The organism is Amorphus sp. MBR-141, assembly GCF_053628695.1.
On the sequence record NZ_JBRJGW010000005.1, the window covers coordinates 1 to 53,859 of the forward strand.

Below are 53,859 nucleotides of genomic sequence, written 5' to 3' on the forward strand. Positions count from 1 at the left end.
TCCATCGCCTCGGCTGAAGCCTTCCTGCACGCCGCCTCCGTCATGCTCCTCGCAAGACGTCTGGCCCGCGCTCCATGAGTTTCGAGTCCGACTCTAAGAAATCAATCTAGCGGTTTCGATGAGGTCCCAGCGAAAGATAGCTACGAAACCATCGTCGTGCAATTTTCCGAGCGCTTCGATGAGGACGTGGTCTCAATAGCAAGACAGCGGCTCGGCAGTGAAGACGAGGCATTTTCACCGACTGCAGATTCAGCTGAACTTGATCTCCGGACGCGGCAACTCCTCTCCCGACCTCACCTTTCATTGCCGAGCGGTTCACTTCAGCCAGAAAGAGTAGAGGTTGGATCGGTCGCGTTCAAGCGTGACCCTTATGTGAAAGCGTATATTCTTCGACAGGCAAAAGGCAGATGCGAGGCATGCTCGGCACCAGCTCCATTTAAGACGGCTGCGGAAATGGACTTCCTCGAAGTGCATCACATGAAGCCCCTTGCGAATGGAGGGAGCGATCGCGTCCAGAACGCCGTGGCTCTTTGCCCAAACTGCCACAGGGCGCTTCACCACGCTGCCGACGCCGAAGAGCGGTCGTTATTGCTTTACAAACGTATTGGCCGCCTGATTCCCGAGTGATGGGGCGCAATGTTAACCTGGTCCGCTCGCGCGAGCATCACCGCGAGGCCGAAGTGGTCGGACAGTTGCCGCCCATCGGCGACGTCGCTGAGGCCGGTGACCGCGCGCGGCCCGGCGTCGTGGGCGACTTGGTCAAAGGCCGGCCGATATGCCGCCATTTTGGTGGTTGCTGGGTTCGAGGGCCTCTCGAACCCAGCCGTTGGGCAGTGCATCCCGGATCGATTGCCGAGCGTCAGCCCTCCAGCATGGCGCGATAGTCCATGGCCTTCAGGTCCGTGATCAGGTCCGGCCCGGTCGGTTCCCACCCCAGCTTCGCGCGCGTGAGCGCGCTGCTGGCGATCATGTCGAGACTGGCGAACATGGCGAACCAGCCGAAATGGTCCGCCGCCTGATCGGGAGCCAGGGAGATGACGGGCAGGTTCAGGCCGGCGCCCAGCACCTCCGCGATCCGGCGGGCGGTTATGCCTTCCTCGGCGACGGCATGATAGCGGGTGCCCGGTGGGCCCTTGTCGAACGCGAGGGCATAAAGTTTCGCGACATCGAGGACGTGCGCGGCAGGCCAGCGATTCAATCCTTCGCCCACATAGGCAAAGGCCCCTTTCTGGAGCGAGATCTGGATGTAGGGCGTGATGAGGCCCTGCCGGACCGTGTCGTGCACCTGCGGCAGGCGCATCACCGAGACGTTCACGCCCGCGTCCAGAAGCTGCTGTGCGGCCAGCTCCGACCCGACACGGGGATTGGGGTGGTGCGGATTGAATACATCCTCCGACGCGGGCCGACCGTCGCCGGCGTCGCCCATGTTGGTTCCCGTGGTGATCATCAGCGGCCGATCGGAGCCTTCGAGGACCGATCCCAGCGCTGCGATCACGCGCCGGTCCTTCTCGCAGTTGGCCGCGAAATTGGAGAAGTCATGGTCGAACGCCGTATGGATCACGGCGTCCGCATCAGTGGCCCCGGCGATGATGGCGGCGGGATCCTCGAGGGTGGCGAGATGGGGGCTGGCGCCCGCCGCGACGAGCACCTTCGCTCCCTCGTCCGATCTCGTCATGCCGACCACCTCGTGTCCGGCGGCGATCAGTTCGGGCACGATCCGCGATCCGATGAAGCCGGTCGCACCAGTCAGGAAAACACGCATCTGAAGCTCTCCGAGTTGTACGGAGAGGCAAGATGGCGTAGTTCTCTTCCTGTTAAAGTAGTGACTTTATCATGGTATAATAATCAACAGGGTCGACATGTCCCGCCAGGACGACAATCCGCTCGGCACGTTTCTGCGGGATCGACGCATGCGCCTCGACCCCGCCAGCTTCGGCTTCCCGACCGGTCGACGGCGGACACCGGGCCTGCGCCGCGAAGAGGTGGCGAGCCGCGCCCACATCAGCCCGACCTGGTACACGTGGCTGGAGCAGGGCCGCGGCGGCGCGCCGTCCGCGGACGTTCTGGAGCGCATCGCGGCCGGGCTCATGCTCACGGAGCCGGAACGCGAGCATCTGCATATCCTGGCGTTCGGCCATCCGCCCGAAGCGCGCTACAGGGCGCCGGAGAGCATCATCACGCCGCGGCTGCAACGGGTGCTCGACGCCATTCCCGCGAGCCCCGCCCTCATCCGGACCGCGACCTGGGACGTCATCGCCTGGAACCGGGCCGCGGCCGTGCTGCTGACGGACTATGGCCAGCTTCTTCCTCATCAGCGCAACGTCCTGCGGCTGATGTTCTCGGACTCCCGTGTGAGGGCTGCCCAGGAGGATTGGCTCCGCGTCGCGCGCTTCGTGGTCGGAGCGTTCCGGGCCGATGCGGCACGCGCCGGCGCCGGCGCCGAGATCGGCAAGCTGGTCGACGAGCTCTCCGTCATGAGCCCGGAGTTCGAGGCGCTGTGGCGCGACAACGAGGTCGTCGGCCATGGCGAGGGGGTCAAGCGCCTCCATCACCCCGAGCTCGGACCGATCGAACTCGAATTCTCCACCTTTGCCGTCGAAGGGCGGTCCGACCTGAACATGATGGTCTACACACCGGCGACGGCAGAGGTCGCCCGGCGCGTACAGGCGTTCCTCGCAACGCGATGACCGGCTGTTCGGTCTGGATGGTCGGCACGCGCCGTTTCTTTGATCGGAAGCCGATATTCAGGGTACAGCCTCCTGCGCTCGCGCAAGCACCACCGCGAGGCCGAAGTGGTCGGACAGTTGCCGGCCATCGGCGACGTTGCTCAGGCCAGTGACCGCGCGCGCGGTCAGGCTGGCGTCGATGTCGGGCGCGCAGGCCTCGATCCGCTGAGCGAGCACGCGCCCGGACCGGCCCTGCCGGGATTTCCACGCGAGGTTCCAGGTGAGGAGGGCAACTGTCATGGGCGGGGTCGTACCTCCTCGAACCGATGGACCCCATGGTATCCGGGACTGCCGGGTCAGAGCCAATCCGCTTGCGGCGCACGCAGCTGCCCTGGTCGCTGCCGGCTCCTCATAGACTGGCCGAGCAGGCGCTGCGAACTCCCGGCAGATTCCCGCGCACGCATTGCCGGGTGATCGGTCTCAGGGTTGCCGGGGACGCAGTCGAGCGCCCGTGGCCCACCGCATCGGGCATGCCGACGTTGGCCGGCAGGGCAGGGCGCGGAGCGGCGGCGGAATTCGCGCGGAACAGCGTGGTCCGGCGGGACCTTTGTGGGGTGCGGCGCGTTTCCGCACGCATCCGCCTCGCCGGTTTGCCGCGACGGTCTCCGGCGGGACGCCTGCGAGGCCTTGTTCTCCTGCCCTGGACCATCCATATGCCATCCAACGGGATGGAGGGCGTGATGGAAGAGACGGCGAAGGCGGGGCGCGACAAGGGCGGGGAGACGGAGAAGATCACCGTCAACCTCGGCCATGTGGACCTGGGGCGGATCGATCTGCTGGTGCAGGAGGGATTCTACTCGAACCGCGCGGATTTCATCCGCACGGCCATCCGCAGCCAGCTCGCCACCCACGGCGACGTGGTGACGCGCTCCATCGAACGGCACAGCCTGCAGCTCGGCCTCAGCGACTATCGCGCCGCCGACCTCGAAACGGCCCGGGATTCGGGCCGGAAACTGCACATCAAGGTGGTCGGGCTCGCCCGCATCGCCCCGGACGTCTCGCCCGAGCTTGCCCGCGCCGCGATCGGATCGATCACCGTGCTGGGGGCGCTGCAGGCGAGCCCCGAGGTGAAGAAGGCGCTGGCCGACCGCATCAGCTGACGCGCGATGCGGAAAAGGGGGAACCGGTTTTCCGCCCGCATCGCGCGTCACGACCCTGAGATCGCTCAGGTTTTCCAATTCGGCGGGGCGCGACCCGCCGGCGGGGCCCTCCAGCGCGGCGGCCCGCACCCAACAAGGACACGGTTCATGAAACCCGATTTTGCCACGGCCATGCGCTGGGCCACCCAGGCGACCCAGTCCGGCAACCCGAGCGCCGCCACGCGCATCCTGCAGGAGGCGCTGACCGGCCGGGCGCCCGCCGGCGGCGGGGCGGCAGGCGCCCCCGGGCCGGCCGACGGCTTCGCCGGCCGCACCCTCGATCTCGAGGCCAACGAGCCGCGCACGGCGACGGCGTCCGGTGAGGCCGCCCGCACCGCGGCAGCGGCTGAGGCGCCCGGCCAGCCAGGGCCGGCCGGCGCTGCGCCGCGGTCTTCCCCGAAGGCCGCGACCCGGAAGGCCGCGACGGAGACCGACCATCGGGCCGCGCGCCCGGCCGGGCCCTCCGGCCGGCCGCGGATGCCGATGGGCGAGGTGATCCGCCTCCTCAGCCGCACCGGCAAGGCCGGCCCGGACACGCTGCCGAACGTGCCCGGACGGCGCGGCGGGGCGACCCGGGCGGAGATGCCGGTGCCCGCCGGGGCCGAATTCGTCTCCCGCGCCTTCGCCTGTCCGGCCGGGGCGCGCGACTACAGGCTCTACCGGCCGGCGTCGGCGGGCAGCCGGCCACGGGCGTTGCTCGTCATGCTGCACGGCTGCCAGCAGGACCCGGACGATTTCGCCGTCGGCACCGGCATGAACGCGGTGGCCGAGGCGGAAGGCGTTCTGGTCGCCTATCCGGGACAGCCGGGCTCGGCCAACGCGTCCAGCTGCTGGAACTGGTTCCAGCCCGCCCACCAGGCGCGCAACGCCGGCGAGCCGGCGATCATCGCCGGCATCGCCCGGGAGCTGATGGAGGAGTTCGGCCTCGGCCGCGAGCAGGTGTTCGTGGCGGGGCTGTCGGCGGGGGCGGCGATGGCCGTCGTCCTGGGCCAGACCTATCCGGATCTCTTCTCCGCCGTCGGCGCCCACTCGGGCCTGCCGTACCGGGCGGCCAGCGACGTGGTGGGGGCGTTCGCCGCCATGCGCGGCCAGGCCGCCGACCGCGGCCGCTCGCCCACCGAGACCGGCAATTTCCGGGCGCCGACGCGCACCATCGTCTTCCACGGCAGCGCCGATGCGACAGTGCATCCGAGCAACGGCGCGATGATCGCCGCCGCTGTCGGCGAGGCCGGCGCCGCGCACACCTCCCGCAGTCGCGCCGACGGCGGCCGCGCCTATACCCGCAGCGTCGCCGCCGGTGCCGGCGGCGTCCCGGTGCTGGAACACTGGGTCGTCGACGGGGCCGGCCACGCCTGGGCGGGCGGGTCGGCGGCGGGCTCGTTCACCGACCCCGCCGGCCCGGACGCCTCGCGCGAGATGCTGCGCTTTTTCCTGGCCGAGAGCGCGCAGGCCTGAAAACGCGCAGCTCCGGTGGTCCGTCCGGAGCTGCGCGTTTCTGCGCGTTCGTGCGCGGTTTTGCGCGCGCGCAGCGGGTGGTGCCGGTGCGCGTCGGGGAGAGGGGGAACGCTTGGGTCACGGTGTGGTTGTCCCCGGGTCCCCAACCGGACGCCGCGCGCCATCGTGACGATGGCGGGCCGCCGTCCACGACCCGGAATCGGAATCCCCGCCATGTTCGGACTGCCCCTCTACGCCGATGCGGTCGTTCGCGGGCTCGTGCTCGGATCCGTCGCTCTCGTGTTCATCATCGTGATGGTCCGCTGCGTCGGGCTGCGGTCGTTCTCCAAGATGACCGCCTTCGACTTCGTCATCACCATCGCCACCGGCTCGCTGCTCGCCAACGCCGCGACGGCGACCACGTGGGACGGGTTCCTGCAGACCCTCGTCGCCATCGCCGCGCTGATGGGCGTCCAGGTGGCCCTGGCGCTCGTCCGGCGCTCGTCGGAGGAGGCCAGCCAGGCGATGGAGAACGCCCCGCTGCTTTTGATGCGCGACGGGGTGTTCATCGAGGAGGCGCTCGCCACCAGCCGGGTGAGGCGCTCGGACGTCTACGCCAAGCTCAGGGAGGCGAACGCGCTCGAACTGGACCGGGTGCGGGCCGTGGTGCTGGAGACCACCGGCGACATCAGCGTGCTGCACGGGGACGGGCTGGACGGCGTACTGCTGGAGGACGTGCGCTGAGGCGGCGCTTCGGGCCCGCCGCCGCGAGGCCGTGTTCCGGTCGCGGCGGCTGAAACGGTCGCGGTAGAGCCTCAGAGAGTGGCGATGATCGCCTCGCGCTCGGCCCGCATCGGCGCCAGCCGCTGGCGGGCGAGGGCGAGGACCTCGGCCGGTGCCTCCTGGGGCGTTCCGGCTGAGAACGGCGGCGCCGGCGCGTATTCCATCGCCAGCTGCACCGTCTGCGCCTCCAGCTCTCCGAACAGTTCTGCCAGCACGGTCAGGCCGAAGTCGATGCCCGAGGTGACACCGCCGGCGGTGATCAGGTTGCCGTCGCGGACCACCCGCCCGTCGACCGGGATGGCGCCGAAGCGGGACAGCATGTCGTGGGCGTTCCAGTGGGTGGTGGCGCGCCTGCCCTTCAGAAGACCGGCGGCGCCCAGCACCAGCGATCCCGTGCAGACGGAGGTGACCAGCCGCGCGCCCGCCGCCTGCCGACGGACGAAGTCCAGCACCTCGGCGTCGGTCAGCAGCGCGTTGATGCCGCCGCCGCCGGGCACGCAGATCACGTCGAGGGCGGGGCAGTCGGCGAAGGTGACGGTCGGGGCGAGGGTCAGGCCGGTCGCCGAGGTGATCGGCTCGAGATCCTTCCAGACCAGGTGCACCTGCGTCCCCGGTGCCGAGGCGAACACCTCGTAGGGGGCGGTGAGGTCGAGCTGCTGGACCTTCGGGAAGACGAGAAGACCGATCTGGAGCGGGGACGAGGCGGTGGCGGACATGGAAGCGTCTCCTGATTGACACCCTCACGCTAGCAGGCCCATGCTTGGCCGGAGAGACAATCACCCCTCCGTTCAGGCCAAAATGATCCGCCGCATCGACGTCCTCGCCTTCGCCAACTGCCAGCTGCTCGATGTGGCCGGGCCCCTGCAGGTGTTCGCCACCGCCAACGACCTGGCGCGGATCGGGGGCCGGGCACCGCCTTACGAGCCGGTGGTCGTCGGCGTCGAGGCGCCGGTCGTGACCTCGTCGGGGTTGAGCCTTGGCGCGGCGCCGCTGCCGGAGGCCGGCACGCCCGTCGACACGGTGATCGTGGCGGGGGGATGGGGCGTCGACCGGGCCTGCGAGGACGCGCGGCTGCTCGCCTGGATCGGCGATCGCGCCGCCGCGGCGCGGCGGGTGGCGTCGGTGTGCAGCGGCGCTTACCTCCTGGCGACGGCGGGGCTTCTGGACGGGCGCCGCGCCGCGACCCACTGGCAGCGGTGCGAGGATTTCGCGCGGCGGTTCCCGAAGGTGCGGGTCGAGCCCGATCCGATCTTCCTGCGCGATGGCGACGTGTGGACCTCGGCCGGGGTGACGGCGGGCATCGACCTGGCGCTGGCGCTGGTGGAGGCGGATCTCGGGCGGGAGCCGGCGCTGGCGATCGCCCGCCAGCTGGTGGTCTTCCTGAAGCGGCCGGGCGGCCAGTCGCAGTTCAGCGCGGCGATGGCCCTGCAGGGCAGCGACCGGCGCTTCGACGACCTCCACGCCTGGATCCTGGACAACCTCGACCGCCGCCTGACGCTCTCCGATCTCGCCGACCGCGCCGGCATGAGCGTCCGCAGCTTCACCCGCCACTATCACAAGGCGACCGGGCGGACGCCGGCGCGGGCCATCGAGGAGCTGCGGCTGGAAAGCGCCCGCCAGCACCTGGAGCAGGGCGGCAACGTCGCCCGGGTCGCGGCGCGCTGCGGCTTCGGCGCCGAGGAGACCATGCGGCGGGCCTTCCAGCGCCGCCACAGCGTCAGCCCGCAGGCCTATCGCGAGCGCTTCCAGTCGACCGACCTGGCAGGCTGAGCCCGACGGCCGGCCGGACCGTTCCCGGCTTTCCCGGAACCCGGGCTGCCTGCCCTTCATCCGCGGCGACGCGGGAGTGCAGCGGGGATGCGGGCGCCGCCCAGAGCAATTTCCTCCCGACCTTGTGTGACCACCTGACCAGAAAATGTGCTGGCGTTGCCGAAGTATCGGACCTGCGCCGGGATCCATCCGGCGCCACGCGCGTTGTCGAGGCAGGGGTGAGACTTCCCTCCTTGCCGAACGACCCGGTCCGATGCAGCAGCACCGTGCCGGCCGCTGCCGTTGCGCTGGGTCATGACCGGCTGAGGCGCCAGCCTTCTGGCGAACGCGTCCGCGCCCGGTCTTCTGCGAAACGGCCGGCCCGCGCGTCGTCCGTGGCGGACGCCGGCCACGATCGGGCGATCGCATCAACACCGTCGGGGAGATCAACGTCATGTCCATGTCGAGCGAAAAGGCCGGGGCCAACGGCGCCTGGCTTCTGTGCCTCGCCGCGCTGGTCGCGGTGGTGGTGTCCGCCATCAACGCGTTCAACGCGGGGAACGGCATCGCCTTCACGGCGGGCTCCTATCTGGTCCTGGTGACGAGCGTTCTCCTGCTGGTGGGGTCGGTCGCGCTGATCTGGAGCACCAGCCTGCCGCGCATCGCGGCGGTGGTCTTCGCGATCCTCGTGCTGCTCGACATCCTGGGAACCGGGTTCGCCGCCTGGCTGCTGGAGGCGGACGTTCTCCTCGGGGCGATCGTCGTGGCCGCCATCGGCTGGGTCGTCTACGTCGTGTTCGATCCCGCCCGCGAGCGCCCCGCGTACCCCTCCGTCCGACAGGGAGCCTGAGCCATGACCGCCAATTTCGCCACGCTTGCGGCCTCCACCGCGCTGGCCCTGTCGCTTGCGGGGGCTCCGGCGCTCGCCCAGGAGCAGACCCCCGCACCCGAGCAGCCGGCTGCCGGGCAACCCGCCGCCGGCACGCCCGGCTCCGAAGCGCCCGATAGCGGCACGACGACCGTTCCGGCGGGGCAGGGCGCCACCGTGGAGCAGGGGCCAGCGGCGGCCTCCACGCCGAAGAAGTCCGGCCCCGACGCCTGGATGGAGACGCCGGACACGTGGGCGACCTTCAACGGCGACCTGAAGGCGCAGAAGTACTCTCCCGCCAGCCAGATCACCCCGGACAACGTCGGCGACCTCGCCAAGGTCTGGGAATACCACACCGGCGACGTGTCGGACGGCTCCGGCGAGGTGCCGACGAGCGTCTGGTCGGCGACGCCGCTGTTCGTCAACGACACGCTCTATTTGGGCACGCCCTTCTACCGGATCGTGGCGCTGGAGCCCGACACCGGCCGGGAGAAGTGGACCTACGATTCCCACGCCGTGCTCGAGGCGCTGACCCAGCCGGCGATGAAGAACCGGGGCGTGGCCTACTGGCAGGAAGAGGAGCCGCAGGACGGCGAGGCCTGCCAGAAGATCGTCTACATCGGCACCATGGATGCCAAGCTGCACGGCGTCGACGCCGACACCGGCGAGCCCTGCGCCGGCTTCGGTGACGAGGGCGTGGTGGACGTGAACCAATGGAACACGGTCAACGACAAGTGGCCGCTGTCGCTGCTGCAGCCGCCGACGGTCTATCACGACACGCTGTTCCTGGGCTGGGCCGGCAAGGACTGGACCGACAGCGCCGGCCCTCCCGGCACCGTGTTCGCCCTCGACGCGCGCACGGGGGCGCTGAAGTGGATGTTCCACGCGCTGCCCAACGACGTCATTTCCCGGACCGGAACGGCCAACGTCTGGGCGTCGATGTCGATCGATCCGGAGCGCGGCCTGCTGTATCTTCCGGTCTCGTCGCCGAGCCCGAACTACTATGGCGGCAACCGGCTGGACGACATTCCGCTGGCAACCTCGGTGACGGCAGTCGACACCGAGACCGGCAAAGTGGTGTGGAGCCGCCAGCTCATCCATCACGACATCTGGGACTACGACACGGTGGCCCCGCCGACGCTGGTCGACATCGAGAAGGACGGGGCGACGGTTCCGGCGCTGGTGCAGACCTCCAAGCAGGGCTTCATCTACGTTCTCAACCGCGAGACCGGCGAGCCGATCTATCCGATCGAGGAGCGGGCGGTGCCGGCGTCCGACATCGAGGGCGAGCAGGCCGCGCCCACCCAGCCGTTCGTCGACACGCCGCCGCCTTTGGTGGAAGAGGACTGGCCCGGCGTGTTCTGGCTTGCCGACGCGGTCAGCTTCGGCGAGTGCTCGGCGCGCGCCAAGAAGTACCGCTGGGAAGGCCGCTTCACCCCGCCCAGCCTGGAAGGCACCATCGCCTATCCGCCGACGACCGGCGGCGCCCAGTGGGGCGGCGGTGCCGTCGATCCGCGCACCGGCATCTACATCGTCAACGCCAACAGCGTCGTGCAGATCTACACGCTGATCCCGCGCGAAGACTTCGAGGAGAAGAAGCAGGAGGGGGAGGTGTCCGGCTTCTACAAGCAGGGCGAGGTGCCCTACGGCTTCAAGCTGGAAACCTTCGTCAACTGGGCCGGCATGCCGTGCTGGAACCCGCCCTACGGCACCATCCAGGCCTATGACCTGAAAACGGGCGAGCGGCTGTGGCGCCGGCCGTTCGGCAAGGTGCAGCGCTACGGCTTCTACATGCCGGACGACTGGGGGTCGGTGACCATCGGCGGCCCGGTGATCACCGAGACGGGCGTGGTGTTCATCGGCGCTTCGATGGACTCGCGCGTCCGCGCCCTCGACCTGAAGACCGGCGACGAGCTGTGGAGCGCGCTGGTGGACGCTCCGGCGGTCTCGCTGCCGGCGGTCTACACCTACAAGGGCCGCCAGTACGTGACCTTTGCGGTCGGCGGCAACACCATCCTGTCGCCGAACGTCAGCGACCAGGTGGTGACCTACGCCCTGCCCGAGTAGGCGGGTTGCGCGTCTCTTCCACCTTATCGGAAAGGCTTGAGGAGCCCCGCGTCCGGCAACCGGACGCGGGGCTTCGCCGTTTCAGGCCGCGTCGAGGAAGCCGGTGACCGAGGCGATGCGGCCGTCGTCGTCGAGGCGGACGATGTCGGTGCCCTGGACGACCGGGCTCGCGTCGGGGGCGATCAGCGTCCACGAGAAGCGGACGACGTCACCGTGGCCGTCCGGGGTGCCGTGCAGGCGGAAGCTGTGGCCGGGGAACCGGTCGCGGGCGCCGGCGATCATCGTGGCGATGCCGTCGTGGCCGCAGCCCTTCATCATCGGGTCGGTGTAGTCGGCATCCTCCGCCCACGCCGTTCGCAGCAGGTCGTGGCGGCGGGTCTGATCCGCCGCGTTCCAGGTGGCGAGATAGGCGTCGGCAATGGCGTTCGGGTCGTGCATGGGGTCTCTCCATCGATGCGCCGGCAAGTCCGGCAGGCCGCACCCTGACGCGCCGGCCGAGCGGCTTCCATTACCTGCGAGGTCATGGCCACCCGGATCCGCCTCGGCCATGATCGGCGTCATGACGATGGAAACCGACGCCCCCACCGCCACCCCGACAACGGCCGGCGACATGCTGCGCGCCTGGCGCCGCCGCCGGCGCATGAGCCAGCTCGACCTGGCGCTGGGCGCCGAGATCTCGACCCGGCACCTGTCCTTCGTGGAGACGGGGCGCGCGGCGCCGAGCCGGCAGGTGCTGATGCGGCTGGCGGAGGAGCTGGCGCTGCCGCTGCGGGCCCGCAACGCGCTGCTGGTGGCGGCCGGGTTCGCGCCGATCCATCCGGAACGGCCGCTGGACGCGCCGGACATGGCGCCGGCACGGGAGGCGATCGCGCGCATCCTCGAGGCGCACGAGCCATACCCGGCGCTGGCGATCGACCGGCGCTGGACGCTGATCGCGGCGAACCGCGCGGTGGCGCCGTTTCTGGAGGGCGTCGACCCGGCGCTCCTGCAGCCGCCGGCCAACGTGCTGCGGCTGAGCCTGCATCCGGACGGGCTCGCGCCGCGCATCGAGAATCTCGGCGAGTGGCGCGCGCACCTTCTTCACCGGCTGGGCCAGCAGGTCGACCAGACGGCCGATCCGGTGCTGACGGAGCTGCTCGCCGAGCTGTCGGCCTATCCGTCGCGGGCCACCTCGGGCCCGGTCAGCCCGTCCTCCGCCATCGCCGTGCCGCTCAGCGTGCGCGGACCGGACGGAACCCGGCTGTCGTTCCTGTCGACGACGACAGTGTTCGGCACGTCGACCGACGTGACGCTGGAGGAAATCGCGCTGGAGTGCCTGTTTCCGGCCGACGAGGCGACGCGGCGGATCCTGCAGGAAAGCGCGGAGGCGCGGCGATGAGCGTGACCTATGCGATCCGGTTCGCCGTGCGGCCGGCGGAGCGCGCGCGGTTCGAGGCCCTGCTCGCCGGCGTGCTCGACGCCATGCGCCACGAGGCGACGTTCGTCGATGCGGCGCTGCACGCCCATCCCGAAGACCCGTGCGATGTGCTTCTCGTCGAGACCTGGGAGGACCACGACGACGTGGTCAATGTGCAGCTCGGCCGGGACTACCGGCAGGCCTGGCATGCGGCGCTGCCGGAGCTGCTGGAGCGTCCGCGCGACGTGTCGATCTGGACGCGAACGCGTGTGGACGGCCGGGCCGGGGACTAGCGGCGGCCGGGATGCCGGCCGCCGGGTCGCTTGGATCAGACCGCGCTGACGGCTTCCGGAGCCGACGGCAGGACGATGACCTTGGTGCCGACGGGAACGCGGCCGTACAGGTCGATGATGTCCTGGTTGAACAGGCGCACGCAGCCGGACGAGACCTTCTTGCCGATGGTGTGCGGCTCGGTGGTGCCGTGGATCCGGTAGAGCGTGTCGCGGCCGTCCTGGTAGAGGTAGAGCGCGCGCGGGCCGAGCGGGTTGGCCGGGCCGCCGTCCATGCCGTCGGCAACGGGGCCGTAGCGCTCCGGCTCGCGGGCGATCATGTCCTTGGTCGGCGTCCAGCGCGGCCATTCCGCCTTGCGCCCGATGCTCGCCTCGCCCTGGAAGTTGAACGCCTCGGTCTTGCCGACGCCGACGCCGTAGCGCATCGCCTTGCCGCCCTCACGGACCAGATAGAGAAAGCGCGCGCCGGGATCGACGACGATGGTGCCGGGCCGCTCGTAGGTCGGATAGTCGACCTCCTGGCGCAACAGGCGCGGATCGACCTTCGACACGTCGACGCCCGGGATCGGCCAGGGCTCGGTGGTGATCGGCCCGTACATGGCGACGTAGTAGGGATCGGGCACGTAGGCGTTGGAGGCCGCCTGCATGGTCGGCTGGCGCTGGGTGACGCAGCCACCGACCGCAAGGGCGAGACCGACGAGAACAGATCGTCTGCTAAGCGACATCATTCATCCAATATTCGAGTAGAGGGCACGAAATCGATCATGCCGCGGGGAAAGGAATTGCGCTATGGTTATGACTGCATGGAACACATAACCGGATGGCATAGATGGATCTCAAGACCCTTCGCGCGTTCGTTCGCACGGTGGAGCGTGGTTCCCTGACGGCTGCTGCCAGCGATCTCGCCATATCGCAACCAGCGGTAACAAAACATGTACGTAAGCTCGAGACGTACGTGAACGCGCGCCTTCTCGAACGCACCTCGCGCTCGGTCCGGCCGACAGCGTCGGGACTGGCGCTGTACGAGGCCGGCCGGGACGCGCTGGCGCAACTCGATGCGGCGCTCGAAGGCGTGCGCAGAGAAATGGGCGAAATCGAGGGCACATTGCGCCTCTTTGCGCCATCGTGTGTCGGGGCACGGCAATTTCACAGGAGTGTGTTGGCATTTCAACACGATCACCCGAAGGTGAGCGTCGATCTCGTGCTCGACAACCGTGAGGTCGACCTGGTCTTCGAGAACTTCGATCTGGCCCTGCGCTATGGCCGCCCGGCGGGCCAGGACACCATCGTGCGGCGGATCGGGGTGGTGCGGCGCATTCTGGTCGCGGCGCCCGACTATCTCGCCCGGGAAGGCGCCATCGAGACCCTGGCGGACCTGGCGACCCGTCCACTGGTCGCGACGACGTCGATCCTGAAATCCGGTGACGTGCTCCAGATCTCCGGCGACGGGAAGAGCGTCGATCTTCCGGTCTGCCCGAGCCTCAGGACCAACAACGCCGACGTGCTGGTGAACAGCCTGGTGGCCGGGCGTGGTCCCGGGCCGGTGCAGTCCATCCTGGTCGAGGCTGAACTGAAGAGCGGCGCGCTGGTGCGGATCCTGCCGGACTACGAGGTGGAGCCGGCCGACCTGTTCCTCGCCTACCCGTCGTCACGCTACATGCGGCCGGTGGTGCGCGCCTTCATCGACCATCTGGTGCCGAACCTGCAGGCCGTCGAGGGAATCGCCTGAGGCTGCGGGCGCGGCAGCCGCGCCCGACGTGGCCGCCGGAGCAAAGGGGGTCAGATGCGGATCTTCTCCGCGGCGGTGGCCGGATCGCCGGTGTTCGGCGTGCCGGCGGGCTCGATGAGGAGCAGCTCGACCTCCTCCTCGGCCACGGGGCGGTGCTCGACGCCCTTCGGCACCACGTAGAGGTCGCCGGGCCCGAGCTCGACCGACCCGTCGCGGAACTCGATCACCAGATGGCCCTTCAGCACGTGGAAGAAGTCGTCGGTGTCGGGATGGGAATGCCAGACGAAGGCGCCCTTGAGCTTCACCACCATCACGTCGTGGCCGTTGAAGGAGGCGACGATGCGCGGCTTCCAGTGCTCGGAGAAGCTGGCGAGCTTGTCGGCAAGGCGGACGGCGAGCGGCGTCATGGCTCTAGCGGTCGATCCGGAGCTTGCCCGACCGCGCCGCCTCGACCAGTTCGTCGTGCTCGCGCTTCCGGCGCGCCTGGGCGATGACGATGATCGCGTGCAGCGACGGGATCAGCAGCAGGAAGGCGAACGTGAACAGGGTCAGCAGCGACAGCACGATGACCAGCACGATGAGGATCAGGTTGAACAGCGCCGAGAACACCTTGCCCTCGAGAAGGAGCGCAAGCGGCGGCAGGAAGAAGGCGAGTACGTAGATCATGGTCGTCGGCCTCCGCGGGCAAAGTCGCTTTGCTCCGGATCCGGCGGGACTGCCCGCCCGGAACGTCGCTCGATGGAAGTCAGTCGGTCCGTTCGGCGGCTGCCCGGACGATCGGTCGATCGCGCGCGCCGCGGGCTGCGACGACAGGGGCGTCGAGGCTCCACCAAGATAGGATGCGTCTAGACCCGCTGCCACCCCTGAGGACCCAGGTGTTCCTGGGGCTGGAAGCGGACCTTGTAGTCCATCTTCGGCGATCCATCGACCCAGTAGCCGAGATAGACGTAGGGCAGGCCGCGCTCGCGGGCGCGGCGGATGTGGTCGAGGATCATGTAGGTGCCGAGGCTGCGGCGGTTCTCGGCCGGATCGTAGAAGGAATACACCATCGACAGCCCGTCGGAGAGCACGTCGGTGAGCGCCACCGCCATGAGCGGGCCAGTGCCGCTGCCGGTCACCGCGGTGTCGGGACCCGCCTTGCGGTACTCCACCAGCGTGGTCTCGACATGGGTGTCCTCCACCATCATGGCGTAGTCGAGCACCGACATCTCGGCCATGCCGCCGCTGGCGTGCCGGGAATCCAGGTAGTCGCGGAAGAGCGCGTACTGCTCCGACGACGGTGCCGACGGGATCTCCTCGCCGACCAGGTCGCGCGAGGCCGCCAGGATCCGCCGGAACGACCGCGTCCAGTCGAAGCCGTCGACGCAGACGCGCACGGAGACGCACGACTTGCAGCCCTCGCAGGCCGGCCGGTAGGCAATGTTCTGCGACCGGCGGAAGCCGCCCTGGGTCAGGATGTCGTTCAGCGCCGACGCGCGGTCCCCGACCAGGTGGGTGAACACCTTGCGTTCGAGGCGCCCCTCCAGATAGGGGCAGGGCGCGGCCGCCGTCAGGTAGAACTGCGGATTGTCGCTGTATTGCCGCGTCATTGCGTTCAGTCCGGTCCCTAGCTTTCCGCGTGGCGGCGGACGGTCGGCGGGCGTGCCGCCCCACGCTCGTCGACCAGGCTTGCCTGGCCCCTGCCGCTCGGCGGAGGGCCGACCCGCATCGTGTATCCGACTCGGCCGGTTCCTCACAAACCGTAGTACCAGGGCGCCGCCAGCGAAAATGTCACCCACAAGATAAGCACCAGTGGCGTTCCCGCGACAACAAAATCCCGAAACCGATAATGGCCCGGCCCCATGACCAGGAGATTGGTCTGGTAGGCCACAGGTGTGGCGAAAGAACAGTTGGACGCGAGGATCACCGTCACCACGAACGGTTCGGCCGGCAGGCCGAGGCGTTGAGCCACGCCGATGGCGATCGGCGTGAACAGCACCGCCGCGGCATTGTTGGTGACGAAGTTGGTGGCGACCGCGATCACCAGGAACAGCGCCGAGAGGACCAGCGCCGGCGAACTGCCGTCCATCGCCGACAGCACGCGGGCGGCCACCGCCGTCGCCCCGCCGGTGGCCTCCAGCGCGGTCGCCGAGGCGATCGCGGACGCCACCAGCATGACGATGCGTCCGTCGATGACGCGCCCGGCCTGGCGGATGTTGAGGCAGCCGAAGACCAGCATGGCGAGCGCGCCGAAGAGCGCCGCGGCGACGATGGGCACCAGCTCGAAGGCGCTGGCCGCGACCATCACGGCGAAGATCAGGAAGGCGCGCGGCGCCTTCGCCCGCTGATGCACCTCGCTCGCCGTCCAGTCGACGAGCAGCACGTCATGGTTGGCGCGCAGCCGCTTGATGCGGTCGCGGGCGCCGGCGAACAGGAGGACGTCGCCGGCCTCCATGCGGATGTCGGTCATCGGCGTGCGCGGCATCCGGCTGCGGCGCTGGATGCCCAGCACCACGCAGCCGGTGTCGCTGCGGAAGCCCGCCTGGGCGGTGGTGCGCCCGATCAGCCGCGAGCCGGGCGCGACGATCGCCTCGGCGAGCGTCACCACACCCTCGACGCGGGGACCGTCGGCGTCCCCGGGCGGGCTGGCGGCGTCCGACATGATGGAGCGGTGCTGGGAGAGGGTGCGCTCCAGCGCCGCCCGGGTCGCCGCCACGATGACGAGGTCGCCGGGCTGCAGCGTCACGTCCTCGAACGGCGGCAGGATGGCGCGCTCGCCGCGCTGGACGAGGCGCACCGTCATGTCGGCGAGCTTGGGGAACAGTCCGGCCGTCGCCGCCGCGCCGACGAGGGGATGGCCGTCGCGGACCTGGATCTCGGCGATGAACTGCTTGCCGGCGCCGCTGCGCACCTCGTCGGCCATCGACCGCCGGGGCGTCAGGATCCGCGGCATGACGGCCAGCACGTAGACCGCGCCGACCGCCGCGAGGATCAGCGCGATCGGCGTGAAGGAGAAGAAGGACAGGTCGGCGACGCCGGCCCGGCGGGCGACGTCGACGGCGAGCAGGTTCGTCGACGAGCCGATCACGGTGGTCATGCCGCCGAGGATGGTGATGAACGACAGCGGCATCAGGAGGCGGGAGCCGGAGCGGTTCACCGCCGCGCCGAGGGCGACCATGACGGGGAGAAACATGACCACGACCGGCGTGTTGTTCATGAACGCGCTGAGCGTTCCGATCGCCAGGAACACGCCGGCCAGTGCCAGCGCCCCGTAGCGGCGCACGACCGCGACCATCATGGCGGAAGGCTGCTCGAGCGCATCGGTGTGGTAGAGGCCCTGTCCGACCACCAGCAGCGCGAGGATGGTGATCAGGCCGGGGTTGGAGAAGCCGGCGAGGAGGTCTCCTGCCGACAGGTCGGGCCCGCCCGTCGGCAGGCCGGCGACCGGGAACATCGCCAGATAGGCGACGATGACCCCGAGGCTGACCGCCTCGATGGAGAAGCGCTCCGTCGCGTAGAGCACGACGGAGACGGCGATGACGCCGAATGTCAGCCACATCGCGAGGTCGGGCATGGACATCATCGGGCGCGATCCGGGCACGCGGGGCCGTCAGCCGGCCCCGCTCTCGCGCAGGCTTGCAGCTCTCCCGGGACGGTGTCGAGCCCAGGCGGAGACGTGCGGCCGGCGGGATGGGCGAAAGGAGCGCGCAGATTGCACGTTCGCGCCGGCCGCCGGAAGAAATCCGGTTCTCAATCGCGGGGCGGGAGGAGCAAACGTGTTTCGGGGAATCGCGGCGGGCACCGCCCGCGGGCCGGCGCCGGAAGCGGTCTCCGCCGACGCCGATCGTCCGCCCGGCCGGGCCTCAGGCCTGCGGCGCCGCGAGGTCCAGCTCGAGCTGACGCAGCGCGGCGGAATCCACCATCACCGTGCCGAGCACCATGTCGTGCAGCAGCCGCTTGCGGTCGGAGAAGAAGGCGACCAGCAGCACCAGCGGCGTGAGGAAGCTCACCGACGCGTAGAACAGGACGGCATGCACCGCGGCGAGCAGCGGATAGACCTTGCCGCCGTGGAACAGCCGGAGCTCGATGCCCATCGCCCGCATGCCGGGCGTCGCCGAGTTGGAGCCGCCGAGGCTGAAGGCGATGTAGATGAGGGCGACGGCGGGCCAGAGGATGGCGAACAGGATCCAGGCGAGGCCGAAGGTGATGATGCCGAGCAGCAGGACCGCCAGCGAGGCGGCGAACATCAGCACGGTGATCAGCACGCAGTCCATCATGAAGGCGACCGAGCGCCGCATCCTGAGCCCCGAATAGAGCTGCGGGTAGGCGAGGGGGTCGAACAGCGGGTGGTCCTCGGTGTAGTCGGCCGCGGCGGTCATAGGCAGTCTCCCAAAAGGTCGCTCCGTCGCAGATGGTGTGCCCGCGCGCCGATGTCAAAAGGCGGCAGAGGGCGCTCAGAAATGGGATTCTGCGGCGTCCAGGCGGTCGACGGTCAGCCCGAGCGCCTCGATGCCGGTGACGATCTCGGCCGCATGGGCGGCGTCGCGCGTCTCGATGGTGAAGTCGACCGAGGTGCCCTTGGCCGGGATGTTGAGGAACAGGCGGTGGTGCGACACCTCGAGGATGTTGCCGCCAAGCCGGCCGATCGCCGCGGCGATCTCGCCGAGCACGCCCGGCCGGTCGTGGATCACCACGCGGATCGCGACGATGCGCTCGCCGCGGGCCAGCTCGCGCACCATGATCGAGGCGAGGATGCGCGCATCGATGTTGCCGCCGCACAGGACGAGGCCGACCTTGCGGCCGGCAAACCGCTCCGGCGCCATCATGACGGCGGCAAGACCGGCAGCGCCGGCGCCCTCGGCCATGGTCTTCTGGAAGGTCAGGTAGGCGTTGACGGCGCGCTCGATGGAGGGCTCGTCAACGAGGATGATGTCGTCGACCAGCGCCCGGATGATCGACAGGGTCAGGTCGCCGACGTTCTTGACGGCGATGCCCTCGGCCAGCGTGTTGCCGCCGCAGGCCACGGTCTCGCCGCGCAGCGCGCCCCACATGGACGGGTAGAGCGCGGTCTCGGTGCCGACGATGGCGATGTCGGGCTTCAGCGCCTTTGCCGCGATGGCGATGCCGGAGATCAGCCCGCCGCCGCCGATCGGCACGACGATGGTGTCGAGGTCCGGCACGTCCTCCAGCATCTCCAGCGCGATGGTGCCCTGGCCGCGGATGACGTCGGGATCGTTGTAGGGGTGGATGAGGGTGAGGTTCTGCTCGGCCTGGAGCCGCTCGCACTCGAGCTGGGATTCCGCCAGCGTCTCGCCCTTGAGCACGACCCGCGCGCCGCGCGACTGGGTCGACTGGACCTTCACGAACGGCGTCTGCTCCGGCATGACGATGGTGGCGGCGATGCCCAGGCGGCTGGCGTGATGGGCGACCGACTGGGCGTGGTTGCCGGCCGACATGGCGATGACGCCGTTGCGCCGTTCCGCCTCGCTCAGCTGCAGCAGGCGCACCAGCGCGCCGCGGTCCTTGAACGAGTTGGTGACCTGCATGTTCTCGTACTTGACGAGAATCTCGGTGCCGACCAGCTGGGAGAGCTTCGGCGCCGGCAGGAAGGGCGTTCGGACGACGTCCGCGCCGATCAGCCGGGCCGCGTCGCGAATGGCCTCCAGGTCCGGGGCGGCCCGGCTCGGTGTCACGCTGGCGCTCGCGGTCATGTCGGCATCCCCATCCCCCCGTTCCGTCCGCCGTTCGCCGTCTTCCGTCAGCCGCGCGTCCGCATCATGGGCGGGCCTGCCTCAGGCGTTCCGCGATCCGCACGGCGAAATAGGTCAGCACGCCGTCGGCGCCGGCCCGCTTGAAGGCCTGCAGACTTTCCATCATCACCCGGTCGCCGTCGAGCCAGCCGTTGCGCGCCGCGCCTTCGAGCATCGCATACTCGCCGGACACCTGATAGGCGAAGGTCGGCACCTGGAAGGTGTCCTTCACCCGGCAGATGATGTCGAGATAGGGCATGCCCGGCTTGACCATGATCATGTCGGCCGCCTCGGCCAGATCGAGCTCGACCTCGCGCAGCGCCTCGGCCGCGTTGCCGGGGTCCATCTGGTAGGTCCGTTTGTCGCCCTTCAGCGCCGTGTTGGAGCCGATGGCGTCGCGGAACGGCCCGTAGAACGCCGAGGCGTACTTGGCGGCGTAGGACATGATCTGCACGTGGGCGAAGCCGGCCTCGTCGAGGGTCGAGCGGATCGCGCCCACCCGGCCGTCCATCATGTCCGAGGGGGCGATGACGTCGGCGCCGGCCTGCGCCTGGACGAGGGCCTGGGCGCACAGCTGCGCCACCGAGGCGTCGTTGACGATCTCGTCGCCGGACATCAGCCCGTCATGGCCGTGGCTGGTGTAGGGGTCGAGCGCGACGTCGGTGACGATGCCGATCTCCGGCACGGCGTCCTTGATGGCGCGCACGGTGCGGCAGATCAGGTTGTCGCCGTTCAGCGCCTCGCTGCCCTCCGGGTCGCGCAGCGCGCTGTCGGTGTAGGGGAACAGCGCGATCGCCGGGATGCCGAGCTTCGCCGCCTTCTCCACGTCGCGCACCGCGTGGTCGATCGACAGCCGGTCGACGCCCGGCATGGTGGCCACCTCGTCGCGGCGGTCGTGGCCGTCGATCACGAACAGCGGCCAGATCAGGTCGTCGACGGTCACCGTCGTCTCGCGCACGAGCCGGCGGGTCCAGTCGTTCTGGCGCAGGCGGCGCAGGCGCCGTCCCTGCAGGATGTCGCGCATGTCTGCCGACGTTCCCGGGGTGGGGCGTTCGATCTTCATCACGGGCCTCCGGCGCTGGGGTCTTCGGGGAGGCGGCGCCCTCCGGGAGCGCCGTCGTCCGGTGCGCCTTATTAGGCCCGTTCGAGCCGCGGGTCCAAGGGCTTGGCCGCGACGCAATGTTGCGCTTTGCCAGCGAAGGTCGATTCACGGTAGGGAGATGCAGGGGCGCGGCGCGCGCGAGCAACGAATTCGGGGCAGGATGAGCGACGAAGTCGTCTTCGAGAGGCACGGCAACACCGGGCTTGTGATCCTCAACCGTCCCACGGCCCTGAACGCGCTGACCCACGACATGGTGCGCGCGCTCTACGCGACCCTCAGGGAGTGGGCGAGCGATCCGCAGGTCCGCCAGGTGATCGTGACGGCGGCGGGCGACCGGGCGTTCTGCGCCGGGGGCGACATCCGCTACATCTGGGCGACGGGCCGCGAGCGATACGCGGAGGCGGTGTCGTTCTTCCGCGACGAGTATCGCCTGAACGTGCTGATCAAGCGCTTTCCCAAGCCCTACGTCGCGCTCATCGACGGCATCTGCATGGGCGGCGGCGTCGGTATTTCGGTGCACGGGTCGCACCGGGTCGCCACCGAGCGCACCGTGTTTGCCATGCCGGAGACGGGGATCGGCTTCTTTCCCGACGTGGGCGGCTCCTACATCCTGTCGCGGATGCCGGGCCACAGCGGGCTGTACGCCGGCCTGACGGCGGCCCGGCTCGGCCAGGCGGACTGCCTGTGGGCCGGCCTGGCGACCCATGCGGTCGAAGCGGGCGCGATCGGCGGCATCCTGGAGCGCCTGCTCGCCGGGGGCGATCTGGAAGGAACGCTCGCCGAGGCCAGCGTCGCGCTGGACCTCTCGCCGCTGCAGGAACTCCAGAGCGACATCGACCACTTCTTTGCGAAGCCCAGCCTGGACGAGATACTCGCCGCCCTGGTCCACGCCGATGCCGGCATGAAATGGGCTCGCGAGACGCTGGAGACGCTGCGCGCCCGCGCCCCCAGCTCGCTGGCGATCACCTTCGACGAGATCAGCCGCGCCCGCGACCTGTCGTTCGAGGAGTGCATGGCGATGGAGTACCGCATCGTGTCGCGCATCCTCCAGCACGCGGACTTCTACGAGGGCGTGCGGTCGGTGCTGGTGGACAAGGACGGGACGCCGCGCTGGCAGCCGGGCCGGGTCGAGGACCTTGATCCCGCCGTGATTTCCGCGCATTTCGAGCCGCTCCCCGAGGGGGAGCTCGCCTTTGACTGAGCGCGGTGCGCCCCGGGCGGCACCCGACGGCCGGGAGGGCCGACAGAAGAGTGCGTAACGACGGATGATCGATATCGAGGGCCTCAGGGTCGAGACGGCGAAGTTCAGCTGGCGCACCGCCATGACCTGGTACATGCGCGCGCTCGGCGTCGCGTGGATGGCCACCGGGACGGTGGACTGGGCCCGCATCGTCGGCGTGCTGCAGGTCCGCGGCGTCTGGTTCTGGGACCTCCAGGTCGAGCTGCAGATCGCGGTCGTCTACTTCGCCGTCCTCAGCCTCGTGGCCGGGGTGGGGATGTGGCTGACGGTGTCGTGGGGCACGGTGCTCTGGATCCTCGCCGCCACCAGCCAGATCCTCTGCCACACGGTGCTGACGGACCTGTTCGGATCCGGCATGCTGGTGGTCGGCGCCAACGTGCTGACGGTCATGGTCTATATCGGGCTGGCGGTAATGGTGGAGCGCGAAGACCCGCGCTGACGCCCGGGCTTTGCGAGGAAGTTGCTCCAGTCCGTTGATATGGATGGTCTTTCAGGGCGCGATCGGGGCGGGGCGGTGACCGCCGGCCCCGGCGAACGAGACAATCTGCGAGGAGACGCACAGGCATGGCTCGGATCGGCTTCATCGGACTGGGAAACATGGGCGGCCCGATGGCGGCCAATCTCCTGAAGGCTGGCCACACCGTCTCCGGCATCGACCTCAACGAAGCCGCGCTCAGCCGGTTCGCCGACGCCGGCGGCCGCAGGGCCGCGTCGATCGTCGAGGTGGCGGGCGAGGCGGACGCGATCATCACCATGCTGCCGGCCGGCCAGCACGTGCGCTCGATCTATCTCGGCGACGAGGGGATCGTCGCCCAGGCGCGTCCCGACACGATCCTCATCGACTGCTCGACCATCGACGTGGAGACGTCCCGGCTGGTTGCCGACCGGGCGGAGCAGGCCGGGATCGCCATGGTCGATGCGCCGGTGTCGGGCGGCGTCGGCGGGGCGGAGGCGGGGACGCTGACCTTCATGGTGGGCGGCACGCCGGAGGCGTACGAGGCGGCGAAGCCGTTCCTCGAGCTGATGGGCAAGACCGTGGTGCACGCCGGCGGCGCCGGCAACGGGCAGGCCGCCAAGATCTGCAACAACATGGTGCTGGGGATCTCGATGATCGCCGTGTCGGAGGCGTTCAACCTGGCCGACAAGCTCGGCCTCGACCGCCAGGCGCTGTTCGACATCTCCTCCAAGGCGTCGGGCCAGTGCTGGTCGCTGACGACCTACTGCCCGGTGCCCGGGCCGGTCCCCACCTCGCCGGCCAACCGCGACTACCAGGCGGGCTTCACCGGGGCGATGATGCTGAAGGACCTGAACCTCGCCCAGGAGGCGGCGCGCACCACCGGGACGGCGACGCCGCTGGGCGCCGGCGCCCAGCAGCTCTACACGCTGTTCGCCGCCGACGGACAGGCCGGCCGGGACTTCTCGGCGATCATCGAATACCTGCGCGGCGGCAGCGCCGAGGCCGAGTAGGCCGCCGCCGGAACTCGGGCGCGGATCCGGCGACGGCTGGGACGAAGTTTCGACCTCAAGCCCTTGATCCGAGACGATTTTTTCCGGCGAGATTCGGCCCCTATTTTTCCGGGCCCTGGTGCAGGATGAAGCCGCCGGCACGCCGCACGTCCTCCTCGGTGACGGGACCGTAGAACTCCTCCACCGCGTAGTGCTTGCCCCGGTCGGTCTCGGCGAGGCCGAAGCCGTAGATCGTCACGTCGGTCTTGAAGATGTGCTTGCGGTGCTCGGGGCTGCCCATCCACTGCTCGTGGAGCTGGCGCACCGCGGCCTTGTCGGCCGGCGTCGCGCACTTGTAGCAGCGGGCGATGTTCTCGGCGAAATGACCGTAGAGCGAGCCGCCGGCGCGTTTGTAGCGGTCCGGCGGCTCGCCGCCGGTCGGCGAGACGTGGGAGTAGTAGTTGCGCCGCCGCATGTCGTCGGCGTGGGCCTGGGCGGCGGCGCTGAGCTTGGCGTCGAGGACCAGCGGGTGCAGGCCGGCCTTCGCCCGCTCCTGGTTGACCAGCGACAGGCTGTAGACGCGCAGCGTCTCGATGTTGCTGCTGGCGGCGCTGGCGGTGCCGGAGCCGGAGGCGCACGCGGCGACGACGCCCGCGACCGCGAACGATGCGAGCAGGCGCACCAGGACACGCAAGCGCCGGGCGCGAAGCGGATCCATGATCATCAGCGGACCCGCGCGATCACTGGCCGTCCACCGTCACCGGATCGGAGGTGAGCCGCACCCGGCTGGTCTCCACCACGAACACCATCGTGCTGTCGGCGGTGGCGCCCGCCGGCATCGCGACGGTGGCCTCCAGGGTGCCGTCGGCGGCGGTGGTGACGGTGTCGATCACCACCGGCTCGGTCTCGGGCGCGCCGGCGCCGATGGTCACCTCGGTTCCGCCCGGAAGCCCGCTCGCGGTGATGGTGACGCTTTCCCCCGGGCTGGCCGAGGCCGGGGTGACGATGATGTCGGGACCGGCGACGTTGGGGGCCTCGACGCCGGGGATGCCGACGCGGGCGCCGGCGTCGCGCAGGTTGGCGTCGAGTTCCGGATGGTCCTTCAGGTAGTCGGAGACCGACTGGCCGGCCCGGTCGGCGGCGTCGCGGATCTCCTCGCTGGCGCGCCCGCTGAGGTCGCGGATCCTGTCGCCGGCCTGCTGGGCCGAGTCCTGGATTTCCTCGCCGGCGCTGCGGAGCGCCCCCTTGGCCCGTTCCGTCCAGCCCCCGCCGAGCGGACCCGGCAGCGCGATTTCGGTGCCCGGCCGCACCGTGCCCGGAACCAGCGCGGGGTTGGCGTCGGTGATCTCGTCGACGGTGACGTCGCAGCGGGCGGCGACGTCGCTCAGCGTCTCGCCCTCGACGACCACGGTCTGGGACCCGCAGTCGGCGGCAAACGTCGGAACGGCGGGGGCGACGAGACAGGCGGCGAGGCCGCAGGCGAGGAGGGGGTGCTTCATGTCGGTCGTCTCCTGACGGGATGCATCTTGGCGGAACATGGGTCAGTGAGGCGAACGGCGCCACAAGGCCGGAGTTCCTGAACGTCGGCGTGACCTTATTGCCACAAGTTGATGATTCACTCCCGATTCATCTTATCCCTTAAGGAGGCCTTAGCGCGGCCGGCCGAGGGTTGGCCCTGTTGCACGCACCCGACCCAAGACGGCGCGGCACGACAGGAGGCTCAACGATGACGATGCAATTCGGAGCGCCGGCGCGCCCGGCCGCCCTTTCCGCCGACGAGCTGAAGCCGGTCTTTCTCGACGCCGTGAAACTCGTGGAGCGCGTTCATCGCCGCTTCCTCGACGTGGTGAAGGACGAGTTCGACCGCCTCGGCCGCACCGATGTCTCGAACGTCCAGGCGGTGCTGATCTATTATATCGGCGACAGCGCGGTGACGGCGAGCGAACTGAAGACCAGGGGCTACTATCTCGGCTCCAACGTCTCCTACAACGTCAAGAAGCTGGTCGAGCAGGATCTGGTCCGCCAGGAACGCTCCGACAGCGACAAGCGCACCGTCCGGCTGACGCTGACGGAGACGGGGCAGGAGATCGCGGCGATCGTCGAGGCGCTGTTCGACCGCCACATCCACACGATGACCGCGATCAGCGCCATCGATCCGTCGGACCTGCAGGCGATGACGACCGCCCTGCAGCGCCTCGACCGCTTCTGGCAGGACCAGATCCTCTACCGCATGTAGTGCCGTCCGCCCGGGTCGATGCGGCCCGGGTGCGGCCGGCTTCGCGCGCGCCGCCTGCCGTTACAGCCGCGCCTTGCGTGCGGCCGCCGGCGGCCAGGGCAGGAAGGCGCTGGTGCGCGCCTTGTAGGCGGCGAAGCCCGTCCTTGTCTCGGCCACGTGGTCCTCGGTCAGCTTGAGGGAGACCGCGGTGATCACCAGGGTGAGGACCGCCGGCCCGAGGAAGGACCAAAGGCTGCCCGACAGGCCGTAGGCGACGATCGCCAGGCCCCACCACAGCACCACCTCGCCGAAATAGTTGGGATGCCGGCTCCAGGCCCACAGGCCGGTGTCGAGGACCGTGCCCGCCCGGGCCGGGTCGTTCCGGTGGGCGGCCAGCTGGGCGTCGGCGATGGCCTCGATGACGAAGCCGATGGCGAAGGCGGCAAAGCCGAGCGCCACGACGGCGGTGTTCGGCACCGCCGCGGCGAGGCCGATCGCGACGAGGATCGGCATGGCGATCAGCCACTGCAGCACGGCCTGCAGCAGGAAGATGGAAAACAGGCTCTTCCACCAGAAGGCCGGGCCCCCCTGCGCGCGGAAGCGTCGGTATCGGCCGTCCTCGGCCCGTGCGCGCCGGTGCCGGCGGACGACGTAGTGGGTGAGGCGGGCGGCCCAGACGATGACCGCGAACAGGAACGCCGCCTGGAGCGCGCCGGCGGGCGGGCCCATCCAGAAGGCGAGGGCTGCGATGATGACGAAGCCGGGCCCCCAGTAGTAGTCGATGACGCTGGCATCGCCGACGTCGACATGAATTCGCCACATCAGCGTGAACATCAGCGCCGTACTCAGGAAGGTCGTCAGCAGAATCAATCCGAGGGAAGCGGGCATCAAACCTCCGTGTTCCGGTAAGCTACGACTGCGCTGATTGCGGTTTTTTCACCGGGTTGTGATGTCCGAGGGCCGGGTCTCCCGAGGCGTCCGATCGTTGTTTGTTAACCCTCCGCGTGTTAACCCAATCGGGTGTTTCGACTGGGGTGCGGCTGCGTTTCTTGGAGAACTGACAATGACCGTACGTGCGGTTCGGACGCCTGGATCAGCCGCCTATCGCGCGGCGATGCGGATCGTCGCCGGTGTGGCTGTGGCCGGATCGGCGCTTCTGGCAGGGCTTTCGCCCCAGCCGGCGCATGCGCAGGGGTCCGCGTTGCAGGCGCTGCAGGACTACAAGTCGCGCGCCGAATGGGCCGATCGCTTCGACGCGACGCTGCCGGCCGTGAGTTCGGTGAAGTCGTCCGCCCCGACGCTGTCGCCGGAAACGGCGTCCTATATCGAGCTGGCGATCCAGCGCTACAACCAGATCGTCGCCCAGGGCGGCTGGCCGATGGTGCCTCCGGGCGAGCCGACGCTGCGCCTCGGCGTCCGCAACCAGAACGTCCAGGTGCTGCGTCAGCGCCTGATGATCTCGGGTGACCTGAGCCAGACGGCCGGATCGGCCCAGACGTTCGATTCCTACGTCGATGCCGCGGTGCGCCGCTTCCAGCTGCGCCACGGCCTCAACGCCGACGGCGTCGTCGACCAGAACACGCTGACCGCCCTCAACGTCCCGGCCCAGTCCCGCCTGCGCCAGCTCGAGACCAACCTGGTGCGCGTGCGCTCCATGTCGGGCGATCTCGGCTCCCGCTACGTGATGGTGAACATTCCGGCGGCGGAGATCGAGGCGGTCGAGAACGGCCGCGTGCGCTCGCGCCACACCGCGGTGGTGGGCAAGATCGACCGGCCGTCGCCGGTCCTGTCCAGCAAGATCTACGAGCTGAACTTCGGCCCCTACTGGACCGTCCCGGTCTCCATCATCAAGAAGGATCTGATCCCAAAGATGAAGGAAGACCCGGAGTACCTCACGCGCAACAAGATCAAGATCTACCGCTGGGGCAACACCGAGGAGGAGTTGCAGCCGACCGAGATCGACTGGAACACCGACGAGGCGGCCCAGTACATGTTCCGTCAGGAGCCGGGCGAGGGGAACTCGCTGGGCACCGTGAAGATCAACTTCCACAACACCCACCAAGTGTACATGCACGACACGCCGGCGAAGAACCTGTTCGGCCAGGACTTCCGGTTCCATTCGTCGGGTTGCGTGCGCGTGCAGAACGTCCGCGAGCTGATCACCTGGCTGCTGCAGGACAACGGCTGGACGCGGGCGCAGGTGGACGAGACGATCCGCTCCGGCGAACGCCTCGACGTGGCGCTGAAGACCCAGACGCCGGTCTACTTCAGCTACATCACCGCCTGGTCGACGGCCGACGGGGTGGTGCACTTCCGCCCGGACATCTACGACCGCGACGGCGCGGAAGGCTTGGCCCTGCGCTGAGCCGCCCGAACAGCCTGCGAGACGTCGAACGGACGATGCGGCACCCCCCGGGGTGCCGTTTCGCGTTTTGGGCGCCCGTGTCCGGAGGGGCGGCCTGGACGGGCGGTGGCGCTCTGCCGGGAGGCGCCCGCTGTTGCAATGCATCGTCGCCGACACTATCGTCCGGCGCGAGCGCGGGGGTGTCGCACTCGGGACCGCGGCCTTCGCCGGCCGGACCCGACCATCCGGTCCCCCGCGAACGAACAGGCCCCCAATTCGTCGACGAGGGCATCCGCCCTTGGTCAGTTAGGGCATGTGCCCGGAGCCGGCCATCCGGCCGGTTTTTCGATTTTCCGGACGCCATCCAGGTCCTCGACTCGGAAGATGAGAACATGACGACAAGCAGCTCTCCCTCCGCCGCCTTCGACACCCGTGAAGAAGGGTTCTTCACCGCGCCCCTGTCCGAATCGGACCCGGAGATCTTCGGCTCCATCGAGAAGGAGCTCGGTCGCCAGCGGCACGAGATCGAGCTGATCGCCTCGGAAAACATCGTCTCGCGCGCCGTTCTGGAGGCGCAGGGCTCGATCCTGACCAACAAGTACGCCGAGGGCTATCCGGGCCGGCGCTACTATGGCGGCTGCCAGTACGTCGACATCGCCGAGAACCTCGCCATCGAGCGGCTGACGCGGCTGTTCGACTGCCAGTTCGCCAACGTGCAGCCGAACTCCGGCAGCCAGGCGAACCAGGCCGTGCTGCTGGCGCTCGCCAGCCCCGGCGACACCGTGCTCGGCATGAGCCTGGACGCCGGCGGGCATCTCACCCACGGGGCGCGGCCGAACCTCTCCGGCAAGTGGTTCAACGCGATCCAGTACGGCGTCGGCCACAACTCCGGACTGATCGACTACGACCAGCTCGAGGCGCAGGCGCGCGAGCACAAGCCGAAGATCATCATCGCCGGCGGCTCCGCCTATTCGCGCACCATCGACTTCGAGCGCTTCCGGGCGGTGGCCGACGAGGTCGGTGCCTACCTGATGGTCGACATGGCGCACTTCGCGGGCCTCGTCGCGGGCGGGGTCGTGCCGAGCCCGCTGCCGCACGCCCATGTGGTCACCTCGACCACCCACAAGACGCTGCGCGGGCCGCGCGGCGGCATCGTGCTGACCAACGACGCCGACATCGCCAAGAAGATCAACTCGGCCGTCTTCCCGGGCCTGCAGGGCGGGCCGCTGATGCACGTCATCGCCGGCAAGGCGGTCGCCTTCGGCGAAGCGCTGCAGCCGTCCTTCAAGCTCTATGCGCGCTCGGTGGTGGACAACGCCAAGGTGCTCGCCGAGACGCTGCGCGAGAACGGCTTCGACATCGTCTCCGGCGGCACCGACACCCACCTGATGCTGGTGGACCTGCGGCCGAAGGGCATCACCGGCAAGGCGGCGGAAGCCGCCCTGGAGCGGGCCGGGATCACCTGCAACAAGAACGGCGTGCCGAACGATCCGGAGAAGCCGACGATCACCTCCGGCATCCGGCTCGGCACGCCGGCGGCGACGTCGCGCGGCTTCGGCACCGCCGAGTTCCGCGAGGTCGGGCTGATGATCACCGAGGTGGTCGACGGTCTGGCGGCGGCTGGCAGCGACGAGAACGGCGCGGTCGAGGCGGAGGTCAACAAGCGGGTCCGGGCGCTCACCGACCGCTTCCCGATCTATCAGGGTCTCTGAGCCCCGATGCGGTGCCCGTATTGCGGCGGCGATGAAACGCAGGTCAAGGACTCCCGGTCGACGGAAGACGACACCGCCATCCGGCGGCGTCGCGTCTGTCTGACCTGCGGCGGGCGTTTCACCACGTTCGAGCGGGTGCAGCTTCGCGAGCTTTCGGTGATCAAGCGGTCGGGCCGGCGGGTGCCGTTCGACCGCGACAAGCTGATGCGCTCGGTGCAGGTGGCGATGCGCAAGCGGCCGACGCCGCCCGAGCAGGTCGAGCAGATGGTGTCGGGCATCGTCCGCCAGCTGGAGAGCTCTGGCGAGAGCGAGATCACCGCCGAGGAGATCGGCAATCTGGTGATGACGGCGCTGAAGATGATCGACGACGTGGCCTACGTGCGGTTCGCGTCGGTCTACAAGGACTTCCGGGAAGCACGGGACTTCGAGGCGTTCATCGGCGAACTCGCGCAGCCGGACGACATCGACCCGGTTCCCCAGGACCAGTGACGACGCAGGTGGCTGGGTTGAGCGCCGACCGGCAGGCAGATCTCGATCGGCGGTTCATGGCCGCGGCGTTGGCCATTGGCCGCCGCAACGCAGGCCACACCTGGCCGAACCCGGCCGTGGGCACCGTGATCGTCCGCCACGACGGCGGAACGCCGGTGGTGGTGGCCCGCGGCTGGACGGACGTGGGCGGCCGCCCGCACGCGGAAGTGCGCGCGCTGGCCGCGGCGGGCGAGGCGGCCAGGGGCGCGACCTGTTACGTCAGCCTTGAGCCGTGCGCCCACTTCGGACGCACCGGCCCGTGTTCGAACGCCCTGATCAACGCCGGCGTCGGACGCGTGGTGAGCGCGCTCGATGACCCCAATCCGCTGGTCTTCGGGCGCGGCCTCGCGCGGATCGAGGCGGCCGGCATCGCGGTCACCTCCGGCGTGCTGACGGCGGAGGCGCGGCGCGACCACGCCGGCCACATCCGCCGCATGGTCGATGGCCGTCCGCACATCCGCCTCAAGCTGGCCATTTCCGCCGACGGCGCGATCGGCCGCGACGGTGCCGGGCAGGTGGCGATCTCGGGGCCGGAAGCGAAGGCGCGCACCTGCATGCTGCGGGCGGAGACCGATGCGGTGCTGATCGGCATCGGCACCGCGCTCGCCGACGATCCGCTGCTGACCTGCCGGCTGCCCGGCCTGGAGCCGCGGTCGCCGGTCCGGGTCGTCCTCGACGCGGCCGCCCGGCTGCCGCTGACGAGCAAGCTGGTGCGGACCGCCCTGGAGGCGCCGCTGTGGGTCGTCGTCGGGCCGGACGCGCCGCGCGACCGGGTGAGCGCGCTGACGGAGGCCGGCGCGACGGTGGTCTCGCGGCTGATCCGCCCGGGGGGCCGGCTCGACATCCACGACGTTCTCCGAGGGCTCGCCGACCGCGGGCTCACCACGATCCTCGTCGAAGGCGGGGCGCGGGTTGCGCGCTCCTTCGTCGAGGCGGACCTGGTCGACGAGGCGATCCTCTACCGCGCGCCGACGGTGATCGGGGCGGGGGGCGTGGCGGCGCTCGGCGGGATCGAGCCCGACACGGTGTTCACGGCGCCGGCCTTCCGCGTTCTCGACGACGGACTGGTGGGAGCCGATCGCGTTACCCATTTCTGGCGGGCCGGCTAGGCCACGGCCCGGCGACAGCAGACCCAACGACGAGGCACGACGCGATGTTCACCGGGATTGTCACCGACGTGGGGCGGGTGGCTGACGTCACGCGCGCAGAGGCGGGGATCAGCGCCGCCATCGAGAGCCGCTATCCGGCCGACGGGATCGCCATCGGCGCGTCGATCGCCTGCTCGGGCGTCTGCCTGACGGTGGCCGCGTGCATGCCGACCAACACCGGCGGGTCGCGCTTCGCCGTCGACATCTCGCCGGAGACGCTGGATCGTTCGACGCTCGGCCGCTGGACGACCGGCACGCGGATCAACCTGGAGCGCTCGCTGACGCTGGGCGACGAACTGGGCGGCCACATCGTCACCGGCCACATCGACGGGGTCGCGGAGCTTCTGGAGCGCACCGACGAGGGCGATATGGCCCGCTTCGCGTTCCGCGCGCCGCCGGCGCTGTCGCGCTTCATCGCGGAAAAGGGCTCCGTCGCCCTCGACGGCACGTCGCTGACGGTCAACGGGGTGGCGGGCGACGTCTTCACGGTCATGCTGATCCCGCACACCTTGAAGGTGACCACCTGGGGCGACGCGCGCCCGGGCGATGCCGTCAATCTCGAGGTCGACATGATGGCGCGCTACGTCGCGCGCCTGCAGGAAGCGTCAGCGCCCCCACAAACGCAGACCTGATCCGCAGCCGACGACTGGACAAAGACAGCCTCTCATGGTTCGTCTCTGCACTCGATTTGATCACGGGTGCCCGGTCCCGGACGAGGGGCGGGCATCCTGAGGCAAAAGACGTTGCAACCGTCTCCGCGGCGCGAGGAAACCTCCGCCTGCCGGCGGGGCGGCCCAATTGGCACAGTGACCGATGAACCAGACCGCTCCCCACGCCCTCATCATCGAGGCCAGGTTCTACGACGACCTCGCCGACGCGCTGTTCGACGGCGCACGGAAGGTGTTCGACGTCCGAGGCGTCACCTACGAGCGCATCCAGGTTCCCGGCGTGCTGGAGATCCCGTCGGCGCTGTCGATGGCGCTGACAGCGGCCGAAGAGGGGCGTTTCGACTTCGACCTGGTGGTGGCGATCGGCTGCGTCATCCGCGGCGAAACCGGGCATTACGACATCGTCGCCGGAGAATCGAACCGTGCCATCATGGGCCTGGTGATCGAGACCGGCGTGCCGTTCGGCAACGGGATCCTGACCGTCGAGACCGGCGAACAGGCCTGGGAGCGCGCCCACGTCGACCGCCGCAACAAGGGCGGCAGCGCTGCCGAGGCGGCGCTGGCGATGTACGAGCTTGCCGCCCGGTTCGGAGGATGAGCGAGACGATGACCAAGCCTGGTCAATCCGACTCCAAACCCGCCGAACGCCCCGCCAACCAGCGCGGCGTCGCCCGGCTCGCCGCCGTGCAGGCGCTCTACCAGCTGGAAATCACCCGCGCCCCGGTGGCCGACGTGATCGCCGAGTTCGAGCTGTTCCGGCTGAAGCAGGACATCGAGGGCGCGGACTGGCGGGCGCTCGACCTCTCCTGGTTCCGCGGCATCGTCGCGGGGGTGGTGAACGACCAGCGCGAGATCGACCCCAAGGTGAACGAGGCGCTCGCCGCCGACTGGCCGCTGAAGCGGGTGGACGCCACCCTCCGCGCGATGCTGCGCTGCGGCGTCTACGAGCTGCTGCGCCGCGCCGACGTGCCTGCCCGGGTGATCATCACCGAGTATGTCGACGTCGCCAAGGCGTTCTTCGACGGCGACGAGCCGCGCATGGTCAACGGCGTGCTCGATCGCATCGGACGTGAGATGCGTCCCACCGAGATGTCCGGATCACCGCGACCCCAGAAGGCATGAGCGAGGTGGAGCGTCCCGGCGAGTTCGAACTCATCGAGCGCTATCTGGCGCCGCTCGCCACCGATGCGGGGGCCGCCGGCCTGAAGGACGACGCGGCGATCGTCCACCCGAAGAGCCGCACCGACATCGTCCTCACCAAGGACGCGCTGGCGGCCGGCATCCACTTCTTCGCCGACGATCCGCCCGCCGCGATCGCCGCGAAGGCGTTGCGCGTCAACCTGTCGGACCTGGCCGCCAAGGGCGCCGAGCCGTTCGGCTACCTGATGGCGCTCGCGCTGCCGGACGACTGGACGGTCGAGTGGCTCGAAGCGTTCGTCGGCGGACTCGCCGCCGACCAGGCGCGCTACGGCGTGACGCTGCTGGGCGGCGACACGCTGAAGGCCTCCGGCGGCCTGACCGTGTCGATCACGGCGCTCGGACGGCTGCCCGAAGGCGCCATCGTGCGGCGGGCCGGCGCCAGGCCGGGCGACCGCATCTTCGTCACCGGGACGATCGGCGACGCCGCCCTCGGGCTCGCCCTGCGCAAGAACGCCGACCAGGCCGATGCGTGGCGGCTGTCGCCCGACGCCCGCGCGCATCTGGCAGCGCGATACCTGATGCCGGAACCCCGAACCGCCGCCGCGCAGGCGGTCCGCCGCTATGCCCACGCAGCCCTGGACGTCTCGGACGGCCTGGTCGGCGACATGCAGCGCATGGCCAAGGCATCGGGCGTGGCGGTGCGGCTGGAAGCGGCGCAGATCCCGCTCTCGACCGCCGTCTCAAAGGCGGTCGCTGCCGACCCCGCCGCCTTCGAACTGGCCGTCTGCGGCGGCGACGACTACGAGATCGTGGCCGCCGTCCCGCCCGAATATGTCGGCGCCTATCTGGTCGAGCTGCGGGATGCGGGGCTGGCGGTGACGGAAATCGGCTCGGTGGAGGACGGCGAGGGCGTGCGCATCCTGGGCCGCGACGGCGCGCCGCTCGCCTTCGGCGCCGGATCCTTCCACCACTTCTGACCGGGCGGGCACGGGCGGCGCTTGCCTCTCTGCCGGCCGGCATCGCATTGTGGCGCGCCGCCGCCCTCGCAGGTGACCGGCACCGTGCCTTCGCCCCACGCTCGAGCCGCCATGACCGCCAGCGCATCCAGCCATCTGATCGACGACGGGCTCGCGCGCCGCAACGCGCGGCTGCTGTCTGCCGCCCAGGCGATCGGCGGCGCGATGACCTCGATCACCATCGCGACGGGGGGTCTGGCGGGCTTCTATCTGCTCGGCGACGACAAGTCCCTGTCGACCCTGCCGATCACCACCATGGTGCTGGGGACGGCCTGCGGCACGGTGCCGGCGGCGCTGCTGATGCGCTGGATCGGCCGCCGCGGCGGCTTCCTGGTCGGCGCCGGCATCGGGGCGATGGGCGGGCTTTCGGCCTGCCTCGCGGTCCTGTCGGGGCATTTCCTGCTGTTCTGCCTGGCGACCTGGGTGACCGGCTTCTCGGCCGCGTTCGTGCAGCAGTACCGATTCGCCGCGGCCGACACCGCCAGCGTCGGGTTCCGGCCGAAGGCGATCTCCTGGGTGCTGGCCGGCGGGGTGCTGGCCGGCATCATCGGACCGCAATCGATCATCCTCACCCGCGACCTGTTCTCGCCGGTCCAGTTCGCCGGCGGCTTTGCCGCCCAGGCGGTGCTCTGCGTGCTGGCGATGGGGATCCTGGGGTTCGTCTCCATCCCGAAGCCGTCCATCCACAAGGGCGCTAGCGGCGGGCGGCCGCTGCTGACGATCCTGCGGGAGCCGCGAATCGCGATCGCGATCCTCTGCGCCGTCTCGTCGTTTGCGCTGATGAGCCTCGTCATGACCGCCGCGCCGCTGGCGATGGTCCAGTGCGGGCTCAGCCAGGACGATGCGGCGCTCGGCATCCAGTGGCACGTGATCGCCATGTTCGGTCCGAGCTTCTTCACCGGCTCGCTGGTCGCCCGGTTCGGCCGAGAGACCATCACCTCGATCGGGCTGTCGCTGCTGCTTGCGGCCGGCATCGTCGCGCTGCTGGGCATCACCGTGGCGCACTTCTGGCTGGCGCTGATCCTGCTCGGGCTGGGATGGAATTTCGGCTTCATCGGCGCGACGTCGATGCTGACCGATGCCCAGCGCCCCGAGGAACGGGCGCGCGTCCAGGCCGCCAACGACTTCTGCGTCTTCGGCGTCGTTGCGATGGCGTCATTCTCCTCCGGCAAGATCCTCAACGGCGCCGGATGGGAGATGGTGAACTGGATGCTGTTCCCGGCGGTGGGCCTGACCATCGCGGCGCTGGCCTGGCTGACGCTGACCGGCCGCCACCGCCTGAGCTAGAAACGCGTCACCGAGCGGTTGTGCTCTTGACGCCTTTCACCGCGACCGGCACCAATAAGCCGCTCCCGCCGCCGTTCCGGCGTGCCAAAACCAAAACAAAACAAAACGTCTGCGCCGCCAAGGGGGGCTGGCTGCGCCTCAGGGAGAAGCGGAATGGTTGGTGTTCTGATCGTAATTCTGTGCGGGTTGCTGTCGGTGCTCTACGGCATCTGGGCGATTCGTTCGGTGATGTCGGCTGATGCCGGCAGCCCACGGATGCAAGAAATCGCCGGCGCAATTCAGGAAGGCGCGCAGGCCTATCTGACCCGCCAGTACACCACCATCGCCATCGTCGGCGTCGTGATCTTCATCATCGTCGCCCTGCTGCTCGGCATCACAGTGGCGATCGGCTTCGCCATCGGCGCGATCCTGTCGGCGGCCGCCGGCTTCATCGGCATGCTCGTCTCGGTGCGCGCCAACGTCCGCGTGGCCCAGGCCTCGAGCCGCAGCCTCGCCGCGGCCCTCGACATCGCCTTCAAGTCGGGGGCGGTCACCGGCATGCTCGTCGCCGGCCTCGCGCTGCTCGGCGTGGCCGTCTACTACCTGATCCTCACGGCCGGCCTCGGCTATGCCAACGGCGACCGGGTGGTCATCGACGCGCTCGTGGCCCTTGGCTTCGGCGCCTCGCTAATCTCCATCTTCGCCCGGCTGGGCGGCGGCATCTTCACCAAGGGCGCCGACGTCGGCGGCGATCTCGTCGGCAAGGTCGAGGCGGGCATCCCGGAGGACGACCCGCGCAACCCGGCCACCATCGCCGACAACGTCGGCGACAACGTCGGCGACTGCGCCGGCATGGCGGCCGACCTGTTCGAGACCTACGCGGTGACGGTGGTGGCCACCATGGTGCTGGCCGCGATCTTCTTCGCCGGCACCGACACGCTGGCCGGCGCCACCCTCTATCCGCTGGCGATCGGCGGCGCCTGCGTGGTGACCTCGATCATCGGCACCTTCTTCGTGAAGCTCGGCGTCAAGCAGTCGATCATGGGCGCCCTCTACCGGGGCTTCATCACCACGGCGGTGCTCTCGCTGATCGTGCTGCTGCCGGTGACGTGGCTGGTCTTCGGCAGCCTGACCACGCCGCTGACCACCGCGGGGGGGCTCGCCTACACGCCGCTGGCGCTCTACCTCTGCGGCGCCACCGGGCTGGCGGTCACCGGCCTCATCGTCTGGATCACCGAGTACTACACCGGCACGGGCTTCCGGCCGGTGCGTTCCATCGCGGCCGCGTCGCAGACCGGCCACGGCACCAATGTGATCCAGGGGCTCGCCATCTCGCTGGAGGCGACCGCGCTGCCGTCGCTGGTGATCATCGCCGGCATCATCGTCACCAACTCGCTGGCCGGCCTGTTCGGCATCGCCATCGCGGTCACGACGATGCTGGCGCTGGCCGGCATGGTGGTGGCGCTCGACGCGTTCGGTCCGGTGACCGACAACGCCGGCGGCATCGCGGAAATGGCGGATCTGCCGGCGGAAGTGCGCGTCACCACCGATGCGCTCGACGCCGTCGGCAACACCACCAAGGCCGTCACCAAGGGCTACGCGATCGGCTCGGCCGGTCTCGGCGCGCTGGTGCTGTTCGCCGCCTACAACCAGGATCTCCAGTTCTTCATCGCCAACTCCGACAAGTACCCGTACTTCGCCGACATCGGTCCCGGTCAGCTCGATTTCTCGCTGGTCAATCCGTACGTGGTGGTCGGTCTGTTCTTCGGCGGCCTGCTGCCGTTCCTGTTCTCCGGCATCGCCATGACCGCCGTCGGGCGGGCCGCAGCGGCCGTCGTGGAGGAGGTGCGCCGGCAGTTCAAGGAGAACCCGGGCATCATGGAAGGCACCGTGCGTCCGGACTACGGGCGGGCGGTCGACATGCTGACCAAGGCGGCGATCAAGGAGATGATCGTGCCGTCGCTGCTGCCGGTGCTGTCGCCGATCGTCGTCTACTTCCTGGTGCTGGCGATTGCCGGCAAGGCGAACGCCTTTGCGGCCGTCGGCGCGATGCTGCTGGGCGTGATCGTGACCGGCCTCTTCGTCGCGATCTCCATGACCGCCGGCGGCGGCGCCTGGGACAACGCCAAGAAGTACATCGAGGACGGGCACTACGGCGGCAAGGGCTCGGAGGCCCACAAGGCGGCCGTGACGGGCGATACGGTGGGTGATCCCTACAAGGACACCGCCGGTCCGGCGGTGAACCCGATGATCAAGATCACCAACATCGTGGCACTGCTGCTGCTCGCGGTGCTCGCCCACTGAGACCGACGCGGCTCCCGGCCTGCCGGGAGCCGCGTCTGGTCCACGCAGGGCCCGAACGACAACGCCCGCGTCCGCGGGCGTTTTCGTGCGGGGAGGGGAATCGAAGCACTCGATTCGCGCGCCGTGCCGGACGGTCGCGCCGCGCGATGGCGCGCCGTCGCCCTGTCGTGTTCACGGACGGCGAACCGGTCTCCGGTTCGCCTGCAGACGTTCGGATCGTATGGATCCGAGCCGGAAATGCCCTACAGCGACGGCTGCAGCACGCCCTTCAGGACCTGCGAGACGAAGCCGAGGTCTTCGCCGGTCGTCGGGGTCTTGCGGGCGATGAAGTCGAACACCTTGCCGTCCTTCAGGCCGTACTCGGCGATCTCGCGCACCCGCCCGTCGGAATCGAAGTAGACCGCGAGGATGCGGCGGTCGACGATGCGGGGATTGAGGAAGCGAACCGGTTGCACCTCCGTCTGTGAGATGTAGTAGAACACCTCGTTGTTGGTCACGCCCGTCGTCGACGGGGTGCCGAGCGCGAGTTCCACCTGCTCGCGGCTTGCGCCGACAGGCGCCTGCTGCAACTGCTCCTGGGTGATTTTCTGGCCGTGAACGAACGTTTCGGACGTGCCGCACCCGGACAGGCCTACGACGAGAAGAAGCGCCGCCAGGCCTGCCCGGGTGATGGGGAGCGCGCGGGACGCGGTACGATCGGCCCGGCAACGGGATTTGGATGAGGTGCGCAAGGTCGGGTCCATCAGGGCCTGAGAAGCGTCGGAAACATCGGCACGTGTACGGAACATGGTTTTCGGATTTTTCAATCGTCGCAAGGGTGTTGACGTCGGGCCGCTCTATCTGTCGATCGTGGCACAGGCGCGGCAACCGGTCTTTTATCGCGACTGGGCCGTCCCCGATACCATCGATGGACGTTTTGAGATGCTCATGCTGCATCTCGTGCTCGTCATCGAACGCCTGAGGGGCGAAGACAAGGCGATATCGGCGGTCGGGCAGGACGTTTTCGACTTTTTCCTCAAGGACATGGATCGCAACCTGCGCGAAATGGGCGTTGGCGACATGTCCGTCGGCAAGCGCATGAAGAAGATCGGGCGCTCGGTCTACGGGCGATTCGATGCGTTCCGGCCGCCGCTGGCGGACCGCGACCTGGCGGTTCTCGCGGCCGCGATCGACCGCAACGCGTTCGCCGGCGACTCTCATCCCGGCGAGGCGAACCGTCTGGCGGCCTATGCGTTGGAATGCGCGGAGCGATTGGCTTCTCAGGCGACATCCGATATCGAGGCTGGGCGGGTCGATTGGCCCGTACCGGATGACGCGCAACAAGGACAGGACGGATGACGGGGACGTTTCCGCTCAGCCATCCCATATCGGTCGATGAGGTTCCCCAGGCCGGTGTGACGGTAAAGCTCAGTGCCGACGAAAGCGAACGCAAGGCGCTGGCAGAAATCTACGACATCGCAGCGGTGAACTCGCTGGAGGCCGTGCTGTCCGTCAAGCCATGGCGCCGCGACGGACTGTCGGTGAGCGGCACGGTCGTCGCGTCGGTCACGCAGCCCTGCGTCGTCACCCTGGAGCCGCTCGTCCAGCGGGTGGAGGAGGAGATCGACCTTCACTTCCAGCCGTCGATGCGCATCCGCAGCCAGGGCAAGGAGATCTCCATCGACCCGACCGGCGAGGATCCGCCCGAGGTGTTCGACGGCGACTCGCTGGACCTCGGCGCCATCGCCGCCGAGCACGTCGCGCTGGGCATCGATCTCTATCCGCGCGCCCCGGGCGCCAGCCTCGATCTGGAGGTCGAGGAGGAGGAAGACGACGAAGAGGAACCCTCTCCGTTCGCCGTTCTCGAGCAACTGAAACGCCGTCGGGAGGAATGATGGGCGCTCCGTCCTGCGGGCAGAATGTGGTTGTACGGAAAGACGAAAAGGGTATTGTCCTGCGGCCACTCGGGACGGCAGCAATCGACCGCCGCGACACATCCGGCCGGCACTTGGCCGGCACGAAAAAGACGGCTACCGAGACGTCGGGCAGAGCATTGTCCGTCCAGCCAGAAGCGAGGAGCGTGGCGATGCGGGCGATCACCATCGACGAGCGCAACGGACGGCCGTCGGCGCTCATCCGGGGCGCCGCGCCGGTCGATGCGGGCCGCCTCGGGGCTTTCGCGGGCGCCGAGGGGGCGGTCTGGGCACACTATCTGGCGCTTCCCTCCATCGACGCGGTCGTCCGTCGTGCATGAAAACAGACCCTAGGTCCAACAAGGCAATGGCGAAAACCGTCACGCTCTCGCTCGATGCCATGGGTGGCGACGGGGGCCCCGAAGTGGTGCTTCCCGGAGCCGAGATCGCGCTGCAGCGATGCCCGGAGATCCGCTACGAGATCTTCGGCGAGCTTCCGCGCCTCGAGCCCATCATGGCCAAGCTGCCCCGGCTCGCCGCGGCAAGCGCCGTGCATCACTGCGAAGTCTCCGTCAGCATGGACGACAAGCCCAGCCAGGCCCTGCGCCAGGGCCGCTGGAAGTCGAGCATGTGGAAGGCGCTGGAGGCCGCCAAGAGCGGGGACGCGGGCGCCGTGGTGTCGGCGGGCAACACCGGCGCGCTGATGGCGATGGCGAAATTCTGCCTGCGCCCGATGCCGAACATCCAGCGCCCGGCGATTGCCGCGATCTGGCCGACGATCCGCGGCGAGTCCATCGTGCTCGACGTCGGCGCGACCATCGGTGCGGACGCCCAGCAGCTCATCGACTACTCCATCCTGGGCGGCGCGATGTCCCGCGCCGTGTTCGGGATCGAGCGCCCGACGGTGGGCCTTCTCAACGTCGGTGTGGAGGAGGTGAAGGGGCTCGAGGAGATCAAGGCCGCCGGCCGGATGCTGCGTGAGGCCGACCTCGCTTCCATCGACTATTTCGGCTTCGTCGAGGGCGATGACCTCGGCAAGGGCACGGTCGACGTCGTCGTCACCGAAGGCTTCTCCGGCAACATCGCGCTGAAGACCGCCGAAGGCACCGCCCGGCAGATCTCGGAGTACCTGCGCAGCGCCATGAGCCGGACCATCCAGGCCCAGCTGGGCTACCTGCTGGCAAGACCGGCCTTCGAGCGGCTGAAGGAGAAGATGGATCCCCGCAAGGTCAACGGCGGCGTCTTCCTCGGCCTCAACGGCCTGGTGATCAAGAGCCACGGCGGCACCGATGCGGAGGGCTTCGCCGCTGCCGTCGAACTCGCCTACGACATGGTCAGGAACGATCTGATGCATCACATTGCCAAGGACCTGGGGGCTTACCACGCGTCCGGAGAGGCCGTGCTGGCGGACCGCGGGAAGGAGGCCGCCACGTGAGTTGTACCCGCTCGGTGGTGTTGGGGTGCGGTAGCGCGCTTCCGGATCGCGTGCTGACCAACGCCGACCTTGCGGTCATGGTCGACACCTCGGACGAATGGATCCTGCAGCGGACCGGCATCCGGGAACGGCGGATCGCCGCGCCCGACGAGACGACCGTGGATCTGGCGTTTCGCGCCGCGCAGCGGGCGCTCGCAGACGCGGACGTCGCCCCGGACACGATCGACCTGATCATCCTGGCGACCGCGACCCCCGATAACACCTTTCCCGCCTCGGCCGTCACCGTCCAGGAACGGCTCGGCATCGTCGGCGGCATGGCCTTCGACCTGCAGGCCGTCTGCTCGGGCTTCGTGTTCGCGCTGACGACCGCCGACGCCTATTTGCAGAACGGCCTTGCGAAGCGCGCGCTGGTGATCGGCGCGGAGACCTTCTCGCGCATCCTCGACTGGGAAGACCGCACCACCTGCGTGCTGTTCGGCGACGGTGCCGGAGCCGTGGTTCTGGAGGCCCGGGAGGGCGAGGGGACGGTCGCGGACCGTGGCGTGCTGGCCAGCAAGCTGCGCTCGGACGGGCGCCACAAGGACAAGCTCTACGTCGACGGCGGACCGTCCTCGACGCAGACGGTCGGGCATCTGAGGATGCAGGGACGCGAAGTCTTCAAGCATGCCGTCGCGATGATCACCGACGTCATCGAGTCGGTGTTCGAGCAGACCGGCACGAGCGCGGACGACATCGACTGGTTCGTTCCCCATCAGGCCAACAAGCGCATCATCGACGCGTCGGCCCGCAAGCTCGGCATCCCCGAGGAGAAGGTCGTCTCGACGGTCGACCGGCACGGCAACACCTCGGCCGCGTCGATCCCGCTCGCCCTCGACGTCGCCGTCAAGGACGGCCGCATCAAGCGGGGCGATCTGGTGCTGCTCGAGGCGATGGGCGGCGGGTTTACCTGGGGCGCCGTGCTGGTGCGCTGGTGAGCGCGCGGAATAAACGTCGCAACGGCGGTTTCTGATCCCTGTCATGGACTTGCGCGGTTGACCGCCGTTGCGCAGCGCAATACCTTGCGGTTGTCTGTCGGGTGCCCTGTCGCACGCCGACCAATCCAGTTCGGCGAGGAGGCCATGGCGGGACGGACCGTTACGCGGGCGGACCTGTGTGAGGCTGTCTACCAGAAGGTCGGTCTCTCGCGTACAGAGTCCGCTGACCTGGTGGAAATGGTCATCCACGAAATCGCCGAGACCCTGGTCAACGGGGACCCAGTAAAACTGTCGTCGTTCGGGACGTTCGCCATTCGGGAGAAGGGCGAACGCGTCGGCCGGAATCCGAAGACCGGCGAGGAAGTGCCGATCGCGCCGCGGCGTGTCATGGTCTTCAAGCCGTCGAACGTCTTGAAAAAGAAGATCAACGACTCGTTGGCCGGCGAGGTGCCGGCGAAATAAGAGCGATCAACCGATGGCGGAGCCTGTGAGCGCCGGTAGCGATCAAAAGGGACCCGAGGCCTATCGGACGATCAGCGAGGTCGCGGGCGACCTCGACCTGCCGCAGCACGTCCTACGCTTCTGGGAAACCCGGTTCGGACAGATCAAGCCGATGAAGCGCGCCGGCGGGCGCCGTTTCTACCGGCCGCAGGATGTCGAGCTGCTGCGCGGCATCCGCCATCTCCTTTACTCCGAAGGCCTGACCATCCGCGGCGTCCAGAAGGTGCTGCGCGAGCAGGGCCCGAAGCACGTGGCCGCGATCGGTCGCGGCGAGGCAGACGCCAACACGCCCGTCGAGGCGCCGCCGCCGAAGCTGAAGCCGGCGCGCTTCCGCGAGACGGTGGACGAGGCCCAGGCCTTCTTCCCCTTTTCAGACGCGCACCCCGACCGTGCGTCCGAGCCGCCCGGCCGGGAACCGCGCCAGGCGACGCTCAAGGCGAGCGACGACGGCATCGATGACGACGACTTCCAGCCGGCCGCGTACGCGAAGCGGCGCCGCAAGGATCCGCCGATGACGTCCGCTCCCGTCGAACCGACGCCTCCGCCATCGGCCCCGGCCGCTGCCGCCCCCCGCCGGGCCGAGGCGCCTTCGGTCAGGCCGGAGGCGCGGATTCGCCCGAGCGACGAGGCGGCCGCCCGCGAGGCGGAGCGGGACGCTGCGGAGGAACCGCTTCCCAAGGGGATCCTGGCCGAGGATGAAATGCCGACACCCGAGCCCGAGGCGCATCATTCCGGATTCCGCTTCCTGGACCGCCTGAAGCGCGAGCCCCACCAGCCGGCGGCAGGCAAGGGGGACGGCACGCTGTCCCGCGAGGACGTGCGCGATCTCCAGGCCGCGCTGTTCGAGCTGCTGGAGTGCAAGCGGCTCCTCGACCGCACGCGCTGAGCCTGCTTCGGGCAAGAGAAGGGCGGCGGAGCGCGGGCGCAGCACCGCGGTGCGCGGACGCCCGGCCACGCAAGCAAACCCGCAAAAAGCGCCGCAAAAGCACAAAAAAAGACGGTGAAGGCCCCCAGCCCCACCGTCCAAGTTGCGCAGACACGCGATCGATCCGTCGATCGCATGGCCGAGCGGACGGTGCGGACAATTCCACAGCCGCATGACGGGGAGGTGACGCGGGCCGGAGCGCGCGCACGAAAGGTCAGCGCAGCGACGGAGCGGCTCGTGCGGAGGAGACCCGCGGCTGCCGGCTCTGCCGCGCGCGGGTGAGGGTGGCACTCCAGTCGAAGACCAGAACCGACAGCAGCAGCAGGATCGTCCCGGCGGAGGATGCCGGAAAGAACAGGCTGCTCTCGAGGGTGTTCAGCAGGAGGATGCCGATCATCAGGCAGGCGACCCCGTAGACCGGGGCCAGGTGGCGTCGGTCGCCGGGGGTGAGCCGGAAGACGCGCGCAAGCGCCGCGAACAGGGCCACGAGGTAGACGAGGACCAGCGCAATGCCGGTCAGTCCGAGCTGCACGGCGAGGTCGAGGTAGCCGTTGTGGGACTGGTTGTAGCGCAGCATCAGCTGGTGGTTTCCCGACCACCAGCCGACCTTGTCCAGGAGGGGGTGCGCGGCGTCGGGCACGCTCCAGTGGGCGCCGAAGCCGTCACCCACCAGCGGCGCCTGGTTGATGTAGCCGAGCGCGACGCGCCACAGATCGGTGCGGCCGGTGAAGCTCGCGTCGCCGCTGCCGAGTTCGATCCACGTGCTGAACGACCAGTCGAGGGCGCCGCTGAGCACGAACGCAAGGGCCAGGCCGCTCGCCAGCAGCGCCATGATCAGCGCGGCCGGGCCGCGTCCCGACCTCAGCAGCACCAGCGTCGGCAGGATGGCAAGCCAGGTGATCGCAAAGGCGCCGATGCTGTTCTTCGACTGGGTGAGCAGCAGAAAGCCGATACCGGCCGCGACCATGCCGATGATGGCGAGCCGCATCATGGTCGACCGCGCGACGAAGAACTGCGGGCCGATGAAGGCGAGCGCGATGAACGCGAAGCTGCCGGCCATGTTCTTGTGGAGATGGAGGGCCGCCAGCCCGATCGGCGTCCAGCTGCGGCCCGGAACCACCGCGGTGGCGACGAGATCGAGTGCCAGCGCGATCGCGCAGGTCACCGCGCACACGGCGAGCAGGCGCGGCGCGGGCCGGATCCAGACCGTCACGCCGACGATGATCACCAGATAGATCCAGTAGACGATGGTGCGGCGGAGCGTGAGGTGCGGGAACCGCGACCAGAGCACCGATGCGGCCATCAGCCCGAGGATCAGCAGGATCGGCCAGCACGCCTTCGCCAGGCGCAGCGCCTCTCGCGGCCGGGCGGCGCACAGGAGCAGGCCGGCCGCGAACATCGCGAGCAGGATGAGGCGCCGCCTGGCATCGCCGTCGGCAACCCCGGCGCTGCCCGCCTCCAGCCGCACGAACGGATAGATGCCGACCAGCTCGTAGATGAGCAGGGCCACGAGCAGCAGGGTGGCGAGCCAGGTCATCAGCACATCGAGGCGCTGCGAGGCGCGCACCCGGGGCGACGACGGGGCGCCGGAGCCGGCGGAGATCATCCGCGTCTGCGAGGGCGCGCGACCGGCGGCCGGTGGCTTCAGGAACGGGGAGGGGCCGGTGGCAGGGCGCGTTCGCATCGGCCCGTGGCCCTTGATGAACGTGACGACGACGGCGCCGAAGGTAGTCGATCGTCGCAGGCCCGCCAACAGCGGCGTCGCCGCCGCGCAATCCCGAAAGGGGCTAAGGTGGGCTTGGCAGATGAGAGTTGGTGGGGGGAGTGGTCGGAGCGGCGGGACTCGAACCCACGACCTCCTGCGCCCCATGCAGGCGCGCTACCAGGCTGCGCTACGCTCCGACGGTGCTCGCTAGGTATCCGTTTGACGGCGCCGGTTCAAGCGACAAACGGCGTCGCACGGGCCGCGTCCCGATAAATCGGCAAAAAGCGGCGGTTCGGTCGGATCCGGCCGACCCCGTTAACGGAGGCCTTACGGTTATGAGCGACGATGCGGGCGTGGAGGACATCACGCTGCCATGCGCCGCCCGTCAGAAACCATCGATACCGCATCCAGCGACGTGCACCGCCCGACAGCGGGGCTTCTTCGCCGCTTGCCGTCGATCGGGCTGACCGTCCTCGGCATTGCCGCCCTGTTCGCGACCGCGACGGCGCTTACCTCTCCGACCGAACACCGCGCCGAGATCGGCCTGTGGATTGCGCCCGGCGCCCCCGCGAGCCTCGATGCGCTGGCGATCGCGCCGTTGGCCCAGTCCGCCGCGCTGAAGGAAGCGACGCTGACCGAGCTCGGCCGTCATCACCGGGAGGACCGCTTGCGGGCGGCGCTTCCGGCGCTGTCGCCGGCCGACCCCTTCGCGCGATTCGGTGCGCTCATCGCCCCGCCCGCCCGCTCGTCCGACGAGCGGCTGATCGCCGGCCTGTCCCGCCGCCTCGCCGTCGATGCCACCAGCCGGACGACGCTGGTGGTGTCCGTGACGGCACGCGATGCCACGATCGCGGCCGATGCCGCCGGCGCGTTTGCCAACGACCTCTCCAACCGGCTCGAAGCGGCCCTGGGGGCGAACTCGCCCGTCCGCGTGACCAGCCGCACCGTCCAGACGGTCTCCCGGTTCGATCCCGCCACGCTCGGCATCGCCGGCATGTTCATGTTCGGCATCGCCGCCTCCGCCGCTTTCCACCGCAAGGGGCGGGGGACGCTCAGGGTGCGCACCCCGACGATGCCGGTGACGGCGTCGCTGCCCTCGGCCGGCGCCGAGTGGATCGTCACCCGCCGCGCCAGCGACCGCGACCGCTTCCCGCGGCGCATCGGCAGCAATCTGCACGACGAGGCGCTGTCGACCGCCGTCTGGCAGGCGCTCGCCGCCCGTGAGGAGGCGCCGAAGCGGCTCGTCGTCACCGGCACCCGCGCCGGCCGTCAGCATCTCGCCAGCAACCTCGCCGCCGAGGTGGCCCGCTCCGGCGGTCGCGCCCTCATTCTCGATCTCGCCAACGATCTCGCCGCCTCGGCGGACACGATCCGCGCCGGCTTCCGCGATTTCGCCGCCGGCTCGGTGTCCTGCGACGCGGCGATCGTGCGCAATGCCTCCTCGGGCGTCCATTTCATGGCGAAGGGGTTTGCCGCCGAAGGCATCGGCGAAACGGTCGCCGGACACGAGGCGATCGCGGCGCTCGAGGCGGCCTACGACCTGCTGATCATTCTCGCCGACGAAACGAGCGACACCGATCCGCTTGAGACGACCGCCTATGAAGGCGCCGTCGCCCTGCTGGTCGCGCATCGCGCCGATTCGCGGATCTGGCCGCGTCTCGATCGGCTGACGGCCTGCGGCATCGCCGACGCGCTGCTCTGTCCGCTCGACCCCGGCACCGCTTCCATCGACCTGGTCTGATTTCCGCCGGATGACCTGACCGATCGTCGGGCCGAGGGCGCCGGCCTTCGCCGGCTATTGCATGCCGGGATCGGGCTTCGCCATCCAGCGGATCAGGAGGCCGGCGGGGATGACCCAGGCCAGGCCGGCGATCCCGTAGAAGATCGTCTGCACGAGCGTGGAAGAGCTGGAGACGAACGTCGCGCCGAGCAGCATGGCGAACAGCGCGTAGACGATGACGAAGACCGCCATCACGGCCGTTCCGATCAGCTTGCGAATGTTCTGGCTCATGATCGGGTCCGCGTGCCTTCCATCGTGGATGTCCCGCCGGGCGGGGGTCTCGGGTCGTCGCGTTACATCGCGCGTCTGAAGCGATCCGCCTCTGCGTCCGGTGGACGCAGTCGCCGGTGAAGATTGCGGTCATCCCGCCCGGGTGTTCTATATCGCCGATCAGTTCCCACGGCGAATTGGCGGCCAATGTCCGATAGCAGCCTGTCTTCCGCGCAGCCGGCGCGGCCACCCGCGGCCCTCCGCGTCTGGCTCCTCTGCGTTGCGGCGCTGATCGTCCTGATGATCGTGGTGGGCGGGGCGACCCGGCTCACCGATTCAGGCCTCTCCATCACCGAATGGAAGCCGATCCATGGCGTCATCCCGCCGCTCGGCGAAGCCGAATGGCAGGAGGAGTTCGCCAAATACCGGACGATTCCCGAGTACCAGCTCATCAACAAGGGCATGAGCCTCGACGAATTCAAGAACATCTTCTGGTGGGAATGGGGCCACCGGTTCCTCGGCCGGTTCATCGGCGTGGCGTTCTTCCTGCCGATGGTGTGGTTCTGGGCGCGCGGACAGGTGCCGGGCTGGCTGAAGCCGCGCCTGGTCGGCCTCCTTTGCCTCGGCGGGCTCCAGGGAGCGGTCGGCTGGTGGATGGTCGCTTCGGGCCTGGTCGACCGCGTCGACGTCAGCCAGTATCGGCTGGCGACGCACCTGACGCTGGCCTGCATCATCCTGGCGGCCATCGTGTGGACCGCCGAGAGCCTGAGGATCCGCGGCGTGGGGCGCCTCGACCCGCTGCCGGCGGGGCTGCGAGCGACGGCCAGGGTCGGCGTCGTTCTGGTGCTGCTGCAGATCTTCCTCGGCGGGCTGGTCGCCGGGCTCGACGCCGGCATGGTCTACAACACCTGGCCGCTGATGGACGGGGCCCTGATCCCCTCCGGCCTCCTGTTCCAGGATCCCTGGTGGATCAATGCGTTCGAGAACACGCTGACCGTCCAGTTCGACCATCGGCTGGTCGCCTACGTGCTGCTCGCCTTCGCCGTCTTTCAAGGGTGGCTGGTCCGCCGCCAGGCGCCGGCATCGCGCGCGGCGCGCCGGACGGCGATCTTTGCCGGGCTGGTGGTGTTCCAGGCGGTGGTCGGGATCACCACGCTGCTGACCGTCGTTCCGCTGGAACTCGGCCTGCTCCACCAGTTCACCGCGGCGATCGTCCTGTGGGCGGCCGTCGTCCACGCCCGCTGGACCACGGCGGAGACGGGCGCCGCGGCGGCTTCGGGACTGACCGCGCCGGGCCGATCCGCGGTCGAGGTTTAGCCATTCCGGCCAAGTCATTGCTTTAGAAAAGAAAACCCCGGACGGCGTTTGCCGTCCGGGGCCTGGATCGCAGTCCGGTCGGGCTGACCAGACCGATGCGGGAAACAGGGAGCTAGCGCGCCAGCGCCTGGTCCAGGTCGGCGATGATGTCGTTGGCATCCTCGATGCCGATCGACAGGCGCACCACGTCCGGCCCGGAGCCGGCGGCGACCTTCTGCTCGTCGGAGAGCTGGCGATGCGTGGTCGACGCCGGGTGGATGATCAGCGAGCGCGTGTCGCCGATGTTGGCGAGATGCGAGAACAGCTTCACGTTCGAGACGAGCGCGATGCCGGCCTCGTAGCCGCCCTTCAGGCCGAAGGTGAACACCGCGCCGGCGCCCTTCGGGCAGTAGCGCTTGGCCAGCTCGTGATACTTGTCGCCCGGCAGCCCCGGATAGCTCACCCACTCAACGGCCGGATGGCTGTCGAGGTATTCGGCCACCTTCTGGGCGTTGTCGGAGTGGCGCTGCATGCGCAGCGGCAGCGTCTCGATACCGGTCAGGATCAGGAAGGCGTTGAACGGCGACAGGGCCGGGCCGAGGTCGCGCAGGCCGAGAACGCGGCAGGCGATCGCGAAGGCGAAGTTGCCGAACGTCTCGTGCAGCACCATGCCCTGGTACTCGGGGCGCGGCTCCGACAGCATCGGATAGCGGCCGTCGCGGGACCAGTCGAAGGTGCCGCCGTCGACGATCAGGCCGCCGATGGAGTTGCCGTGGCCGCCGAGGAACTTCGTCGCCGAGTGGACGATGATGTCGGCGCCGTGCTCGAACGGGCGGGTGAGGTAGGGGGTCGCCATCGTGTTGTCGACGATGAGCGGCACGCCGGCCCGGCGCGCGATGTCGGCGATCGCCGCGATGTCGACGACGACGCCCCCCGGGTTGGCGATCGATTCGATGAAGATCGCCTTGGTCTTCGGGGTGATCGCCGCCTCGAACGACGCCACGTCGTCCGGGTCGGCCCACACGACGTTCCAGCCGAAGTTCTTGTAGGAATGGGTGAACTGGTTGATCGAGCCGCCGTAGAGCTTGCGCGACGCGACGAACTCGTCGCCGGGCTGCATCAGAGCGTGGAACACCAGCATCTGGGCGGCATGGCCCGAGGCGACGCCCAGGCCGGCCGTGCCGCCTTCGAGCGCGGCGATGCGTTCTTCCAGCACCGCCACCGTCGGGTTGGTGATGCGGCTGTAGATGTTGCCGAACGCCTGCAGGCCGAACAGCGAGGCGGCATGGTCGACGTCGTCGAAGACGAACGAGGTCGTCTGATAGATCGGCGTCGCCCGTGCGCCCGTGGTCGGGTCGGGCTGGGCGCCGGCATGGATGGCGAGCGTCGAGAATCCGGGCTCGTGCGCGTCGGTCATTTGGTTTCCTCCCTGTCTGCTTGCGGCCGCTTCAGGGAGACGGCCGGCAGGTGGGATGTTGTCGCCCATGCCCGGCGCCGGGTCAAAGGCGATTGTCGCCGTCCGGCGCTGGATCGGGGGCATGCCGTTGCCGCCGGAGCGGGCGTTGGAGAACGACGTTTCCGTCGAAGCGTGGCCTCATCGCCGGGCGGTGGAAGGCGGATCGGTACTCGGCTGCAATCGAAACTTCACAAAACCGTCGGGCAACCGTCGCCATTCGAGCAGATCGTCTCCGCGAGGATCCTGTTCAGACGGAGACACGACATGATGCGACTCGGACTTGCCGCGATTGCGGCCGCCATCGCGCTCACGCCCATGGGAGCGCTCGCCCAACCTGCGGGCGAAACGCCGCTGAGCTACGGCGTGCGGCCCTTCTACCTGATCGACAAGCTCCCGGACGGTGAGCTGAAGGACAAGCTCGCCGCCTGTTCCATGCAGACGCCGGCGCGGAGCACCTTCTCGATCGGCCATCGCGGCGCGCCCCTTCAGTTCCCCGAGCACACCGTCGAGTCGAACCTGGCCGCCGCCCGCCAGGGTGCGGGCATTCTCGAGTGCGACGTGGCCTTCACCAAGGACAAGGAGCTCGTCTGCCGCCACGCGCAGAACGACCTGCACACGACCACGAACATCGTCGTGTCCGACCTTGCCGAGAAGTGCACCACGCCGTTCGCTCCGGCTTCCGACGGCGGCAAGGCCGCTGCCGAGTGCCGCACCTCCGACCTGACGCTCGCCGAGTTCCAGACCCTGTCGCCGAAGATGGACGCCTCCGACACGACGGCGACCACGGCCGAAGCGTTTCTCGGCGGCGTGCCCTCCTACCGCACGACCGAATACGCCGACGGTGCGCACCTCCTGACCCACAAGGAGTCCATCGAGCTGTTCAAGAGCCTCGGCGCCAAGTTCACGCCGGAGCTCAAGGACCCGGCCGTGGAGATGCCGTTCGACGGCTTCACCATGGACGACTACGCGCAGAAGCTCATCGACGAGTACAAGGCGGCCGGCGTCCCGGCGTCCGACGTCTTCCCGCAGTCGTTCAATCTCGAGGTGATCAAGTACTGGGTCGCCAACGAGCCGGAGTTCGGCCAGCAGGCGGTCTATCTGGTCGAGCCGGCCGACGGCTGGGACGGCGCCGACCCGTCGACCTGGGAGCACAGCCCGGCCGACATCGCCGCCCTCGGCGTGAAGTATCTGGCGCCGTCCTTCAACATGCTGCTCGACGTCGACGCGAACGGCGAGATCGTCCCGTCCGACTACGCGAATGCGGCGAACGAGGCCGGCCTGAAGCTCATCACCTGGTCGCTGGAGCGCTCGGGCCCGCTGGCCAACGGCGGCGGCTGGTACTTCAACTCCATCACCGACGCGATCCACTCCGATGCCGACTACTACGTCGTCCTCGACGTGCTCGCCCAGGACGTCGGCGTGGTCGGGGTGTTCTCCGACTGGCCGGCGACGGTCACCTACTACGCCAACTGCGTCGGCCTCTGATCGGCCCGAGGTCTCAAGTCCGGAACGAGGCGGCCCCGTCGGGCCGCCTTTTTCGTTTCCGATCCTCGCTGTACCGGGCGGTCAGGTGCGGGCGCGCGCGGGAGCGCGTCAGGTTTCGTCCTTGAGCCCGAGGTGCTGCACGCCCTCCATGAGCGAAGGACGGCGTGCCGAGATCTGGCGCGAGTTAACGCCGCTCCACGAGATCTCTCCCGACAGCCGCGCGTACTCGATCTTCGGACACCGGTTCATGATGACGGTGATGCCGGCGGCCTCCGCCTTTGCGGCCGCCGCGTCGTGGCGGATGCCGAGCTGCATCCAGATGACGCTCGGACGGCGGGGAAGGGCGAGGATCTCGTCGACGACGGCGGGGATCGCATCGGATCGGCGGAAGATGTCCACCATGTCGATCGGCTCGATGATCGCGTCCATCGACCGGTGCACCGTCTGGTCGAGGATCTTCTGGCCGGCCTTGCCGGGATTGATCGGAAACACCCGGTAGCCCTTCGACAGCAGGTATTTCTGCACCAGAAACGACGGCCGGATCGGGTTGTCGCTGGCACCGACGACGGCGATCGTCGAAACCGACTGCAGGACCGTCCTGATGTAGCCGTTGGGATAGCGGTCGTGGTTCACGAACGGCGGCGTTTGGTCGGGGGAATGATCCATCGTCGACGTCAGCGTCCTTCCCAGACCGGATCGCGCTTGTCGACGAACGCGGTCAGCCCCTCGTGCCCGTCGCGGGTGAGGAGGTTGTCGACCATCACCGTCGAGCAATGGGCATAGGCGTCCTTCAGGCCCTTCTCGATCTGGGCGTAGTAGGCCTCCTTGCCCATCTTCAGGACAAGCGGGGACTTTGTCGCCACCCGGGCCGCAAGCGCCATGGTTTCCTCGGTCAGCCGATCCTCGGGAACCACGTGATTGACCAGTCCGATCCGCTCGGCGCGGTCGGCGGAGATGAGGTCGCCGGTGATCAGCATCTCCAGCGCTGCCTTGCGGTCGACGACCCGCGACAGCGGCACCATCGGCGTCGAGCAGAACAGCCCGAAGGTGACGCCGGTGGTGCCGAAGCGCGCGCCCTCCGCCGCAACCGCCATGTCGCAGGCCGCCACGAGCTGACAGCCGGCGGCGGCGGCCACCGTGCGCACCTCGGCGATGATCGGGCGTGGATTGCGGGCGATGCCGTACATCAGCGCCGAGCACTGGTCGAACAGCGCCTGGAAATAGGCGCGTCCGCCGTCGGCGTCGCCGTAGCGTGCGGTCATCGCCTTGAGGTCGTGGCCGGCCGAGAAGGCGGGACCGTCGCCGGCGATCACCACGCAGCGCACGTCGTCGTCCTCGGCCGCCCGCTGGAGCGCCGCCTCGAGGCTGGTCATCATGTCGATGGTCAGCAGGTTGCGGCGCCGGACGTCGCTCAGGGTCAGCCGGCGGACGTGCCCGTCGGTCTCCTCGCGGACGAGCGCGTCATCGGTTCCGAGACCCGCCTCTTTCGCCTGTGGGTGCGCACTCATGAACTTCGCTCCCTGTTCGCGGAACCGGCGTCGGGTTGGGACCGTGCCCACGCCCGCGCTGCCGCTTCACCGACGGTGCCCCGGAACCGCGACGGTTGCAATATGTTGCGCGCCGCGTGCAGGTGAGGGGCTTCGACGCGGGGGCTGAGGCGATGCGGTCCCGCCCTGGTTGCGCGCGCGCCGGGGTTCGCCCAGAACGTCGGCGGGATCGAACAGGAGAGACAGATGCAGACGGCCGGCGAGATCGCTGACTTCTTGGCGCGGGAATTTCCGGCCGTGTTCGGGCCGGACCGCGGCTGCACCGTCGACCTCGCCGAGGATGGGCGGGCGATCTGCAGGCTGGTGCCGACGCCGGACCATCTGCGCCCCGGCGACATCGTTTCGGGCCCGACGATGATGATGCTGGCCGACGCCACCGCCTATGTCGCGCTCCTGTCGATCTATCCGCGCGCCATTCATGCGGTGACGACCAACCTGACGATCAACTTTCTCAGGTCCATGAAGGCCACGGATGCGATCGTCGCCGAGTGCCAGGTGATCAAGTCCGGCAAGCGGCTCGCCGTGATCACCTGCGAGATGCGCAGCGACCTTGCGTCCGAGCCGGCGGCACATGTGGTGATGACCTACTCGCTGCCGCCGACGCCCTGACTTGC

Annotated in this window: 55 protein-coding genes, 1 tRNA gene and 2 pseudogenes; 36 read left to right on the top strand and 22 right to left on the bottom strand. The window is 69.2% G+C overall.

Annotated features, from left to right (window positions below):
• Positions 1-156: 156 nt before the first annotated feature.
• Positions 157-627 (top strand): HNH endonuclease, encoded by a 471-nt coding sequence (locus ACSSVZ_RS08150; protein ID WP_453969309.1) that lies wholly within the window; start codon positions 157-159, stop codon positions 625-627.
• A 232-nt stretch (positions 628-859) separates the two neighbouring features.
• Here the strand turns inward: ACSSVZ_RS08150 and ACSSVZ_RS08155 are convergent, their stop codons facing one another.
• Complete coding sequence (locus ACSSVZ_RS08155; protein ID WP_453969310.1) at positions 860-1,762, bottom strand: SDR family oxidoreductase; 903 nt, start codon at positions 1,760-1,762, stop codon at positions 860-862.
• 97 nt (positions 1,763-1,859) lie between these two features.
• Here ACSSVZ_RS08155 and ACSSVZ_RS08160 point away from each other — a divergent pair, with 97 nt between their 5' ends.
• Positions 1,860-2,687: a helix-turn-helix transcriptional regulator gene (locus ACSSVZ_RS08160; RefSeq protein WP_453969311.1), complete on the top strand. Its 828-nt coding sequence runs from the start codon at positions 1,860-1,862 to the stop codon at positions 2,685-2,687.
• A 57-nt stretch (positions 2,688-2,744) separates the two neighbouring features.
• Here the strand turns inward: ACSSVZ_RS08160 and ACSSVZ_RS08165 are convergent, their stop codons facing one another.
• A complete protein-coding gene (locus tag ACSSVZ_RS08165) occupies positions 2,745-2,966 on the bottom strand; it encodes a hypothetical protein (RefSeq protein WP_453969312.1) in 222 nt (73 codons plus the stop codon).
• Positions 2,967-3,379: 413 nt separating this feature from the next.
• Here ACSSVZ_RS08165 and ACSSVZ_RS08170 point away from each other — a divergent pair, with 413 nt between their 5' ends.
• The 3 genes from ACSSVZ_RS08170 to ACSSVZ_RS08180 all read left to right on the top strand — a co-directional run bounded on the left by ACSSVZ_RS08170 (position 3,380) and on the right by ACSSVZ_RS08180 (position 6,043).
• Positions 3,380-3,826, top strand: a complete 447-nt coding sequence (locus tag ACSSVZ_RS08170; protein ID WP_453969313.1) for a CopG family transcriptional regulator — start codon at positions 3,380-3,382, stop codon at positions 3,824-3,826.
• Between the two features lie 147 nt (positions 3,827-3,973).
• Positions 3,974-5,320: an extracellular catalytic domain type 1 short-chain-length polyhydroxyalkanoate depolymerase gene (locus ACSSVZ_RS08175; RefSeq protein ID WP_453969314.1), complete on the top strand. Its 1,347-nt coding sequence runs from the start codon at positions 3,974-3,976 to the stop codon at positions 5,318-5,320.
• Positions 5,321-5,533: 213 nt separating this feature from the next.
• Positions 5,534-6,043 (top strand): DUF421 domain-containing protein, encoded by a 510-nt coding sequence (locus ACSSVZ_RS08180; protein WP_453969315.1) that lies wholly within the window; start codon positions 5,534-5,536, stop codon positions 6,041-6,043.
• Positions 6,044-6,114: 71 nt separating this feature from the next.
• On the opposite strand, the gene ACSSVZ_RS08185 is transcribed toward ACSSVZ_RS08180, so the two are convergent.
• Entirely contained in the window at positions 6,115-6,798 is a 684-nt protein-coding gene (locus ACSSVZ_RS08185; protein WP_453969316.1) for a DJ-1/PfpI family protein, read from the bottom strand.
• Between the two features lie 85 nt (positions 6,799-6,883).
• Between ACSSVZ_RS08185 and ACSSVZ_RS08190 the strand changes: the two genes are divergently transcribed.
• The 3 genes from ACSSVZ_RS08190 to ACSSVZ_RS08200 all read left to right on the top strand — a co-directional run bounded on the left by ACSSVZ_RS08190 (position 6,884) and on the right by ACSSVZ_RS08200 (position 10,766).
• Positions 6,884-7,852 (top strand): GlxA family transcriptional regulator, encoded by a 969-nt coding sequence (locus tag ACSSVZ_RS08190; protein WP_453969596.1) that lies wholly within the window; start codon positions 6,884-6,886, stop codon positions 7,850-7,852.
• Positions 7,853-8,285: 433 nt separating this feature from the next.
• Positions 8,286-8,681: a hypothetical protein gene (locus ACSSVZ_RS08195; RefSeq protein WP_453969317.1), complete on the top strand. Its 396-nt coding sequence runs from the start codon at positions 8,286-8,288 to the stop codon at positions 8,679-8,681.
• Positions 8,682-8,684: 3 nt separating this feature from the next.
• Positions 8,685-10,766 (top strand): pyrroloquinoline quinone-dependent dehydrogenase, encoded by a 2,082-nt coding sequence (locus tag ACSSVZ_RS08200; RefSeq protein WP_453969318.1) that lies wholly within the window; start codon positions 8,685-8,687, stop codon positions 10,764-10,766.
• Positions 10,767-10,847: 81 nt separating this feature from the next.
• On the opposite strand, the gene ACSSVZ_RS08205 is transcribed toward ACSSVZ_RS08200, so the two are convergent.
• Complete coding sequence (locus ACSSVZ_RS08205; RefSeq protein WP_453969319.1) at positions 10,848-11,204, bottom strand: nuclear transport factor 2 family protein; 357 nt, start codon at positions 11,202-11,204, stop codon at positions 10,848-10,850.
• Between the two features lie 109 nt (positions 11,205-11,313).
• Between ACSSVZ_RS08205 and ACSSVZ_RS08210 the strand changes: the two genes are divergently transcribed.
• Both ACSSVZ_RS08210 and ACSSVZ_RS08215 read left to right on the top strand, forming a co-directional pair.
• Positions 11,314-12,144 (top strand): helix-turn-helix domain-containing protein, encoded by an 831-nt coding sequence (locus tag ACSSVZ_RS08210; RefSeq protein ID WP_453969320.1) that lies wholly within the window; start codon positions 11,314-11,316, stop codon positions 12,142-12,144.
• On the top strand, positions 12,141-12,455 hold the full coding sequence (locus ACSSVZ_RS08215; protein ID WP_453969321.1) for a putative quinol monooxygenase: 315 nt from the start codon (positions 12,141-12,143) through the stop codon (positions 12,453-12,455). Before ACSSVZ_RS08210 ends, ACSSVZ_RS08215 begins: the two co-directional genes overlap by 4 nt.
• Positions 12,456-12,490: 35 nt before the next feature.
• Here the strand turns inward: ACSSVZ_RS08215 and ACSSVZ_RS08220 are convergent, their stop codons facing one another.
• The gene (locus ACSSVZ_RS08220) at positions 12,491-13,177 is read right to left on the bottom strand and encodes a L,D-transpeptidase (protein ID WP_453969322.1); all 687 of its coding nucleotides are present in this window, start codon (positions 13,175-13,177) and stop codon (positions 12,491-12,493) included.
• Between the two features lie 104 nt (positions 13,178-13,281).
• Between ACSSVZ_RS08220 and ACSSVZ_RS08225 the strand changes: the two genes are divergently transcribed.
• On the top strand, positions 13,282-14,181 hold the full coding sequence (locus ACSSVZ_RS08225; protein WP_453969323.1) for a LysR family transcriptional regulator: 900 nt from the start codon (positions 13,282-13,284) through the stop codon (positions 14,179-14,181).
• A 50-nt stretch (positions 14,182-14,231) separates the two neighbouring features.
• On the opposite strand, the gene ACSSVZ_RS08230 is transcribed toward ACSSVZ_RS08225, so the two are convergent.
• The 7 genes from ACSSVZ_RS08230 to hemB form a co-directional block, all read right to left on the bottom strand.
• Complete coding sequence (locus ACSSVZ_RS08230) at positions 14,232-14,588, bottom strand: cupin domain-containing protein (protein WP_453969324.1); 357 nt, start codon at positions 14,586-14,588, stop codon at positions 14,232-14,234.
• 4 nt (positions 14,589-14,592) lie between these two features.
• Positions 14,593-14,847 (bottom strand): hypothetical protein, encoded by a 255-nt coding sequence (locus ACSSVZ_RS08235; RefSeq protein ID WP_453969325.1) that lies wholly within the window; start codon positions 14,845-14,847, stop codon positions 14,593-14,595.
• Positions 14,848-15,026: 179 nt separating this feature from the next.
• The gene (locus ACSSVZ_RS08240; protein WP_453969326.1) at positions 15,027-15,770 is read right to left on the bottom strand and encodes an arginyltransferase; all 744 of its coding nucleotides are present in this window, start codon (positions 15,768-15,770) and stop codon (positions 15,027-15,029) included.
• Positions 15,771-15,913: 143 nt separating this feature from the next.
• Positions 15,914-17,734: an SLC13 family permease gene (locus tag ACSSVZ_RS08245; RefSeq protein ID WP_453969327.1), complete on the bottom strand. Its 1,821-nt coding sequence runs from the start codon at positions 17,732-17,734 to the stop codon at positions 15,914-15,916.
• A gap of 289 nt (positions 17,735-18,023) precedes the next feature.
• The gene (locus tag ACSSVZ_RS08250; RefSeq protein ID WP_453969328.1) at positions 18,024-18,539 is read right to left on the bottom strand and encodes an RDD family protein; all 516 of its coding nucleotides are present in this window, start codon (positions 18,537-18,539) and stop codon (positions 18,024-18,026) included.
• A 75-nt stretch (positions 18,540-18,614) separates the two neighbouring features.
• Positions 18,615-19,871: a threonine ammonia-lyase gene (locus ACSSVZ_RS08255; RefSeq protein ID WP_453969329.1), complete on the bottom strand. Its 1,257-nt coding sequence runs from the start codon at positions 19,869-19,871 to the stop codon at positions 18,615-18,617.
• Between the two features lie 64 nt (positions 19,872-19,935).
• On the bottom strand, positions 19,936-20,973 hold the full coding sequence (gene hemB, locus ACSSVZ_RS08260; protein WP_453969330.1) for a porphobilinogen synthase: 1,038 nt from the start codon (positions 20,971-20,973) through the stop codon (positions 19,936-19,938).
• Positions 20,974-21,172: 199 nt separating this feature from the next.
• Between hemB and ACSSVZ_RS08265 the strand changes: the two genes are divergently transcribed.
• The 3 genes and pseudogenes from ACSSVZ_RS08265 to mmsB form a co-directional block, all read left to right on the top strand.
• Positions 21,173-22,213, top strand: coding sequence for an enoyl-CoA hydratase/isomerase family protein (locus ACSSVZ_RS08265; RefSeq protein ID WP_453969331.1), 1,041 nt, complete (start codon positions 21,173-21,175; stop codon positions 22,211-22,213).
• Positions 22,214-22,277: 64 nt separating this feature from the next.
• Positions 22,278-22,691: a DUF6163 family protein gene (locus tag ACSSVZ_RS08270; RefSeq protein WP_453969332.1), complete on the top strand. Its 414-nt coding sequence runs from the start codon at positions 22,278-22,280 to the stop codon at positions 22,689-22,691.
• A gap of 101 nt (positions 22,692-22,792) precedes the next feature.
• A pseudogene (mmsB, locus tag ACSSVZ_RS08275) lies at positions 22,793-23,719 on the top strand (3-hydroxyisobutyrate dehydrogenase); the annotation flags it as partial.
• A gap of 100 nt (positions 23,720-23,819) precedes the next feature.
• Here mmsB and ACSSVZ_RS08280 read toward each other — a convergent pair.
• Both ACSSVZ_RS08280 and ACSSVZ_RS08285 read right to left on the bottom strand, forming a co-directional pair.
• A complete protein-coding gene (locus ACSSVZ_RS08280) occupies positions 23,820-24,422 on the bottom strand; it encodes a CAP domain-containing protein (RefSeq protein ID WP_453969333.1) in 603 nt (200 codons plus the stop codon).
• A 16-nt stretch (positions 24,423-24,438) separates the two neighbouring features.
• The gene (locus tag ACSSVZ_RS08285; protein ID WP_453969334.1) at positions 24,439-25,197 is read right to left on the bottom strand and encodes a LysM peptidoglycan-binding domain-containing protein; all 759 of its coding nucleotides are present in this window, start codon (positions 25,195-25,197) and stop codon (positions 24,439-24,441) included.
• Between the two features lie 227 nt (positions 25,198-25,424).
• Between ACSSVZ_RS08285 and ACSSVZ_RS08290 the strand changes: the two genes are divergently transcribed.
• Positions 25,425-25,934 (top strand): MarR family winged helix-turn-helix transcriptional regulator, encoded by a 510-nt coding sequence (locus ACSSVZ_RS08290; RefSeq protein WP_453969335.1) that lies wholly within the window; start codon positions 25,425-25,427, stop codon positions 25,932-25,934.
• A gap of 60 nt (positions 25,935-25,994) precedes the next feature.
• Here the strand turns inward: ACSSVZ_RS08290 and ACSSVZ_RS08295 are convergent, their stop codons facing one another.
• The gene (locus tag ACSSVZ_RS08295) at positions 25,995-26,801 is read right to left on the bottom strand and encodes a DUF1295 domain-containing protein (protein ID WP_453969336.1); all 807 of its coding nucleotides are present in this window, start codon (positions 26,799-26,801) and stop codon (positions 25,995-25,997) included.
• Positions 26,802-26,976: 175 nt separating this feature from the next.
• Here ACSSVZ_RS08295 and ACSSVZ_RS08300 point away from each other — a divergent pair, with 175 nt between their 5' ends.
• The 10 genes from ACSSVZ_RS08300 to ACSSVZ_RS08345 all read left to right on the top strand — a co-directional run bounded on the left by ACSSVZ_RS08300 (position 26,977) and on the right by ACSSVZ_RS08345 (position 38,039).
• Positions 26,977-28,278: a L,D-transpeptidase family protein gene (locus ACSSVZ_RS08300; protein WP_453969337.1), complete on the top strand. Its 1,302-nt coding sequence runs from the start codon at positions 26,977-26,979 to the stop codon at positions 28,276-28,278.
• A gap of 371 nt (positions 28,279-28,649) precedes the next feature.
• On the top strand, positions 28,650-29,969 hold the full coding sequence (gene glyA, locus ACSSVZ_RS08305; RefSeq protein ID WP_453969338.1) for a serine hydroxymethyltransferase: 1,320 nt from the start codon (positions 28,650-28,652) through the stop codon (positions 29,967-29,969).
• 6 nt (positions 29,970-29,975) lie between these two features.
• Positions 29,976-30,458: a transcriptional regulator NrdR gene (gene nrdR, locus ACSSVZ_RS08310; RefSeq protein ID WP_453969339.1), complete on the top strand. Its 483-nt coding sequence runs from the start codon at positions 29,976-29,978 to the stop codon at positions 30,456-30,458.
• 56 nt (positions 30,459-30,514) lie between these two features.
• Complete coding sequence (gene ribD / locus ACSSVZ_RS08315; protein WP_453969340.1) at positions 30,515-31,606, top strand: bifunctional diaminohydroxyphosphoribosylaminopyrimidine deaminase/5-amino-6-(5-phosphoribosylamino)uracil reductase RibD; 1,092 nt, start codon at positions 30,515-30,517, stop codon at positions 31,604-31,606.
• A gap of 44 nt (positions 31,607-31,650) precedes the next feature.
• The gene (locus ACSSVZ_RS08320) at positions 31,651-32,277 is read left to right on the top strand and encodes a riboflavin synthase (protein WP_453969341.1); all 627 of its coding nucleotides are present in this window, start codon (positions 31,651-31,653) and stop codon (positions 32,275-32,277) included.
• 181 nt (positions 32,278-32,458) lie between these two features.
• Complete coding sequence (gene ribH, locus ACSSVZ_RS08325; RefSeq protein WP_453969342.1) at positions 32,459-32,911, top strand: 6,7-dimethyl-8-ribityllumazine synthase; 453 nt, start codon at positions 32,459-32,461, stop codon at positions 32,909-32,911.
• A gap of 8 nt (positions 32,912-32,919) precedes the next feature.
• A complete protein-coding gene (nusB, locus tag ACSSVZ_RS08330; protein ID WP_453969343.1) occupies positions 32,920-33,435 on the top strand; it encodes a transcription antitermination factor NusB in 516 nt (171 codons plus the stop codon).
• On the top strand, positions 33,432-34,430 hold the full coding sequence (gene thiL, locus ACSSVZ_RS08335) for a thiamine-phosphate kinase (RefSeq protein ID WP_453969344.1): 999 nt from the start codon (positions 33,432-33,434) through the stop codon (positions 34,428-34,430). The genes nusB and thiL overlap by 4 nt, the downstream gene beginning before the upstream one ends.
• A gap of 111 nt (positions 34,431-34,541) precedes the next feature.
• The gene (locus tag ACSSVZ_RS08340; protein WP_453969345.1) at positions 34,542-35,756 is read left to right on the top strand and encodes an MFS transporter; all 1,215 of its coding nucleotides are present in this window, start codon (positions 34,542-34,544) and stop codon (positions 35,754-35,756) included.
• A gap of 153 nt (positions 35,757-35,909) precedes the next feature.
• Positions 35,910-38,039, top strand: a complete 2,130-nt coding sequence (locus ACSSVZ_RS08345; RefSeq protein ID WP_453969346.1) for a sodium-translocating pyrophosphatase — start codon at positions 35,910-35,912, stop codon at positions 38,037-38,039.
• A gap of 242 nt (positions 38,040-38,281) precedes the next feature.
• Here the strand turns inward: ACSSVZ_RS08345 and ACSSVZ_RS08350 are convergent, their stop codons facing one another.
• The gene (locus tag ACSSVZ_RS08350) at positions 38,282-38,827 is read right to left on the bottom strand and encodes an outer membrane protein assembly factor BamE (protein WP_453969347.1); all 546 of its coding nucleotides are present in this window, start codon (positions 38,825-38,827) and stop codon (positions 38,282-38,284) included.
• Between ACSSVZ_RS08350 and ACSSVZ_RS08355 the strand changes: the two genes are divergently transcribed.
• The 7 genes and pseudogenes from ACSSVZ_RS08355 to ACSSVZ_RS08385 form a co-directional block, all read left to right on the top strand.
• The gene (locus tag ACSSVZ_RS08355; RefSeq protein WP_453969348.1) at positions 38,826-39,377 is read left to right on the top strand and encodes a ubiquinol-cytochrome C chaperone family protein; all 552 of its coding nucleotides are present in this window, start codon (positions 38,826-38,828) and stop codon (positions 39,375-39,377) included. The genes ACSSVZ_RS08350 and ACSSVZ_RS08355 overlap by 2 nt on opposite strands.
• The gene (locus tag ACSSVZ_RS08360; RefSeq protein WP_453969349.1) at positions 39,374-39,913 is read left to right on the top strand and encodes a YceD family protein; all 540 of its coding nucleotides are present in this window, start codon (positions 39,374-39,376) and stop codon (positions 39,911-39,913) included. The genes ACSSVZ_RS08355 and ACSSVZ_RS08360 overlap by 4 nt, the downstream gene beginning before the upstream one ends.
• A gap of 191 nt (positions 39,914-40,104) precedes the next feature.
• Positions 40,105-40,272, top strand: a complete 168-nt coding sequence (locus tag ACSSVZ_RS08365) for a hypothetical protein (RefSeq protein WP_453969350.1) — start codon at positions 40,105-40,107, stop codon at positions 40,270-40,272.
• Positions 40,273-40,298: 26 nt separating this feature from the next.
• Complete coding sequence (gene plsX, locus ACSSVZ_RS08370) at positions 40,299-41,366, top strand: phosphate acyltransferase PlsX (protein ID WP_453969351.1); 1,068 nt, start codon at positions 40,299-40,301, stop codon at positions 41,364-41,366.
• On the top strand, positions 41,363-42,340 hold the full coding sequence (locus ACSSVZ_RS08375; RefSeq protein ID WP_453969352.1) for a beta-ketoacyl-ACP synthase III: 978 nt from the start codon (positions 41,363-41,365) through the stop codon (positions 42,338-42,340). Before plsX ends, ACSSVZ_RS08375 begins: the two co-directional genes overlap by 4 nt.
• Before the next feature lie 144 nt (positions 42,341-42,484).
• Positions 42,485-42,802, top strand: coding sequence for an integration host factor subunit alpha (locus ACSSVZ_RS08380; protein ID WP_453969353.1), 318 nt, complete (start codon positions 42,485-42,487; stop codon positions 42,800-42,802).
• 13 nt (positions 42,803-42,815) lie between these two features.
• Positions 42,816-43,121 (top strand): annotated as a pseudogene (locus tag ACSSVZ_RS08385) (MerR family transcriptional regulator); the annotation flags it as partial.
• A gap of 859 nt (positions 43,122-43,980) precedes the next feature.
• Here ACSSVZ_RS08385 and ACSSVZ_RS08390 read toward each other — a convergent pair.
• Positions 43,981-45,450: an O-antigen ligase family protein gene (locus tag ACSSVZ_RS08390; protein ID WP_453969354.1), complete on the bottom strand. Its 1,470-nt coding sequence runs from the start codon at positions 45,448-45,450 to the stop codon at positions 43,981-43,983.
• A gap of 141 nt (positions 45,451-45,591) precedes the next feature.
• Positions 45,592-45,668 (bottom strand) — tRNA-Pro (locus ACSSVZ_RS08395).
• Between the two features lie 176 nt (positions 45,669-45,844).
• On the opposite strand from ACSSVZ_RS08395, the gene ACSSVZ_RS08400 reads away from it, so the two are divergent.
• Positions 45,845-47,212, top strand: a complete 1,368-nt coding sequence (locus ACSSVZ_RS08400; RefSeq protein ID WP_453969355.1) for a hypothetical protein — start codon at positions 45,845-45,847, stop codon at positions 47,210-47,212.
• Positions 47,213-47,266: 54 nt separating this feature from the next.
• Here the strand turns inward: ACSSVZ_RS08400 and ACSSVZ_RS08405 are convergent, their stop codons facing one another.
• Positions 47,267-47,482 (bottom strand): DUF2842 domain-containing protein, encoded by a 216-nt coding sequence (locus ACSSVZ_RS08405; RefSeq protein ID WP_453969356.1) that lies wholly within the window; start codon positions 47,480-47,482, stop codon positions 47,267-47,269.
• A gap of 186 nt (positions 47,483-47,668) precedes the next feature.
• Here ACSSVZ_RS08405 and ACSSVZ_RS08410 point away from each other — a divergent pair, with 186 nt between their 5' ends.
• On the top strand, positions 47,669-48,778 hold the full coding sequence (locus ACSSVZ_RS08410) for a COX15/CtaA family protein (RefSeq protein ID WP_453969357.1): 1,110 nt from the start codon (positions 47,669-47,671) through the stop codon (positions 48,776-48,778).
• Between the two features lie 112 nt (positions 48,779-48,890).
• Here the strand turns inward: ACSSVZ_RS08410 and ACSSVZ_RS08415 are convergent, their stop codons facing one another.
• Complete coding sequence (locus ACSSVZ_RS08415) at positions 48,891-50,174, bottom strand: O-acetylhomoserine aminocarboxypropyltransferase (RefSeq protein ID WP_453969358.1); 1,284 nt, start codon at positions 50,172-50,174, stop codon at positions 48,891-48,893.
• Positions 50,175-50,480: 306 nt separating this feature from the next.
• Here ACSSVZ_RS08415 and ACSSVZ_RS08420 point away from each other — a divergent pair, with 306 nt between their 5' ends.
• The gene (locus ACSSVZ_RS08420) at positions 50,481-51,698 is read left to right on the top strand and encodes a glycerophosphodiester phosphodiesterase family protein (protein WP_453969597.1); all 1,218 of its coding nucleotides are present in this window, start codon (positions 50,481-50,483) and stop codon (positions 51,696-51,698) included.
• A 108-nt stretch (positions 51,699-51,806) separates the two neighbouring features.
• On the opposite strand, the gene ACSSVZ_RS08425 is transcribed toward ACSSVZ_RS08420, so the two are convergent.
• A complete protein-coding gene (locus tag ACSSVZ_RS08425) occupies positions 51,807-52,331 on the bottom strand; it encodes a CoA-binding protein (RefSeq protein WP_453969598.1) in 525 nt (174 codons plus the stop codon).
• A 41-nt stretch (positions 52,332-52,372) separates the two neighbouring features.
• Positions 52,373-53,206 (bottom strand): enoyl-CoA hydratase, encoded by an 834-nt coding sequence (locus ACSSVZ_RS08430; protein WP_453969359.1) that lies wholly within the window; start codon positions 53,204-53,206, stop codon positions 52,373-52,375.
• A gap of 225 nt (positions 53,207-53,431) precedes the next feature.
• On the opposite strand from ACSSVZ_RS08430, the gene ACSSVZ_RS08435 reads away from it, so the two are divergent.
• The gene (locus ACSSVZ_RS08435) at positions 53,432-53,854 is read left to right on the top strand and encodes a PaaI family thioesterase (protein ID WP_453969360.1); all 423 of its coding nucleotides are present in this window, start codon (positions 53,432-53,434) and stop codon (positions 53,852-53,854) included.
• Positions 53,855-53,859: the final 5 nt, after the last annotated feature.

Bases quoted from the DNA above. Each gene is read 5' to 3' on its own strand.
- ACSSVZ_RS08350 (WP_453969347.1), bottom strand. From the start codon at position 38,827: ATGTTCCGTACACGTGCCGATGTTTCCGACGCTTCTCAGGCCCTGATG.
- ACSSVZ_RS08290 (WP_453969335.1), top strand. From the start codon at position 25,425: ATGACGATGCAATTCGGAGCGCCGGCGCGCCCGGCCGCCCTTTCCGCC.
- ACSSVZ_RS08355 (WP_453969348.1), top strand. From the start codon at position 38,826: ATGGTTTTCGGATTTTTCAATCGTCGCAAGGGTGTTGACGTCGGGCCG.
- ACSSVZ_RS08280 (WP_453969333.1), bottom strand. From the start codon at position 24,422: ATGATCATGGATCCGCTTCGCGCCCGGCGCTTGCGTGTCCTGGTGCGC.
- ACSSVZ_RS08200 (WP_453969318.1), top strand. From the start codon at position 8,685: ATGACCGCCAATTTCGCCACGCTTGCGGCCTCCACCGCGCTGGCCCTG.
- ACSSVZ_RS08220 (WP_453969322.1), bottom strand. From the start codon at position 13,177: ATGTCGCTTAGCAGACGATCTGTTCTCGTCGGTCTCGCCCTTGCGGTC.
- ACSSVZ_RS08195 (WP_453969317.1), top strand. From the start codon at position 8,286: ATGTCCATGTCGAGCGAAAAGGCCGGGGCCAACGGCGCCTGGCTTCTG.
- nusB (WP_453969343.1), top strand. From the start codon at position 32,920: ATGACCAAGCCTGGTCAATCCGACTCCAAACCCGCCGAACGCCCCGCC.
- ACSSVZ_RS08415 (WP_453969358.1), bottom strand. From the start codon at position 50,174: ATGACCGACGCGCACGAGCCCGGATTCTCGACGCTCGCCATCCATGCC.
- ACSSVZ_RS08430 (WP_453969359.1), bottom strand. From the start codon at position 53,206: ATGAGTGCGCACCCACAGGCGAAAGAGGCGGGTCTCGGAACCGATGAC.
- ACSSVZ_RS08360 (WP_453969349.1), top strand. From the start codon at position 39,374: ATGACGGGGACGTTTCCGCTCAGCCATCCCATATCGGTCGATGAGGTT.
- ACSSVZ_RS08250 (WP_453969328.1), bottom strand. From the start codon at position 18,539: ATGACCGCCGCGGCCGACTACACCGAGGACCACCCGCTGTTCGACCCC.
- ACSSVZ_RS08320 (WP_453969341.1), top strand. From the start codon at position 31,651: ATGTTCACCGGGATTGTCACCGACGTGGGGCGGGTGGCTGACGTCACG.
- ACSSVZ_RS08225 (WP_453969323.1), top strand. From the start codon at position 13,282: ATGGATCTCAAGACCCTTCGCGCGTTCGTTCGCACGGTGGAGCGTGGT.
- ACSSVZ_RS08240 (WP_453969326.1), bottom strand. From the start codon at position 15,770: ATGACGCGGCAATACAGCGACAATCCGCAGTTCTACCTGACGGCGGCC.
- ACSSVZ_RS08270 (WP_453969332.1), top strand. From the start codon at position 22,278: ATGATCGATATCGAGGGCCTCAGGGTCGAGACGGCGAAGTTCAGCTGG.
- ACSSVZ_RS08160 (WP_453969311.1), top strand. From the start codon at position 1,860: ATGTCCCGCCAGGACGACAATCCGCTCGGCACGTTTCTGCGGGATCGA.
- ACSSVZ_RS08175 (WP_453969314.1), top strand. From the start codon at position 3,974: ATGAAACCCGATTTTGCCACGGCCATGCGCTGGGCCACCCAGGCGACC.
- hemB (WP_453969330.1), bottom strand. From the start codon at position 20,973: ATGAAGATCGAACGCCCCACCCCGGGAACGTCGGCAGACATGCGCGAC.
- plsX (WP_453969351.1), top strand. From the start codon at position 40,299: ATGGCGAAAACCGTCACGCTCTCGCTCGATGCCATGGGTGGCGACGGG.
- ACSSVZ_RS08170 (WP_453969313.1), top strand. From the start codon at position 3,380: ATGCCATCCAACGGGATGGAGGGCGTGATGGAAGAGACGGCGAAGGCG.
- ACSSVZ_RS08390 (WP_453969354.1), bottom strand. From the start codon at position 45,450: ATGCGAACGCGCCCTGCCACCGGCCCCTCCCCGTTCCTGAAGCCACCG.
- ACSSVZ_RS08410 (WP_453969357.1), top strand. From the start codon at position 47,669: ATGTCCGATAGCAGCCTGTCTTCCGCGCAGCCGGCGCGGCCACCCGCG.
- ACSSVZ_RS08405 (WP_453969356.1), bottom strand. From the start codon at position 47,482: ATGAGCCAGAACATTCGCAAGCTGATCGGAACGGCCGTGATGGCGGTC.
- ACSSVZ_RS08165 (WP_453969312.1), bottom strand. From the start codon at position 2,966: ATGACAGTTGCCCTCCTCACCTGGAACCTCGCGTGGAAATCCCGGCAG.
- ACSSVZ_RS08295 (WP_453969336.1), bottom strand. From the start codon at position 26,801: ATGCCCGCTTCCCTCGGATTGATTCTGCTGACGACCTTCCTGAGTACG.
- ACSSVZ_RS08285 (WP_453969334.1), bottom strand. From the start codon at position 25,197: ATGAAGCACCCCCTCCTCGCCTGCGGCCTCGCCGCCTGTCTCGTCGCC.
- ribH (WP_453969342.1), top strand. From the start codon at position 32,459: ATGAACCAGACCGCTCCCCACGCCCTCATCATCGAGGCCAGGTTCTAC.
- thiL (WP_453969344.1), top strand. From the start codon at position 33,432: ATGAGCGAGGTGGAGCGTCCCGGCGAGTTCGAACTCATCGAGCGCTAT.
- ACSSVZ_RS08300 (WP_453969337.1), top strand. From the start codon at position 26,977: ATGACCGTACGTGCGGTTCGGACGCCTGGATCAGCCGCCTATCGCGCG.
- ACSSVZ_RS08265 (WP_453969331.1), top strand. From the start codon at position 21,173: ATGAGCGACGAAGTCGTCTTCGAGAGGCACGGCAACACCGGGCTTGTG.
- ACSSVZ_RS08180 (WP_453969315.1), top strand. From the start codon at position 5,534: ATGTTCGGACTGCCCCTCTACGCCGATGCGGTCGTTCGCGGGCTCGTG.
- ACSSVZ_RS08400 (WP_453969355.1), top strand. From the start codon at position 45,845: ATGCGCCGCCCGTCAGAAACCATCGATACCGCATCCAGCGACGTGCAC.
- ACSSVZ_RS08380 (WP_453969353.1), top strand. From the start codon at position 42,485: ATGGCGGGACGGACCGTTACGCGGGCGGACCTGTGTGAGGCTGTCTAC.
- ACSSVZ_RS08155 (WP_453969310.1), bottom strand. From the start codon at position 1,762: ATGCGTGTTTTCCTGACTGGTGCGACCGGCTTCATCGGATCGCGGATC.
- ACSSVZ_RS08365 (WP_453969350.1), top strand. From the start codon at position 40,105: ATGCGGGCGATCACCATCGACGAGCGCAACGGACGGCCGTCGGCGCTC.
- ACSSVZ_RS08245 (WP_453969327.1), bottom strand. From the start codon at position 17,734: ATGCCCGACCTCGCGATGTGGCTGACATTCGGCGTCATCGCCGTCTCC.
- nrdR (WP_453969339.1), top strand. From the start codon at position 29,976: ATGCGGTGCCCGTATTGCGGCGGCGATGAAACGCAGGTCAAGGACTCC.
- ACSSVZ_RS08345 (WP_453969346.1), top strand. From the start codon at position 35,910: ATGGTTGGTGTTCTGATCGTAATTCTGTGCGGGTTGCTGTCGGTGCTC.
- ACSSVZ_RS08255 (WP_453969329.1), bottom strand. From the start codon at position 19,871: ATGACCGCGAGCGCCAGCGTGACACCGAGCCGGGCCGCCCCGGACCTG.
- ACSSVZ_RS08235 (WP_453969325.1), bottom strand. From the start codon at position 14,847: ATGATCTACGTACTCGCCTTCTTCCTGCCGCCGCTTGCGCTCCTTCTC.
- ACSSVZ_RS08185 (WP_453969316.1), bottom strand. From the start codon at position 6,798: ATGTCCGCCACCGCCTCGTCCCCGCTCCAGATCGGTCTTCTCGTCTTC.
- ribD (WP_453969340.1), top strand. From the start codon at position 30,515: ATGGCCGCGGCGTTGGCCATTGGCCGCCGCAACGCAGGCCACACCTGG.
- ACSSVZ_RS08435 (WP_453969360.1), top strand. From the start codon at position 53,432: ATGCAGACGGCCGGCGAGATCGCTGACTTCTTGGCGCGGGAATTTCCG.
- ACSSVZ_RS08340 (WP_453969345.1), top strand. From the start codon at position 34,542: ATGACCGCCAGCGCATCCAGCCATCTGATCGACGACGGGCTCGCGCGC.
- ACSSVZ_RS08420 (WP_453969597.1), top strand. From the start codon at position 50,481: ATGCGACTCGGACTTGCCGCGATTGCGGCCGCCATCGCGCTCACGCCC.
- ACSSVZ_RS08215 (WP_453969321.1), top strand. From the start codon at position 12,141: ATGAGCGTGACCTATGCGATCCGGTTCGCCGTGCGGCCGGCGGAGCGC.
- ACSSVZ_RS08205 (WP_453969319.1), bottom strand. From the start codon at position 11,204: ATGCACGACCCGAACGCCATTGCCGACGCCTATCTCGCCACCTGGAAC.
- ACSSVZ_RS08230 (WP_453969324.1), bottom strand. From the start codon at position 14,588: ATGACGCCGCTCGCCGTCCGCCTTGCCGACAAGCTCGCCAGCTTCTCC.
- glyA (WP_453969338.1), top strand. From the start codon at position 28,650: ATGACGACAAGCAGCTCTCCCTCCGCCGCCTTCGACACCCGTGAAGAA.
- ACSSVZ_RS08210 (WP_453969320.1), top strand. From the start codon at position 11,314: ATGATCGGCGTCATGACGATGGAAACCGACGCCCCCACCGCCACCCCG.